Raw genomic sequence first — 57671 nt, 5'->3', positions numbered from 1 at the left:
GCAGACGAACGCCCGCATCCCTGTCACCAAGGCCGTGGTGCCCGCCGCAGGGCTGGGTACCCGCTTCCTGCCGGCCACCAAGGCGACCCCCAAGGAGATGCTGCCGGTCGTCGACAAGCCGGCCATCCAGTACGTCGTGGAGGAGGCGGCCGCCGCCGGGCTCTCCGACATACTGATGGTCACCGGCCGCAACAAGCGCGCGCTGGAGGACCACTTCGACCGCGCGTACGAGCTGGAGGAGCTGCTCTCCCGCAAGGGCGACCTCGACCGGCTGCGCCGCGTCCAGGAGTCCGTCGACCTCGCCAACATGCACTACGTCCGCCAGGGCGACCCCAAGGGCCTCGGCCACGCCGTCTCGGTCGCCGAACAGCACGTGGCCGGCCAGCCGTTCGCCGTCCTGCTCGGTGACGACCTGATCGACCCGCGCGACCCGCTGCTGGCCCGCATGATCGAGGTGCAGCAGGAGCTCGGCGGCTCGGTCGTCGCGCTGATGGAGGTCGACCCCGCGCAGATCCACCTGTACGGCTGCGCCGCCGTCAAGGCGAACGGCTTCGGCGAGGACGTCTTCCGGATCACCGACCTGGTCGAGAAGCCCGAGACGGCTGACGCCCCGTCGAACTACGCCGTGATCGGCCGCTACATCCTCGACCCGGCCGTCTTCGACGTGCTGCGCGAGACCCCGCCCGGCCGTGGCGGCGAGATCCAGCTCACCGACGCCCTGCGCGAGCTCGCCACCCGTGACGAGACGGCCGGCGGTCCGGTGCACGGTGTGCTCTTCAAGGGCCGCCGTTATGACACGGGCGACCGCGCGGACTACCTTCGCGCTATCGTCCGACTGGCCTGCGAGCGCGAGGACCTTGGTCCGGACTTCCGGTCCTTCCTCAAGGAGTTCGTGGCCACCGAGATGCAGGGCTGACGACTTAGATTGCGAGTGTGAGGCGATGACCGGGTCCACGGAGAGCAGCTGCTGCACGGAGTCCGAGGGCCCGGTCCCGCGTATGTGGACGGTCGACGAGCACCTCGCCGACGTCCTCGGGCAGATCACCCCGCTGCCCGCGATCGAGCTGCAACTGCTCGACGCGCAGGGCTGCCGGCTGGTCGAGGACGTGGTCGCCACCGGTGATCTGCCGCCCTTCGACAACAGCTCGATGGACGGTTACGCCGTCCGCACCGCCGACACCGTGGGCGCCACCTCGCAGTACCCCTCGGTGCTCACCGTGATCGGTGACATCGCGGCGGGCGCGGGTGATCTCCCCAAGGTCGGCCCCGGCCAGGCCGCCCGGATCATGACCGGTGCCCCGATGCCGCCCGGCGCGGAGGCCGTCGCCCCCGTCGAGTGGACGGACGGCGGCACCGGCACCGGCCGGGCCGCCGACAGCATGGGCGCGCCGGTCGCGGACGAGGAGGTCCGGGTGCTCCAGCCGGTCTCCGAGGGCGCCCACATCCGCCGCCGGGGCAGCGACATCGCCACCGGGGACGAAGTCCTCACCGCCGGGACCCTGCTCGGCCCCACTCAGCTCGGGCTGCTCGCCGCGATCGGCCGGGGCACCGTCCGGGTCCGTCCGCGCCCGCGCGTCGTGGTGCTCTCCACCGGCAGCGAACTCGTCCAGCCCGGCGACCCGGTCGGCCCCGGCCAGATCTCCGACTCGAACAGCTTCACCCTCACCGCCGCCGCCCTGGACGCCGGAGCCATCGCCTACCGCGTCGGCGGCGTACCCGACGACGCGGCGGTCCTGCGGGCCGTCCTGGAGGACCAGTTCGGCCGGGCCGACCTGATCGTCACCAGCGGCGGGGTCAGCGTCGGTGCGTACGACGTGGTCAAGGAGGTCTTCGAGTCGTACGGCGGCGTGGACTTCCGGCGGCTGCGGATGCAGCCCGGCAAGCCGCAGGGGTTCGGGCGGATCGGCGACGGCGTCCCGCTGCTGGCCCTCCCCGGCAACCCGGTCAGCGCGTACATCTCCTTCGAGCTCTTCGTCCGCCCGGTGATCCGGACCATGCTCGGCGCCCCCGACATCCACCGGCCGGTCGTCCGGGCGGTCTGCGCCGCCGAACTGCGCTCCCCGGCCGGGCGGCGGCAGTTCCTGCGCGGCTGGTACTCCGACGGCTTCGTCCGGCCGATCGGCGGCGAGGGCTCGCACCTTGTCGGTGCGCTCGCGAAGGCCAACTGCCTGATCGTCGTACCGGAGTCCGTCACCTCCGTACCGGCTGACAGCACCGTGGATGTGGTCCTTCTCACGGGCTGAGGTGGCCGGGGAGGTACGGTAGCGCGGTATTCGCCCCGTACCTCTGGAGTTTCACCGTGACCGGACCCACCGGCGACCGCCTCACCCACGTCGACGACACCGGCGCCGCCCGCATGGTCGACGTTTCCGAGAAGGCCACCACCGTACGGACGGCGGTGGCCGCCGGACGGGTGCGGGTCGCACCGCGCGTGATCGAGCTGCTGCGCGGCGAGGGCGTCCCCAAGGGCGACGCCCTCGCCGTCGCGCGGATCGCCGGGATCATGGGGGCCAAGAAGACCCCCGACCTCATCCCGCTCTGCCACCCGATCGCCATCTCCGGCGTCAAGGTCGAGCTCACCGTGACCGACGAAGCCGTCGAGATCACCGCGACCGTGAAGACCGCCGACCGTACGGGCGTCGAGATGGAGGCCCTCACGGCGGTCGCCGTCGCCGGGCTGACCGTGATCGACATGGTGAAGGCTGTCGACAAGGGCGCCACCATCGAGGACGTCCGGGTGCTCACCAAGACCGGCGGCAAGAGCGGCGACTGGCACGCGCCGTCGGAGGCCCAGCAGTCTTCGGAGATCCAGCAGTGAGGGCGCTCGCCGTCACCGTCTCCAACCGGGCCTCCGCCGGGGTGTACGAGGACAAGGGTGGCCCGCTGCTGGTCTCCGGGCTGCGGGAGATGGGCTTCGCCGTCGACGGCCCGCAGGTCGTTCCCGACGGCGAGCCCGTGGAGGCGGCGCTGCGCGCGGCCGTCGCCGCCGGGTACGACGTCGTCCTCACCACCGGCGGCACCGGCATCTCGCCGATGGACCTCACCCCCGAGATGACCGCGCGGGTGATCGACCGTCAGATTCCCGGGATCGCCGAGTCCGTCCGCGCGTACGGGCGGGAGAAGGTCCCCACCTCCGCCCTGTCCCGGGGGCTGGCCGGACTGGCCGGCCGGACCCTGATCGTCAACCTGCCCGGCTCCACCGGCGGGGTCAAGGACGGCCTCGCGGTCCTGGCCCCGCTGCTCGCGCACGCCGTGGACCAGCTCGCCGGCGGCGACCACCCGCGCGCCGCCGAGGGGAGCGCGAGCTGAACGCCGCCTGGCAGGTCGAGCTCCACGAGGGCGAGGTGACGCTGCGCCCGATCCGGGCCCGCGACCAGAACGCCTGGCAGGAGGTCAGCCGCCGCAACCGGGACTGGCTGCGCCGCTGGGAGGCGACCGTCCCGCCCGCGCCGCCCGGGCGCGGCGGCACCCGGCCGTCGTACCGGCAGATGGTGCGGTACCTGCGCGGCGAGGCGGGGGCCGGGCGGATGCTGCCGTTCGTGGTGCTCCACCAGGGCCGACTGGTCGGCCAGCTCACGGTGGGCGGGATCACCTGGGGCTCGATGTGCTCGGCCAACGTCGGCTACTGGGTCGACGAGGGGGTGGCCGGTCGGGGCATCATGCCGACGGCGGTGGCCCTCGCCGTGGACTACTGCTTCTCGGTGCTGGGCCTGCACCGGATCGAGGTCTGCATCCGGCCGGAGAACCGCCCGAGCCGCCGGGTGGTGGAGAAGCTGGGCTTCCGCGAGGAGGGAATGCGGCCCCGCTATCTCCATATCGACGGCGACTGGCGGGACCACCTGGTGTACGCCCTGACGATCGAGGAGGTCCCGGAGGGGATGCTCGAGCGCTGGCGGTCGATCAGGAGCACCCGGCCGTACGGTAATTGAATATATGTTCGAAATAGATATCGATATGGCATCGCCGACCTGCCGAGTGGTCACAAATACCGGCAAAATAGTCTGAGAATCAGCTTGATCACACGACACGCCGTGCCAAATTGCTGCCGGGGCTTCCCCCACGCCCGTACCGTGTGAAACGTGAGCAGTAGCGGCCTTATCTACGCGGTCATCGTAGGGGCATGGGCTGCCTATCTGGTGCCGATGTGGCTCCGCAGGCAGGACGAGCTCAACGAAGCCCGTCCGACGGAACGCTTCAGTACCGCGATCCGCCTGCTGGCCGGCCGTTCGGCCTTGGAGCGGCGGGCGTCCCGGGCCCTGGGCGACGAAACACGCGACGAAACACGCGACGGAACGCGTGACGAACCCCAGGGCGGTCCCGAGGGTGGCGACCTGGTACCGGCTTCCGGCGCGGAGCCGGAGCCGGAGCCGGTCCCAGACCTGCCCTCGTCCTCGCCCGCCTCCGCTGACGGCCTGTCCTCCCCCTCCGCCGAGGCGGAGCGGGTCCGGAGTCAGGGCGAGCACCGGGAGCGCCGGGCCAGGCTGCTGGCGCGCCGCCGACGGATGGTCACCACGCTGTTCCTGGCCTTCGCGATCGGCGCGGTGGTCGCGGCGGTGTCGGGGGTGGCCTTCCTCTGGGTCCCGGCCCTGCCGGCGGCCCTCCTCACCCTGTACATCGGCCACCTGCGGCGGCTCGAACGCCTCCGGTACGAGGTCAAGCTCGACCGGGTCCGGGCGGCGCAGGCCGCCGAGCGGCTGCGCGACCGCGAGCGGGCCCGCGCCCGCGAGGAGCAGTCGGAACCCGTCCAGCGCCGTACCGCCCGCAGCGTGACGCACGACGCGGCACACCCGGTCGACACCAGGCGCCCGCACCTGCGCCTGGCCGTCGACCCCGGCGGCCACGAAGAGCAGCCCGGGGCCACCGCCTCCGCCCTGGTGGAGGCGACCGACCACGAGGAGTGGGTGGACGGCATGCGCGAACGCAGCGCGGCCGGCCCCGACTCCTGGGAGCCCGTCCCCGTCCCGCTGCCCACCTACGTGACCGCCCCGGTGGCCCCCAGGGTCACTCGCGGCCTCGACCTGAACGCCCGGGGCACCTGGGACTCCGGCCGGACCACCGAAGCCCGCAACACCCCCCTCTTCGACCAGTACGCCGACCCCTCCACCCGCCTGCCCGAGAGCGACTACGCCACCCGCCCCCGAGCGGCCAACGAGTAGCCCTCCCACCCCCGCCGCCGGTCAGCGCCCTGCGGCGGGGGACGCTCCACCTCGGGGGTGGTCACGGACCACCTCCGGAAGGTGCTAAAGTTTCATCTCGTTGGGGCTGTGGCGCAGTCCGGTAGCGCACCTCGTTCGCATCGAGGGGGTCAGGGGTTCGAATCCCCTCAGCTCCACCCGACGACTGTTCACGAGTTCTGCTCGTGAGTGGTCACGAGATCCCGTCCGATCCTTGTGATCGGGCGGGATCTCTGCGTTGTGGGGGCTCGTTCGAGGTGGTGTGCGAACTCGGTGGGCAACAGCGGGAGGCCGTCATACGGGCTCTGCAGCAGTACGCCCCCCCACGCCATGGCAGTGGTCGACGTCGACCTCGGCCACGCCGACCCACAACTCGTGATTCCCATCGGGGGACGAATCCGGGTGGACTGCCCAGCACGCCGGATCATCGTCACCAACTGACCCAGGGCGGGCGAGCAGTTGGCCACCCTGACCGTGACGCAGATCACTGGAACTGTTCCGTGTCGGCCGGACAACCACAGGTGTGGACTTTTCGATGCACGAACGGATCAGGGCCGGGGATCCCGGCGCCTTCCGGCAGTTGTTCCAGGAGCACGCGCAGGCGGTCCGCCAGCACGCGGTCCGGGTGAGTGGTGACCATGCCGGCGCCGAGGACGTCATGGCAGTGGTCTTCCTGGAGGCATGGCGCCTGCGGGGCAAGCTCCGCGACGAGGGGACCACGCCTCGGCCCTGGCTGATGGGCATCACCGTCAACGTGCTGCGCAACCGGGCTCGGGCCGCCCGTCGGCATGCGGCCGCCCTCGCCCGCATGCCGGCGCCCGAACCCGCCCCGGACTTCGCCGACGAGCTGGTCGGCCGCCTCGCCGACCACGAGCAACTCCTGGCTGCCAAAGCCGCGTTGGAGAAACTCCGGCGTGGGGAGCGCGAGGTGTTCGCCCTGTGCGTGTGGGCCGGCCTCAGCTATCCCGAGGCCGCCGAGGCGCTGGGCATCCCGGTCGGCACCGTACGTTCCAGGCTCTCCAGGGCCCGCACCCGGCTGCGTGCCCTGGCCGACAAGGAACTCCGGCAGGCTTCGAGAATTCATCCGGAACCCCTGCGGGCAGCCGGACAAGTACAGGGTGGCCGGATGGTTCCGGCCCGGCCGTACAAGGAGCGGAACAGATGACCAGCACCCCGAAGCGGCGGCAGCCGCTCGACCACACGGAGCTGAGGCACCTGCTGCCCGCGGCCGGAGCAGCTGCCGCCCCGCTCGGCCGGCAGCGCCAGATCGAGGAGTTCCTGATGAACGAGATCGCCCGCACACCCGAAGCCGCAGTGCCGGTCCGCCCGGTGGCCAGGAGCCGTCGTCGGCTGCTGATCGCCGTTCCCGCCACACTGGCGTCCTTCGCCCTGGCCGCCACCGTGGCGGTCCTCACACCCGGCGACCAGGGAGCAGCCCCCGTGCGGAGCGAGCGCGTCGCCGCCCCCGTCGTCCCGGTCACGGTCGGCTCCGTCACTGGCCTGGCCGGCGCGGTGGAGCGGATCTCCCTGGCCGCCCAGGCCACGCCCGACCTCGTCCTGCGCCCGGGCCAGTACGTCTACATCGAGAGCACCGTCTCCAACCTCACGGGTTCGACCGTCGGCGGCGGTACGTCGAAGGTGTGGGTCGACAAGCCCCACCAGCGGCAGGTGTGGCACTCGGCCGACGGGCGCACCGGCTGGCTCACGGAGGAGGGCAGGACCCCGGAAGGTGGCACGGCGCTCAACTCGGGCACCGGTGCCTACCTCAACGTCCCCTCCTACGACTACCTGCGCACCCTGCCCACCGACCCGCAGGAACTGCTGCGGAAGATCTACGCCGAGACGAAGGGAGCCGGCAGCGGGCCGGACCAGGAGGCCTTCGTCACCATTGGCGACCTGGTCCGCGAACAGGCCGTGCCCGGTAAGCTCGCCGCCGCGCTCTACCAGGCCGCAGCCCGTATCCCCGGCGTCGTCCTGGTCGACAGTGCCACCGACGCCGCCGGGCGCACCGGCATCGCCATCGCCCGTACCAACACCGCCAGCGGCTCCCGCGACGAGATCATCTTCGACCGCACCTCGTACGCCTTCCTGGGCGAGCGCAGCGTCCAGGTCACCGAGGTCTCCGGGGTCGAGCCCGGCACCGTCACTGCCAACACCGCCGTCCTCAAGCGCGCCGCCACCGACGCCCCGGGCATCCGGCCCGGCACCGCTCAGGCCTGACCACCCCGCCCGCCGCCACCGGCCTCATCCTCGGGGGCGGCGGGCGGACAGCTTTGACTCCTCGTCAGGAATTGCTGCTGCGGTCCACAGATGACGGCCTCCGAGAACAGATCTCGAAGGCCGTCATCACTCACCACAGGCGATCACTCGCAATTCGCCAGCGGAACCGACGGGTTGTCGGGCGGGGCGAATCGGTCGGATCGCGGTACGTACCTGCCTCAGAGGGTGGAGTAGTACCCGAAGACGTCGACGACCAGGTCGGTGGTGCCGGGCCCGGTGTTCCAGAAGTCGACGATGCCGCCGGGGCCGGGCGTCGCCTGGACCAGGTTCGGTACGGTGTCGCCCTGCTTCCAGTTCAGCGTGGAGACCAGCGGCCGGTTCGGCCAGGTGGCGTACTTGTTCTGGTACGCCTCGATGTAGTTCGGGTCCGGCGAGACGGTGAGGTAGCCGCCCCCGGTGGTGTTGGTGACGGCGGTGTTGAGGACGAACCCGGTGTCGCCCGGGTCACCGAACCGCGAGTAGATGTAGTAGTGGCTGCTGTCGTACAGCGGCCCCCTGCCCCAGGTCCGGGTGTCCAGCCAACGGAACGGGGTGACCGGCAGGTAGGCGCTGGCGCCGACCGGGCTGTAGTAGCCGACGACGTCCACGACCACGTCGGCCGAGCCCCAACTGCCGTTGTAGATCTTGATCTTCCCGTCCGCGCCGACCGGCGTGATGACCGCGTTGGCGACGGTCTGGCCGGGGCTGTAGTTCAGGTTGGACGCCGTCGGCAGCCCTGTCCCGTCCGGGAAGACCGTCAGGTAGCCGCCGCCCTGCGGGTTCGTCACGGTGACGTTCAAGGCCACGGCGGTGACGCCGTTGGCGGGCAGCGAGCCCACGTTGTTGCCGGCGATCTGCACGGTGAGCGAACCGCCGCCGGATACCGCGCCCTTGGCCGCGCCGACCCCGAGTCGGGTGTCCACCAGGCGGCCCGGGTTGGTGGCGGTGTAGCCACTGGAGAACGAGCGGGTGAAGTAGCCGGTGATGTCGGCGATCAGATCCACCGAACCCTTGCTGCCGTTGTAGAACTCCACCTCGCCGTCCAGACCGATCGGAGTGATCGTCAGGTTCGGCACCGTCTGCCCGGGGGTGTAGTTGACGTTCGAGGTGCCCGGCCGGTCCTTGCCCGCCGGGTAGGCGGTGATGAAGCCGCCCTGCTCCGTGTCGGTCGCGGTGACGTTCAGCGCGGCGGCGACTGCGTCGGCGGGGATGCCGCCCTGGCCTGCCACCTTGATCTGCACGGTGGAGAACGGCGCCACCTTGGCGGTCGGCGCACCGGTGCCGTAACGGGTGTCCAGCAGGCGGGTGGGGCCGTAGGCGGTGTAGTGCGAGCCGGCGGTGGTGATGTCCACCGAGTTGGCCACCTGGTCGCCCGTCCAGTTGGGCGTGACGGTGACGGTCACGGTGTACTTGCCGGGCTTGGCGTAGGTGTGCCGCGGCGCCCCCGGAGTGGTCGGGGTGACGCTCGGGTAGTCCCGATAGCCGTCGCCCCAGGCCACCTCGACGGTGTAGCCGGAGGCTGTGCCGTTGCTGGTGAGCTTGATCGCGGCCTCGACACCACGGGCGCTGGTGTCCTTGACGGACAGTGCGACCGCAAGGCCCGGGTCGGTGCTCAGGTACTCCACCGCGCCACGGCTGGTGTGCGGCTTGTTGCCGTAGAAGTCGACGTCCAACTGCCCCGGCGCCGTCGGATCGGCGGTGCCGATCGCGGTCGAGCCCTGCTGGAGCGCCAGGTCCTGGCCGCCGTACATGCCGCGGATCACGGTCGACCGGGGCGCCACGGTGTCGACGGTGTCGTGCACGCCCTGGCCGGTGGCGGCCTGGAAACCGGCCAGGGTCTGGTAGGCCGTCCCGCCGATGCTGTACGGGACGGTGCCGTTGCCGGGCGGGAAGTAGAAGGTGTTGGTGTCGGCGCTGGTACCCGCGACCGCGTCGGCCGCGACCCGGACGCTCGGGTCCCAGGGCTGCGCCTTCGCCAGGCAGTCCTCCTTGTATCCGCCGTTGGAGTTGGTGAGGGAGTTGGAGTCCACGAACAGGTTGTTCCGGACACTGACGCCGGTCGACGCGCCGTCCAGGTCCAGGGCGGGGGAGCACCCGCGCTGGACGGTGTTGCCCGCGACGGCCAGCCCCTTCACCCCGGTGGCGACGACGCCGCCGTTCGCCAGTGCGTCGGCGGTGAGGGTGACCCGGCTCGCCCCGGGGGCGATCCGGACGGTGGCCTTCCCGGCGGTCCAACGCCCGATCCGGGCGTAGGTCCGGCTGACCGTCACATCGCTGGAGGTGCCGTCGACGGTGATGGCGTCGCCCTGCCAGGAGTAGACGAGGCCGGCGTCCATCGTGACCCTGGCCGAGTTGACGATCCGGAGCGCCGGGACGCCGTCGGACTGTACCTGGAGGTTGCGCAGCGTCACATCGGTGACGCCGTCCAGGGTCAGCGCGGGTTGCCCGGCCAGCTTGTCGAGGGCAGGGATGCCCGCGTTGCCCATGCCGATGACGGAGATGCCCGAGGTGTGGATCGTCACCGACTCCGGCAGATAACCCTCCTGGATCTGCACCGTGTCACCAGGCTGGGCCGCGTCCACCCCGTGCTGGACGGTGCAGAACGGTGCGGACGCGGCGCCCGTCCCGGTGTCGGTCTGGCACACCCGGGGGCGACGACAAGCGTCCGGCCGCTGCCGGCCGTACGGCTGCTCAGTTGGCCCTTCGGCAGCTCCCGGGGGATGCGGTAGGACTTCTCGGCCGGGCTGTCGAAGGTCTCCAGCGCGGCAGAGCGCGCGGCCTCCAGCCCGGCGGAGGCCGCCGGGGCCTGGACGGCAGCGGGGCCGCCGTCGGCGGCGTGGCCGACAGCAGGTATCAGTGCGAGGCCGGCCGTGAACAGGGCGGCGGTCGCAGTGAGGCGGCGTTGGGACACCGACCCTCCAGTCTTGGGTAGTGCGCGACGCAGAATGCGCCGAAGCCTAGCGCGTGCGTTCGAATCCACGGTGAGCTGGGGGGCGAGCTGCCATCTTCCGTTACCTGTAACCGAGTTCGCCCACCAGGCAGCCCGTCGATGCTGTTGGCGCATTTGTGAGGGATCGCCTGTGGTGAGTGATGTCCGCGAACAAGTACCGGTCCGCGTAGACCTGGCTGTTGTGCTCCCACTCATGTCGCACGATGGGCTTCCCCAGGACGGCTTCGAACCAGGTGGCGGTGCGCTTGGCAAGTTCGTCAGGAGAACCGATCGCTTCCATTGCCGGACTCGTCGGCCGCTCCGGAAGGAAGTACAGCCGATTGTGGAGGTGGTCTTCCCGGGCGGTGGAACCGACTGTGCAGCGGAATATCCTCAATCGCTGACATCCGGTCTGCTGTAGCGTCTCCCAGGTCACTAGTCGTACGCGTGTTGACTCGGGGGAGTGCCACGGTGAACCGTTGGCTGTCCACGGTGCTGGCTGGGGGGTGCGCCCTGGCTCAGGCGACCCTTCTGTTCGTGCTTCACCCGCTGGTCCTTTTTGAGGCCGGCGGTGGCGCCTCCCGTCCGGCCGACGCCGACGTCCGGGTGCTGGGCCTGAGTTTCGACGGCTTCATGGTGAAGGACACCGGCCACCTTGGTGGGTGGGTGCCGCAGTTGGTCTTCGTCGTGCTGTCCGCCGTGCTGATGTACACGGTGTTGCGGGCTGCACCGGATGCCCGGCCGCGGATCCGGACCGTCCTGGAGTTGTTCGGGGCGATGCTGTTCGCTGCGGGGATCGCCGAGTTGCTCAGCCTCGCCATGGACCCCGCTCGGCGCCCGTCGGGTCTGACCTACACCGATTGGTTCGTCTATCTCCAGTTGAAGCAGGAGTGGGCCGCGCCCGTGCAGTTCGCACTGCTGACCGGCTGGGTCGTACTTCCCCCGTGGGCGGCGATGTGGCTCCTGCGGCGCCTGCCGACCGTTCGGGAACTGGTGGGGGAGACGGCTGACGGATGCGGTGGCAGCACGGAGCCAGAACCGGTTCCGGTACTTGCCGCCGCGCGTGAGCACCGAGACGCGATCTTCGCCGGACTCATTCCGGTCGTGCTGCTGGCGGTGGCCGGCGGGCCTGTCCTGAGGCACACGAACGTACGCCAGCTGAAGCAGGCCTCGATCACCTTCGACCCGGATCTCTGGCTTCCGTACCATCCTCCTGCGCTGGTGGATGAGTGGAGCGGAGTCCTCTACCCGGCACTGCGGATGCGTCCCCTCAAGACGGAGAACATCGGCGGGTGGCTGGGGACGCTGGTGATCTGCGTCGTCCTGCTCGCGGTGCTGGCGGCGGCGCTCCGAGCCGTGGCCGCTCGGATGGCCGGGAAGCGCCCGTTGCGCCTGCTCATGGAGTGCTGGTGTGCAACCTTGCTCGCGGCCATGGTGGCGGCTGTCGTGGAGATCTGCCTGCTCAACGGTGTCGCTCCGCGCATCACGCCCGGCTTGGCTCACCCCTTTGATGCGGCGAGCGCCGACGCAGTCCGGTTCGGCACAGTGTGGGGCTGGGCTACGGGCGTTGCGTTCCTTGGCGCGGTGCTGGTGCGTGGGCGTCGTCAGCACCCTACGGAGTCGAGTGTGGGCGAAGGGCAGCTGAGTCATGTCGAGTAACCGGGTACGGGTGCGCAGGACCGGGGCACTTACGCGGAGGAGCGTCCGCCGTGGCAGTGGGCCCCGTCCGGCCCCTGCGGCTGCTCGTGACCGGTTGAAGTACTTCAGGAGACCGGCGGCCTGGCTCGTGGGGATCCTCGTGGCCGTGGCGAGCATGACCTTCCAGGACGTACTGACCAACACCGCGAAGACGGTCCTGGCGCTCGACAGCCTGCCGGACAGGCTCTCGCCGCAGAACGCCATAGAGGTGGTCGAGGTCAGAGACGTCACGGAGACGGGGAACTTTCTGGTCCGTGACGATGCGAACGGACGCTTCGCCAGAGTGCTGACCTCCGGTCAGCCCTGGGCACAGAAGGCCGACATCGTCGAGGTCGGACAAGCCGAATGGATGGTCACTCTCCGAGGCCGTGCCACTCAGCAGGTCCGGATCACGGACATCGTCCCCGAGTTGGAGGGAGGCAGCTGCTCGTCGCCGCTCTCCGGCAGCCTTGTCCACGCCCCTGGACAGGGTGGCGCGGATGTCATCCCGCTCGACGTGACCATCGATGCCCCGGTCCCCAGGCTCACGGTGTACGCGGAGGGTGACAGCAAGGGCCAAGAGCCGTATTTCACCGGCGCCAAGGCCAGGAACATCACGCTGGACAGGAACGAGAGCGAGGCGTTCCTCATCAGGGCCCAGGCGAACCTGGGTTACTGCCGCTGGCGCTACCGTATCCACTACCAGGTGGACGGCACGACAGCGGAGCTGGTGCTCAACCGCCCGGATGGCAAGCCCTTCGAACTGACCGCCGAACTGCCCGACGCCGGTGGCTACACCTCCGTCTACTTCCCGTCTTTCCTCTGCGCCCGCGGCGGCTACGACCCCCGTGAATGGTTCACGTCGACGGGCAAGGAGTACGCCAGTACCCAGCACGTGGGCGTTGGTGTGCCCTGTTCGCAGCACCGATGATGTCGGCGGACGCCGTAGTGTGCGCGAGGCCCCGACGGGTCGTCGGGGCCTCGGTGTGGTCGTACTGTCGGGTGGTCAGTTCGCGTAGTAGCCCTGGATGTCGGCGATGACGTCCACGCTGCCGGAGCGGTTGTAGATGTCGATGTAGCCGTCCGGGCTCACCGGTACCAGGACATTGTTGGAGTTGGTCTGCCCGGCGTCGAGGTTGAGGTCCGAGGTGGTCGGACGGGGTGCGCCGTCGGTGTGGGCGGAGGCCGACAGCCAGGTGCCGGCCGTGCAGCCGACGCCGGTCAGGTTGAGCAGGACGGCGTTCACCCCGCTCGGGATGCCGTTGACGCCGGCGACCTTCACCTTGAGCGTCGAGTCGGCGGTCAGCTGGGTCTGGGGTGCGCCGATGCCCTGTCGGGTGTTCAGGACCCGGGTGGGCGTGACGGGGAGGAAGGCCGATCCGATCGCGGAGCTTGCGGGGTCTCCTCCGCCGACGTAGCCCTCGACGTCGGCGATCAGGTCGACGTTGCCCGAGTGGTTGTAGAGCTGTACCTGGCCGCCCGGGCCGATCGGGGCGACCACCAGGTTGGCGGAGGTCTGGCCGGCCACGAAGTTCAGGCTGGACGCGCCCGGCAGCCCGCCGCCGGCCGGGACCACCCCGACCCAGCCGGCTGCGGTGGCGTCGGTCTCGGTGACGTTGAGGATCACCGCCGAGGCTCCGTTGTAGGAGTTCGCGGGCAGCTGCAGGGAGAGGACACCGCCGGGCCCGACGCCGTGCTGTCCGGTGCCGATGCCGTACCGGCTGTCGAGGACCCGGGTCGGCGCGTTCGCCGTGACGAAAGCGCCGTTGGTTGCGGTGGTGCTGTAGTAGCCCTCGACGTCGGCGACGAGGTCGACGCTGCCCGAGTGGTTGTACAGGTCGACGTAGCCGTCGGCGCTCACCGGGACCGTCACCAGGTTCGGTTCGGTCCGGCCGGGGCCGAAGTTCAGCGTCGAGGCGGTGGGCAGCGGCGACCCGTCCGGGTAGGCGCCGACCCAGGTGTCCGCCGTGGCGCCCGTCCCGGTGAGGTTCAGGGTCACGGCGGTGACGCCGTCGGCCGGCACCCCGCCGACGCCCGCGACCTTGAGCCGTACGACGCCGCCCGCGCCCACCTGCCCCTTCGGCGCGCCGATGCCCGCGCGCGTGTCGAGGAACCTCGTCGGCCCGGACTGCACGAACGCGCTGCCGACGGTGACCTGCCGGCTGGTGGTGGCGGTGTTGCCGCCGTCGTCCGTCACGGTGAGGGTGACCGGGTACATACCCGGGTGCGGGAACGTGTGGGATCCGACGAAGTGCGCCGGATCGACGAGGACGCCCGGATCGATCAGGTCGACGGCCGGGGTGCCGTCGCCGTAGTCGACCATCTCGTGGGTGATGCTCCAGTCGTCCGTGGTGCCGATGGCCAGGGTGTACGTGGTCAGGCTGGGCTCGTCTCTGAGGTGGCTGATGTCGAGGTTCGGCACCAGCGGCGCCACGGGCACGACCTGGACGGTCCGGTTGCGGGGGCTGGAGACGAGTCGGCCGGCCGCCGTGGTGGCCGTGACGGTGACCGGGTACGTGCCGTTGACGGCGTAGACGTGGGTGGCCGTCGGCGTCGCCGACACCACCGGGGCGCTGCCGTCACCGAAGTCGAAGGAGTAGCTCGATATGCCGGTGTGCCATGGGTTGTTCTCGACAGCCGTGACGGTCTCGGTCAGCGGACCCGGCCCCTTGGACGCGGACAGCGTGGAGGCGATCGAGTAGGGGTCCTGGCGCTCCCGCGAGCCTCGGTCGTAGTAGCCGACCCCCGTGCCCGTGTTGGGGACCAGCGGGTCGTCGACGCGGGCGTTTCCGTACATGTCCGTGGGCAGCCCGCCAGGCGCGTTCGCGTCGGCCGAGTCGACGAGCGGCGCGTTCAGGGCGGTCAGGGAGATGCCGGCGGGGACGACCTGGTGGTAGTCGTGGGCGCCGTGCCCGGTCGCGGCCAGGAGCGCGGCCGGGCTCGGGTAGGACTTCCCGGCCCAGTTGTAGGGCGCTCCGGTGTCCCCGCTCTCGATGGTGTTGTAGTCGTAGGTGGTTCCGCCGACCGAACCGGCGGACACCACCACCGGGGTTGAGGCCCCGAAACGACTGCAGTCGCCCGCGTACCCCGTCTGCACCGCGTTGTTCTCGATGGTCGACCCCGTCGATGCTCCGGTCAGGGAGATCGCCGTCGGGCACCCGTCGATGTTGGTGATGGTGTTGCTGACGATCACGGTTCCCGGGTTGTCGACCGCCGTGACCGCGGTCTGGGTCGTCTCGTCGTCGATGAGGTTGGTCGTCAGCGTGACCCCGGTCGCCCCGGAGTCCACCGTGACGGCGCCCTGGCGGCCCATGGCGGTCAGACTGTTGCGGCTCACCGTGACCGCGCTGCTGTGCCCGTCGATGTGGAGGGCGGGCGCGGCGTTGTCGTTCTCGTTGCCGGAGACCATCCCGTCGCTGTCCAGGGTGACCCGGGTCGACCCTGTGACGGCGGCTCCCGTCGACGTCGATCCGCCGACGGCCTGGAGCCCACGGACGACGACGTCGTGCACATGGTCGAAGGTGAGCGCCGGCCCGGTACCGGCGTAGAGGCGCGCCGTCGGAGCCATCTTCGCCGGTGGCCCGGCGAAGATGATGGGCGCGCCTGCCGTACCCGAGTGGGTGAGGTCCACGGCGCCGTAACTGCCGGCGGCGACCTGCACCGTGTCGCCCGGCTGTGCGGCGTTCGCCGCCGCCTGGACGCCGCAGTACGGCTGCGCCTGCGTACCGGCGTCGGCCGCGCTGTCGGAGCAGTTCGCGGTCTTCGCGTTGTTCACGTACAGCGTGCTGCCGGCGGCGGTGGCCGCGATCGGGACGGCGAGCGTGCCCGCACCGACGACGAGGCTGACGGCCGCCAGGGCAGCCAGCGAACGGGTGGTCAAGATTTGCCCCAAGTGATCGCAGTAGATCGACAGACGGCACATCATCACACCCGCCTCGGCGCGGGCCTGGGGCGGGGCCGCAAGGGGAACGCGGAAGGGCCCGGCCGAGACGGCCGGGCCCTTCCACACCGGGTACGTCAGGAGCGGCCCGCGTACGAGTCGTAGCGGGGGGCCGGAGCCGGGGGTGCGGGGTGGTGGTGGCGGTGTCCGCGCGGGTGGCGGGTGAGGGTGTAGCCCCCGACGCCCGCGAGGGCGGCCAGGGCGGCTCCGCCGAGCGTCCAGAACCAGCGGGTGTTCCAGCCGGAGAACAGGCCGGAGTACCAGTGGGACTTGGGGGTGGCGGGGGCAGGGGCGGTCAGCGTGGGGGCCGGCGCGGCGGTGGAGCCCGCGTTGACCGGCGGGACCAGGGGGGCCTTGAACTCGCCGCCCTCGGGCTGGGCGTTGTCCGCCCCGCCCTTGGCGGTGATGTGCAGCTGCACCTGGGCCGCGAGGCCGAGGTCTTGGGCGTCCACATCCGTCAGCGACAGCCGGACGTAGTACGTGCCCGGCAGCGGGTCGCCCGACCACGGCTCGGCCCAGGAGCGGATCTGCCGGAGCGTGCAGCTCAGCGCCACCGAGTCGTCGGCGGTGGCGGCCGTCGCGTTCTGCGGTCCCGCAGTGCAGGACTGGCGGCGGCGCAGCCCGTCGAACAGCTCGACCGACCAGGTCTGCGGGCTGTGCCGCTGGGCGGCGGGTGGCAGGGTGACGGTCACCCGTACGGTGTCGGTCTGCCCCTCGGAGGCGGCGAAGGCCCAGTAGAGGTAGTCGCCGGTGGAGGCGGGTACGGCGGCGTCCTGGCCGGGCGCGAGCGTGGTCGCGGTGAGGAAGGACGTACCGGCCGTGGTCACCGGGGCAGGGGACCCGGACGCGGAGGACGCGGACGGGGACGGCGTGGCGGCGGTGGCGGCCGGAGCCAGCACCGGGACCAGGCCGAGGGCGAGCAGGCCCGCTCGGAGGATTGTCTTACGCACAGTAAGTCGCATGGTCAGTTCTCCCGCCAGACAGCGATCCGCCAGCGTGCGATCCAGCCGAAGAGCAGGCCGGTCAGCAGGCCGGCACCGGTGAGCACCAGCAGCAGCACCCAGCCGCGTCCGAGCCCGGCAGCCGGGCCGTCGGGGGCGGGGGAGGCGGCTGCCACGGCCACGGTCAGTTCGAGCGGCAGGCCGGGGTCGGCCTGGGTGCCCGGCTGCGGGGCGAAGGAGTTGCTGACGACCAGGCAGACCGCAGGACTGGCGGCAGCGGAGGCGGCGGCAGCGCTGGTGGTGAGCGTGGACGGCGAGGCGGTGACCGCCGGGGCCGACCAGCGGAGGCCCGTCGAGGCGACGTCCGTCCGGCCGCTGCCCGCGTCCGAGCCGCGTACCAGCTCCTGGCCGCCCTGGTCGGTGGCCTGCAGCAGTACGCCGTAGTCGCGGGCGACCGCGCGGTCCAGCGAGACGCTGACCGAGGCGCGCAGCTCCTGGCCGGGCTTGACCGGCACCCGGTAGATCCGGTGCTCGGAGAACTTCTCCCGGTCGCTGTAGACACCGGGCGCCAGGAGCGGCGCGGTGGCGCACTGGTCGGTGCCCGCCGTCTTGGCGGGGGTCACCTGGTAGGTGTCGGCGGCGCGGTTGACGAGCTGCTCGACCCTGTTGGTCAGCTGGACCTGGGTGTGGATGTCGGTGAAGGTGCCGCCGGTCGCGTTGGCGATGCACTGCAGCTGCTGATCGATCTTGCCGTCGTGGGACAGGCCCAGCGTGTCGACCACCAGGTGGGTGCCCTGGGCGGCGAGTTCACGGGCCACGTCGCACGGGTCCGGCGGGGAGCAGTCGTCCTCGCCGTCGGTGATCAGCACGATCCGGCGGGTGGTCTGCCCGGTGCCGAGGTCCTGGGCGGCGCCGCGCAGGGCGAGGCCGATCGGGGTCCAGCCGGTGGGGCGGAGGGTGGCGATGGCCGTCTTGGCCTCGACCTTGTCCGTCGTCCCGACCGGGAAGAGCACCTTGGTGTCCGTGCAGCCGTCGGTCTTGTCGCTCACCGGGTACGTCGCGCCGAGCGTGCGGACGCCGAACTGGGCCTCGGGGGGCAGGGCGTCGATCACCTCGTCGATCGACCGCTGGGCGACCGAGATCCGGCTCTTGCCCTCGATGTCGGTGGCCCCCATCGAGCCGCTGACGTCGAGGATGAGGTCGACTCTGGGGGCCTCGGTGCTGCCGCCCTCGGTCGTGGTCGGGGCCGGGGGGCTGGTGGGTTCGTCGGCGTACGCCGGGAGGCCGCTGAGCAGAGCGCCCGCGGTTATCGCGAGAGCCGCGAGCAGCCCCAGCGGCCCGGCGGGCAGTCGTCGTCTGGTGGTCGTCACGGGCCGCATCCTATGGATCATCAGTTCCGAATGACCAATGCGGCACCTTTCGGGGCGAACTAGGCTGCGGCCCAAGGGGAGAGGGGTGCCGGGTGAGGCTGAGCGGGGTCGGCAAGCGGTACGGCCGAGGTGCGCCATGGATTCTGAACGGTGTGGAACTCGCCGTAGGGCCAGGTGAGTTGGTGCGGATCGAGGGGGCGAACGGCAGTGGCAAGTCGACGCTGCTCAAGTTGGTCGGCGGCGTCGAGCCGCCCAGTGCGGGGACGGTCGTGGTGCCCGGCCGCCGGGCGTACGTGCCCGAACGCTTCCCGCCCGCGCTGCCGTTCGACGCGCGGACGTACCTGGGCCACCTCGGCCGGATCCACGGGCTGTCCGCCGCCGAGTCCGCCCGCCGGGCCGGGTACTGGCTGGACCGCTTCGGCATCGCCGACCGGTCCGGCACCCCGCTGAGCCGGCTCTCCAAGGGCACCTGCCAGAAGGTCGCCGTCGCCCAGGCCCTGCTCGCCGAGGCCGACGTACTGCTGCTGGACGAAGCCTGGACGGGCCTCGACCAGGCGGCCCGGCTGCTGCTGGACGAGGCGGCCGCCGAACGCGCCGCCCAGGGCGGCCGGGTGCTCTTCGTGGACCACGACCCCAACCGGCTGGCGGGCGTGGCCACCGCCGCGTACGCCGTCCGGGACGGCGAGCTGCGCGCTGTCGACCCGTCACCGGACGACGGCTCGGGCCGCTCGGTACGGATCGAGGTGGGCGGCGGTCCACTGCCGGAGTGGCTGCCGGGCGACCCGGACCGCAGGCGGTCGGCCGACGGCGGGACGGTCCTCGACGTACCGGCCCGGCACTCCGACGCGCTGCTGCGCCGCCTGCTCACCGGGCAGCCCGCCGCCCACATCCGTTCGGTCCGGCCGCTCGACGGGACGACGTCTCCCGACGGAGCAGCGCCGCCCGCCGGAGCAGTGCCGCTCGAGGGGACGAAGCCGTGACCGCCCTGATCCGCTATCAGCTGGAGTTGCTGTTCCGGTCGCAGCGCTGGCTGCCGCCCTTCCTGACGTACGTGCTGCTGATGGTGATCGGGATCTCGGCGGGGGATGCGCTGCTCGGCGCGTACAGCTTCAGCACGGCGGTGTTGCTGCCGGTCACCGCCTGGTACGTCCGCTGCACGGCGACCGGCGAGTCCGCCGCCTCGCGGGCCTGCCTCGCGGCGGCGGCCGGGCAGCCGCGTACGCACCTCGCCGCGCTGCTGGCCGCGCTGCTCACCGGGCTGCTCCTGGGGGTGGCCGGGCTGCTCGCGGTCTGGGCGGTCGGCGGGCGGACCACCACACCGCCGCAGCCGGAGGCGCCGCTGCCCCAGGTGCTGCTGGCGGGGCTGCTCGGCACGGTGGTGTGCGTCCTGCTGGGGGTGGCGGTCGGGGTGCTCTGCACCCGTCCGGTGCTGCTGCGCGCGCAGTACGGCATCCCGGTGAGCCTCGGCGCGTCGGTGCTGGTGCTGGTGGTGGCCGGCTCGCCGGCGAACGCCGTCGTCCGGTCGCTGGTCACCGCCTCGCGCACGGCCCGGGTGACCTTCCCGGTGGCGGCCCTCGCCGAGTCCGCCGTGCTGGCCGCGCTCGTGGTCGCCGGGGCGGCGGTGCTCGCCGGGCGCCGTACGGAGGGTGGCGACTGACGGGCGGTCAGGGTGCGGTCGGGTTCGGCCAGGGTGTCGAAAATCGGACACACCGGGATCAACGCCAATAAATATGGCTAATCCTCGTTAGGGTGCAGGAGCATGCGGCCCCCGCGTCCGCCTCCCGAGCCCGACAGGACGGCCAGTGGCGTCACCCTCAGCAGCAGCCAGGTCCGGACCGCCGGTCGCCGGCCCGGTCAAGAGCCGCCGCAACACCGAACTCGCGCTGGTGGTCGGCGCGGTGCTGATCGCCGTCTTCGGGTACGTCGAGGTCGGCGCCAACATCGACGGGAAGCTCCCGTCGGGGGCGGTCGGCTACGGAGCGGCGCTGGGTGTACTGGCTCTACTGGCGCACGGCGTGGTCCGTTGGAAGGCCGCCTACGCGGACCCGCTGCTGCTGCCGATCGCGATCCTCCTCAACGGGATTGGACTGGTCGTCATCTACCGCCTGGACCGGGCCACCCCGAAGAGCGCGGCGGCGCCCACCCAACTGCTCTGGTCGGCCCTGGGGATGGCACTGTTCATCGGGGTCGTCATCCTGCTGCGGGACCACAAGATCCTCCAGCGCTACGCGTACATCGGCGCGCTGGCCGCGCTGGTCCTGATGGTGCTGCCGATCTTCTTCCCGCCGGTGTACGGCGCCCGGATCTGGATCAAGGCCGGGCCGCTCTCGCTCCAGCCGGGCGAGTTCGCCAAGGTGTTGCTGGCGGTCTTCTTCGCCGCGTACCTCGCCGTCCACCGGGACGCCCTCGCCCTGACGGGCCGGCGGGTCTGGAGATTCCAGTTCCCGCGTGGCCGGGTGCTCGGGCCGCTGCTGCTGATCTGGGCGGTCTCCGTCGGGGTGCTGGTGCTGGAGACGGACCTCGGGCAGTCGCTGCTCTTCTTCGGGCTCTTCGTGGTGATGCTGTACGTGGCCACCGCGCGCACCGGCTGGATCGCCATCGGGCTGATCCTGGCCGCCAGCGGGGTCGCCGTCGTCGGCTGGCTCTCGCCGCACGTGCACAGCCGGGTGTCGGACTGGCTCGACCCGCTCGGCTCGATCGCGGCCGGCCAGGGCGCCAACCAGATCGCCCAGTCGCTCTTCGCCTTCGCCTGGGGCGGCGTGCTCGGGGCCGGCCTGGGCCTCGGCCACTCGATCCTGATCGGCTTCGCGGCGAAGTCCGACTTCATCCTCGCCACCGTCGGCGAGGAACTCGGCCTGGTCGGGCTGGTGGCCGTCTTCCTGCTGTACGCGCTGCTGATCTCCCGGGGCTTCCGGACCGGGGTCGCCCTCAAGGACCCGTTCGGGCGGTTGCTGGCGATCGGCCTGGCCGCGATCGTGGGACTGCAACTCTTCGTGGTCGCGGGCGGCGTGCTCGACCTGATCCCGCTGACCGGTATGACGCTCCCGTTCATCGCCCAGGGCGGGTCGTCGGTGGTCACCAACTGGATCATCGTGGCGCTGCTGGTCCGGATGAGCGACGTGGCCCGCCGCCCACTTCCGGAGGCCCGGCCGTGATCTTCCGTCGCCAGCGGCCCGACCCGGAGAAGCCCGGTCAGGACGGGCCCGGCAAGGACAGGCCCAAGGGCTCGGCCAACGGCCCGCAGGGACTGCCCGGCATCTCCGTCACCGGCCGCCGGGCGGGCACGTTCTGCCTGCTGCTGATCGTCGCACTGGCCGTGCAGGCCACCCGCGTCCAGGTCTTCAAGGCCGATTCGCTGAACCACAACTCGGCCAACCAGCGGCTCACCATCCAGCGCTACGCCCAGCCGCGCGGCAACCTCCTGGTCGGCGCCGAGCCGGTCACCGGCTCGGCGCCGACCGGCGGCCGGTACGACTACAAGCGCACCTACACCGACGGCTCCCAGTTCGCGGCGGTCACCGGCTACTCGTCGCAGGTCTTCGGCAACACCCAGCTCGAGGGCGTCGAGGACGGCCTGCTGACCGGTACCGACAGCCGCCTGGCCGGCTGGGCGGTCTGGGACGAGGTCGCCCGTAAGCAGAACCCCGGCGGCGACGTCTACACCACCATCGACAAGGCCGCCCAGCAGGCGGCGACCCAGGGGCTCGGCGGCCAGAAGGGCGCGGTCGTGGCGATCGAGCCGGCCACCGGCCGGATCCTCGCGCTGGCCAGCACGCCCTCGTACGACCCGGGCACCTTCGCCGGCTCGTCCAACGCGGACCAGGACGCCTGGAACAAGCTGCAGGCCGACACCAACCAGCCGCTGCTGAACCGGGCGCTCCGCCAGATCTACCCGCCGGGGTCGACCTTCAAGGTCGTCACGGCGGCTGCGGCGCTCTCCAACGGAGTGGTGACGGACCTCAACGCGAGCACGGGTGCTCCGTATCCGTACATTCTGCCGGGTACCACCACCGAGCTGGTCAACGACACCTCCTCCTGCGATCAGGCGGGCCTCTCCCTCGACATCGCGATGGTCTACTCCTGCAACAGTGTGATGGGGTATCTCGGCGCGCAGGTCGGGCTCGGGAGGATGGTCTCGATGGCGGAGAACTTCGGCTTCAACGACCCGAAACTGGACATCCCGGTCCGGCCCGCCCGCAGCAACTTCGACACCAGGATGAACCAGTCGCAGGTGGCCCTGTCCTCGATCGGGCAGTTCGACACCGCGGCCACCCCGCTGGTGATGGCGATGGTCGCGGCGGGCGTCGCCAACAACGGCACGGTGATGTATCCACAGCTTGTGGACAAGCTGACCAGGAGCGACGGCAGCACCGTCCAGCTCATGAAGCCCACCACCTACAAGCAGGCGATGAGCCCGGGCGTCGCCGCGCAGGTGCAGCAGCTGATGGCGGACGTGGTGGAGAACGGTACCGGTCGGAACGCCCGGATCAGCGGCGCCACCGTCGGTGGCAAGACCGGTACGGCCCAGCACGGCGTGGACAACACCGGGGTGCCGTACGCCTGGTTCATCTCCTGGGCCAAGCCGAGCGGCTCCGGGAACGTCCCGCCGGTCGCCGTCGCGGTGGTGATCGCGGACAGCAGCGCGACGGACGTCACCGGCGGTGGGCTGGCGGCGCCGATCGCGAAGTCGGTGATGCGCGCCGTTCTCACCGGGGGCTGACAACTCGTCTGGCATGATCTGCCAGATCTGCGACGTACGGGAACCAGTTCTCGTACCAGAGAGGCGCGTAATCTCCGGGGGGGAACAGGCATGGGCAGGTTGGCGGCAGTCGACTCGACGAATAGCGAAGCCGGGACAGTCGGGATACCAGGGACAGCGGGGACCCAGGAGACATCGGACACAGCGGAAGCGGCCGCGATACCGGAGATACCCGGGCAGGCCGCCGAGCGCCGGCCCGCGCGGTACCTCCCCTGGGGCCTCGCCCTCGCCTTCTTCGCGCTCTACACCCTGTACTCCTTCCGACGGCACGACCTGGTCCTCACCACCGGGTACGACCTGGGCATCTTCGAGCAGGCGGTACGCGGCTACGCCGAGGGCCACGGGCCGATCGTGGCCCTGAAGGCGGACGGCTTCAACCTGCTGGGCGACCACTTCTCACCGGTGCTGGCCCTGCTCGCGCCGCTGTACTGGCTCTGGCCGGGCGCCAAGGCACTGCTGCTGGGCCAGGCCGCGCTGCTCGCGCTCGCGGTGGTGCCGCTGAGCGGTTGGGCGCTGCGGCGGCTCGGCACGGTGGCCGCCGTGCTGGTGGGGGTCGGGTACGGCGCCTCCTGGGGCGTGGCCTCCGCCGTCGGTTTCGACTTCCACGAGGTCAGTTTCGCGGTGCCGTTGGTCGCCTTCTCGGTGGTGGCGCTGGGGGAGCAGCGCTGGCGGGCGGCAGTGCTCTGGGCCGCGCCGCTGGTGCTGGTGAAGGAGGACCTGGGCGTCACCGTCGCCGCCGTCGGCGGGTACGTCTGCTGGCGGGGAGCGCGTCGGCTCGGGCTGTGGACGGTGGTGTTCGGCCTGGCCGCCAGCGCACTGGAGATGCTGGTGCTGCTGCCCGCGATGAACCCGGGCGGCAGCTTCGCCTACTGGAGCACGCTGGGCGGGGCCGGCGGACACAGCCTGCTGTCGCTGCCGCTGGAGCTGGTCACCCCGGCGGAGAAGGCCAGGACGCTGCTCCTGCTGCTCGCCCCGACGGCCCTGCTGGCGATCCGTTCGCCGCTGCTGCTGATCGCCGTCCCCACCCTCGCCTGGCGAATGCTCTCCAGCAACCCCGCCTACTGGGGCACGAGTTACCACTACAGCGTGGTGCTGATGCCGATCGTCTTCGCGGCCTTCGTGGACGTGCTGTCGAGGCGGGGTGGCGGGGCGCTGTCGTCGTGCTGGACCCGGGGGGCGCCGGCGGTCGGTCTCGCGGCGACGCTGTTCCTGCTGCCGTGCTACCCGCTCGGGCAGCTCGGCACGCCGGGCTTCTGGCGCTCGTCGGTCCGGGCCGAGGCCGCACACTCGCTGCTGGCGCGGATCCCGTCCGGAGCCAGGGTGGCGGCCTCCAACCGGCTGGTACCGCAACTGACCGACCGCTGCACCGTGTTCGTGTTCGGCCTGCCCCAGCAGCCCTGGTCCACGGCCCAGTGGCTCGCGGTGGACGACGGACAGCCGATGGGCTGGCCGCTCACCCCGGCCGGGGAGCGGGCACAGCTGGCGCTGGCCGAGAGCGTCGGGTACCAGGTCGTCGGGTCCGAGGGCGGCGTCACCGTGCTGCGATGGCCCGTCGGGTAAACCACCACCGCTCCGCACAGCTGTGACAGCACTGTGACGGCCGACGTGATGCCCGTCACGGGCCTGAAAATAAGGCTCGGTTACCGTGGGGAGCTTGTTCTCCGGTCACTGGGACCGAGCCGTCGACGAACCCCTGGGGGTCCTCCGCCATGCCCACGTCTCGGGGCGCGATGTCCGACGCGGCCACCGCGCTCAGTCCGTCCGCCGCCCCGGTCGTTCCCCTGACCCCGGCGGCCGCCGCCGGGTCCGGTCGGCGGCGGACCCTCCTGCTCATGCTGCTCTGCTTCGTGGTCGCCTTTGCGCTCGGGCTGCAGCAGTGGTCGGCCGTCCAGATCGGCGGGTTCGACCTGTCGATATTCGACCAGGGGATCCGCGGCTACGCGCACTTCGGGCTGCCGATCTCCGAGGTGAAGAGCTACCACCACGAGTTCCCGCCCGGGTTCTCGCTGCTGGGCGACCACTTCTCGCCGGTGCTGGCGCTGCTGGCCCCGCTGTACTGGGTGTGGAACGACCCGCGCACGCTGATGCTCGGCCAGGCGCTGCTGTTCGCGGCCGGTGTCCCGCTGGTCCGCCGGATCGCCGCGCGCACCTTCGCCGCGAGCGCCGCCAGGACGGTCCGCCGGGCGGCGGACCTGGCGGGGCTGGTGTACGCGCTGGGCTGGCCGCTGCTCGCGGCGGCCCGGGGCGGCTTCCACGAGGTGGCCTTCGCCGTCCCGCTGACGCTGCTGATGTTCGAGCGCGGGATGGCCCGCAAGTACGGCACGGTCGCCCTGGTGGCGGCGCTGATCTGCTGCACCAAGGAGGACATGGGGCTGATGGTCGGCGCCTACGGCCTGGTGCTCCTGCTCCGTAGCCGACGGGTCCGGGACGGGCGCGGCCTGGCGTACGGCGCGGGCCTGCTGGTCGGCGGGCCGGTCGTCTCGGTGGCCGCCATCAGCTGGCTGATACCCGCGATGGGCGGGCAGCCCGGCTACTACTGGAACTACGGGCAGATCGGCCCGGACGCCGGGTCGGCGCTGCGGAACGTGCTCGGCGACCCGATGCTGCTGCTGGACTCGGCGTTCAGCACGACGGTCAAGCCGCTGCTGGTGCTCTGGCTCTTCGGCACCCTGCTCGCCCTGCCGCTGCGCTCCGCGACGGCGCTCTGCGCCCTGCCGCTGCTCACCGAGCGAATACTCTCCGACAACCCCAACCACTGGTCGATCGCCCACCACTACGACGCCTTCCTCTGGCCGATCCTGCTGACGGCGACGCTGGAGACCCTGGGCCGCCTGCACGCCCAGCAGCGCACCCGGCGCGCCGCGCGCCGCCTCGGGCTGACGGTGGCCGTCTTCTCACTGCTGGCCGCCGTCCCGCTGGGCCTCGGCTCGCTGCTGCTCCCGTCCGACTGGACGCCCAAGACCAGCGCCGCCGCGATGGTGCGGGCCGCCGCGCTGATCCCCGACGGCGCGTCCGTCGAGGCGGACAACCAGATCGTGCCCCGGCTCACCGCCCGGACGGACGCCGTCCTGGTCGACGGGACGCCGCGCGGACGCGACTACGTACTGATCCGTCCCGAGGTCCGCACCTTCCCGTTCCTCTCCGCCCAGCAGCAGGCCGACCGGGTCCAGCTGCTGCTGGCCCACGGCTACCAGCAGATCTGGGCCGAGGACGGCGTGGTGCTGCTGCACCGGGTCGGCAACCAGCCCGTCCCCGGCGCCCACATCCCCGGCCCGGGCAGCAAGCCCGTCCAGGACGTGGTGCCGAAGGACGTCGGCCGCAACCTGTTCACCGGCTGACGGCTCCACGCGCCTCCCACTCCGCCGGGTCTCCCGCTTCTAGCCTTCGACCATGGAGCTGGCGCGACGAGGACCGGTACAGGCCGTCGGCTGGGCCGGCGCGGCAGCCTGGGCGGCGGTCTTCCCGCTGGCCTCCGCCGTGCCCAACCAGATCGTCTGGGGCACTCTCGCCGCTCCCGCGTACGCCGTCGCCGCACTGCTGCGCCTCGCGCTGCCACGCCGGATCGCGGCGCGCGCGGCCGCCGGGGCGGCGCTGCTCGGGGCCGTACTGGTCCCGCTGGTGCTGCTCTCCCTGAGCGGCCGCCGCCAGTCCGAGGTGATAGTGGTCGAGCGCTCCGCCGACCTGCTGGTGCACACCGGCGTCCCGTACCTGCCGCACCCCGTGCTGGCCAGTGACTACAACCCGTACCTGCCGATGATGACGCTGTTCGGCCTGCCCCGGGCGATCCTCGGCAACGCCGACCCGGTCAGCCTGCTGCTCGGGGACGCCCGGCTCTGGTTCGCCGCCGCCTTCCTCGGCTGCCTGCTGGCCTGCGGCCGGCTGCTGCGCCGGGGGCCGTCCGGGTGCTCGCTCTGGCTGCCGTTGGCGGCGCTCACCGCCTCGCCGCTGATCGCCCTCGCGCTGACGGTCGGCGGGGTGGATCTGCCGCTGATCGGGGTCTGCTGCCTGGCGCTGGCACTGGCCGCGAACGGGCGGGCCGTCCCCGCCGGGCTGGTGCTCGCGTTCGCCTGCACCCTCAAGTGGACGGCCTGGCCCGCCCTGCCGGTCGCCGCGCTGCTGCTCTGGCGGCTGTACGGGCGGCGCCCGGCCGCCAGAGCCGCCGGCACTGCGCTGCTGGCGAGCGCCGCCGTCATCCTCCCGCTCGCCCTGACCCACGCCCGGGTGATGTCGGAGCAGGTGGTCCGCTTCCCGCTCGGGCTGACCGCCGTACCGACCCCGGCGGGCAGCCCGCTGCCGGGCAGGGTATTGGCGGGACTCGGGCCCGCCGGGCACGTCCTCTCGCTGGCCCTGCTCTGCCTGGGCGGTCTCGCGGTCACCTGGTGGCTGCTGCTCCGCCCGCCGCCCGGCGCGGTCGCCGCCTGCGACCGGCTCGCCGCCGGGCTCACCGTCGCCTTCGCGCTCGCCCCCGCCGGGCGGTTCGGGTACCTCGCCCTGCCGGCCGTCCTGGTGCTCTGGCCCCGGCTGGCCGCCGGACGCCGCAGGTGGCTGATCCGGCCGTCCGAGCCGTCCGAGCCGTCCGAGCCGTCCGAGTCGTTCGAGGCCGCAGTGCGTCAGGCGGAGCCGTCGCCGAGCCGGTTGCGACGTGCGGCACGATAGGGGGCGGCAGAAGACAGGCTGGGCCGGCGGCACAGGAGTCGATCGCATGGATGAGCAGCAGCGTCCGCAGGACACCGGAGCGGTGCCCGGGAGCATCCCGGGCACCAACCGGCGGCGTTTCCTCGGGCTGGCCGTCGGCGCGGCGGCAGGGCTGAGCGCCTGCGGGCCCGGCGCGCTGGGATCGGGCGCGTCCGCCGACCTGCGGGGCAACGCAGTGGACGGCACCGGCACGGCGAGCCCGAGCCCGTCCGCGAGCCCGAGCGCCCAGGCCGAGAACGCCCGCCCGGGCAACGCCGACTGGGGTGTCTCCAACGCCGGTCCGCAGCGGGCCGTCGAGGGCTTCGCCGACCGGGTGAGCGTGTTCCCCGGCGACCAGTTCGGCCTGCACGTGTCCACCACCGCGCCCGGATTCACCGTTTCGGCGTACCGGATGGGCTGGTACGGCGGTGCCCGGGCCCGGCTGGTCTGGAAGTCTGCTCGTATCGCGGGCCAGAAGCAGCCCGCCGCCACCGTCGACCCGAAGACCCGGATGGTCCGGACGGGCTGGGCGAGGACCACCACCGTCGACACCACGGGCTGGCCGGAGGGCAGCTACCTGCTCCGCCTGGACGCCGACGGTGGTGCGGGACAGCGCTTCGTGCCCGTCACCGTCCGATCCCGTACCACCGCCGGGAAGACCGTGATCGTGAACGCCGTCGCCACCTGGCAGGCGTACAACGAGTGGGGCGGCTACAACCTCTACAACGGTCCGAGCGGCGGCCTGCCGACCCGCTCGCTCCAGGTCACCTTCGACCGCCCGTACCAGTACGACGACGGCGCGGGGCTCTTCCTGACGTACGAGGCCCCGCTGATCGCCCTGGCCGAGCGGCTCGGCCTCCCGCTCGCGTACGTCACCGGGGTCGAGCTGGCGGCCGAGCCCGATCTGCTGCGGGGCGCCACCGCCGTGATCTCGCTGGGCCACGACGAGTACTGGTCGCCCGAGCAGCGGCAGCACGTCACCGCCGCCCGTGACGCCGGGACGAACGTGGCGATCCTGGGAGCCAACTGCTGCTTCCGCCGAGTCCGCTACGACCCGTCCGAGCTGGGCCCCGGCCGGGTGGTGGTCTGCTACAAGACCGCGTACAAGGACGACCCCGGCTACCAGGCGGGCAAGCCCGCCACCACCGACTTCCGCTCCCCGCCCGGCGCCGACCCGGAGAGCTCGCTGCTCGGCGTGATCTACGACGGCTACCCGGTGGACGCCCCGTACGTGGTCACCAACCCCGGCCACTGGCTGTTCGCGGGGACGGGTGTGCAGAAGGGCGACAGCTTCCCGCACCTGGTCGGCGTCGAGTACGACCGGGTCGACACCGGCTTCCCGACACCCCGCCCGATCGAGATCCTGGCCCACTCCCCGGTGGTCTGCGAAGGCCGCCACAGCTACTCCGACGCCGCCTACTACACCGCGCCGAGCGGTGCCGGGGTCTTCGGCAGCGGCACCATGCGGTGGGTCGAGGCCCTCGACGCCCAGGGCCCGGGCGGCGGCGGGGACCACGGCATGGACGCCAAGGCCGGAGACCTCACCCAGAAGGTCACCGAGAACCTCCTCCGGGCCTTCGCCACCGGCCCGGCCGCCCACACCCACCCGGCCACCGACAACGTCGCGGCGGTCTACGGCAAGGCCTGACCCGCAGCCGTACGCACCTGGGCCGCCCCCGATTGCCGGTCGGTCTCAGTTGCCGACCTGGAGGACCTTGGCCGCCACCGGTCCGGCCGTGTCCGCGCCGTGGCCGCCGTTCTCGACCTCGACGGCCACCGCGAGGTTGCCACTGAAGGCGGTGAACCAGCTGTTGGACTTGGCCTGGTTGCCGACCTCGGCGGTGCCGGTCTTCGCGCCCGACCCGCTGGGCATCCCGGACACGCCGGCTGCGGTGCCGCCGGTGACGACCTGCCGCATCATGCTGCGCAGTGCGTCCAGGGTGCTGCTGGAGAGGTTGCGGTCGGCGGGGAGCTGAGTGGATCCGGGGACCAGGATCGGCTGGTGGAAGGTGCCGTTCTGGACGGTCGCCGAGACCGAGGCCATGGCCAGCGCGCTCATCGTGATGGTGCCCTGGCCGATCAGGTCGGAGGCCCGCTGGTTGGCGGTGGTGGGCACGGGGATCTTCGGCGGCTGGATCTTGAGCCCGGTCGACCAGACCGGGCCGAGGCCGAAGACCTCCTTCGCGGTGTCCGCCTGCTGGCTGCCGGTCAGCGTCTTCATGCCCTGCTGGATGAAGGCGGTGTTGCAGGACTGGGCGAAGTCCTGGGCGAACGTGTAGTCCAGGTGGTCGCCCTTCTCGTCGTTGGTGATGGTCTGCCCGGACACCACCGTGTGGTCGGGGCACTGCATGTTCGCGCTGGGGCTGATGCCGGCCTCCAGCAGCGCGGCGGCGTCGATCACCTTCATGGTCGAGCCGGGGGCGAGCGCGGCGAGGAAGGCCCGGTTGTAGGTGGCCGGGCTGTTGGCGATGGCCAGGATGTTCCCGGTGCTCGGCTCGATCGCGACCACCGAACCGGACAGGCCGGAGCCGGCGCTGTTCAGCGCGGCCTCGGCGGCGGCCTGCACCTTGGCGTCGAGGGTCAGGCTGAGCGGCTTCCCGGGCTTGGGGTCGGTGATCGCGAAGAGCTTCTCGTCCGGCTTCTTGCCCGAGCTGTCGGTGATCACCACGCTCTGGCCGGCGTCGCCCGGCGTCCCGGCGGCCGCGTTGTTGAACGAGCCGAGCAGCTGGTCGAGCGAGGCGAAGCCCTTCAGGGACTTGCCGTGGCGGTCCACCACGGAGGACGGCGGCGCGAAGACCGCCTTCACCGCCATGCTCTCGCCGTCGGCCAGGTGCGGGTGGATCACGGTCGGCGTCCAGTGCACGGCGGCCTTGCCGTCGCTCATCTGTTCCAGTCCGAGCGCGCCGGTGTAGTTCCAGACGTTCGTGGTACCGGCGAACTCGACCGTGGCCTTGAAACCGAGCGCCACCTGGTTGGCGGGCAGGGACACCGGCGCGCCGGAGACCGAGGAGCTCGGGGAGGGCGAGGGGGTGGAGACGGGCTGCCCCGCAGGGCCGGGCACGAGGGTGAGCGCGCTCGGCTTCACGTTGGTCTGGAAGGCGGTGAGCGCGGTCATGGCCGCGTCCGGTGCGTCCGTCAGGGCGGCGGCGGCCGTCAGGTTGCCGCTGGACCAGGCGTCCAGGAAGGCCTTCGCGCCGGTGGCGGCCTGGTCGGCGCTGGGCGGCTGGTCCAGCACCGTCCGGGGCTTCGGGGTCTTCGTGGCCGTCGTGGAGCTGCTGGTCAGCGAGCTGGTTATGGAGTACGCGCCGTAGCCACCCACGCCGAGCATGATGGTGCAGACGGTGGCGATGGCGATCTTTCCGCCCTTGTTCATGTGCGGTCCCCCGTTGGTCTGGCTGTCGGTACGGTCGAGTCACCCTAGGCACGGAGTGCTGGAGCACATGCCCCAGGGCCCGGGTTGTCATCGTTTCGGGACATACCGTTGTGTCAGATCCAGCTGGTGAACCACATCCGGGCCCGCCAGGCGTCCATCGGGATCGTCTGTCCCGTGTACAGCGGGTAGAAGTACAGGAAGTTCCACATGATCGCGACGATCAGCAGCCCCGCACCCACGACGCCGACCGTCCTGCGGTCCCGCGAGGCGTTCTTCGGCCCGATCATCGCCCCGATCATCATCGTCAGCGCGAGCACCAGGAACGGGACGAAGGCCACCGCGTAGAAGAGGAAGATCGTCCGGGTCGGGTACAGGAACCACGGCAGGTACCCGGCCGCCACCGCGCAGAGCACCGCACCGGCCCGCCAGTCCCGCCGCAGCGCCCAGCGGTACAGGCAGTACACCAGCGCCACCGTGCCCGCCCACCACAGCAGCGGCGTGCCTATCGCGAGCACCTCGCGGGCGCACTCGTTGACCTTGCAACCGTTCTGGCCGAGCTTCGGCGAGTCGTAGAAGTACGACACCGGCCGGCCCTGGACCAGCCAGCTCCACGGGCTCGACTGGTACGTGTGGGGGCTGGTCAGATGAGTATGGAAGTCGTACATCGACGCGTGGTAGTGCCAGAGGCTGCGCAGCGCGTCCGGCACCCAGGTCAGGTCCACCCGGAACGGCATCCGGACGCCCTGGACGTACTCCGGCGAGAGCCCGGCGCGGTGCAGCGCCCAGTCCCGCCCGTAGCCGCCCTTGTCGGGTGCCGTGCTGCTCAGGAACCAGCCCGTCCAGGAGGCGACGTACACCGTGCTCGCCACCAGCAGGAGCAGCGGCCCGGCGACGGTCGCGTCCCAGAGCCCGTACAGCAGCGGGCTCCGGGAGCCCGCGAGCCGCCGGGCGCCGACGTCCCAGCAGACGCCGAGCAGCCAGAACGCGACCAGCACGTACATGCCGCTCCACTTGGTCGCGCCCATCAGCCCGATCGAGACGGCGGCGGCCAGCCGGTACGGGCGCCAGCCGAGCAGCAGCCAGTCCCCGCCGGGGCGGTCGGCCGTCCGGCGGGCGATCAGGGCCCTGGTCCGGTCCCGGTCGAGCAGCATGAAGCCGAAGGCGGCCAGGAACCAGAACATCACCACCAGGTCGAGCAGCGCCGAGCGGCTCATCACGAAGTGCAGCCCGTCCACCGACAGCAGCAGCCCGGCCACGCAGCCCAGCAGCGTCGACCGGAACAGCCGGCGCCCGATCCGGGCGAGCATCAGGATCGACACCGTGCCGAGCAGCGCCACCATGAACCGCCAGCCGAACGGATGCATCCCGAACAGCTGCTCGCCGAGACCTATCACCCACTTCCCGACCGGCGGATGGACGATGTACGACGGGTCGGTGCGGAACGGGATGGACTGCGGCGAGCCGAGGATCTTGTTGTTGGCGTCGTCCGGCCAGTTGGTCTCGTAGCCGCCGTGCCAGAGCGAGTACGCGTCCTTGGCGTAGTACGTCTCGTCGAAGATGACCGCGTTCGGCTGCCCCAGGCTGGTGAACCGCAGCAGGCCGCCGAACAGCGCCACCCCGATCGGCCCGAGCCAGCCCGCCCAGCGGACCAGCCACGACCAGAGCGCCGCCGGGAGCACGATGCCCAGGCGGGCGAGCAGCGGCGACGGCGGCACCCGGCGCGGCGTCACCCCCCGGCCGTCCGGCATCGGCGGCACCAGCCGCTCGGCGTAGCCGGAGCGGTCCGGCGCCCGGTACCCGTACCGCTCCAGTCCGCGCTGCCAGGCCGAGCGCACCGGCCCGGCCTCGCGCTGCGCGGGCACGACGGGGGTGCCGCTCAGCAGATCCACGCCACCCTGCTCGGTGTGGTCCACGCCAATAGGCGTCTCAGGTGCCAGGTCGCCGCTCACCCGCCACATCGTAGGGGCGCGCGATGAGCGGGCAATGGGCCGCTCCGAAGCTGCCCGGTTCGTCACCAATCGGCCGGGGCGGTGTCCGGCCGCGCGGGAACGGCCCCGACTACTGCGAGGATGGGCCTGTGACAGGTGTACTCGTACTCGCAGGGACCCCCATCGGCGACGTCTCCGACGCCCCGCCCCGGCTGCTCACCGAGCTGACCTCGGCGGACGTGATCGCCGCCGAGGACACCCGGAGGCTGCGCCGCCTCACCCAGGCCCTCGGCGTGACCCCGACCGGCCGGGTGCTCTCCTACTTCGAGGGCAACGAGGTGGCCCGCACCCCGGAGCTGGTCGAGGCGCTCCAGGGCGGTGCCCGGGTGCTGCTGGTCACCGACGCGGGGATGCCGTCGGTCTCCGACCCCGGCTACCGCCTGGTGGACGCCGCCGTCGCGGTCGGCATCAAGGTCACCGCCGTGCCGGGCCCGTCCGCCGTGCTCACCGCGCTCGCGCTCTCCGGGCTGCCGGTGGACCGCTTCACCTTCGAGGGCTTCCTGCCCCGCAAGACCGGCGACCGCGCCCGCCAGCTCGCCGAGGTCGCCACCGAGCCCCGCACCATGGTCTTCTTCGAGGCCCCGCACCGGATCGCCGAGTCGCTCACCGCGATGGCGGAGGCGTTCGGCGCCGACCGCCCCGCCGCCGTCTGCCGCGAGCTGACCAAGACGTACGAGGAGGTCAAGCGCGGCCCGCTCGGCGAACTCGCCACCTGGGCCGCCGAAGGCGTCCGGGGCGAGATCACCGTGGTCGTCGCGGGCGCCCCGCCCGCCGCGCCGTCCTCGCTGACCCCCGAGGAGCTGGCCCGCCGGGTCGCCGCCCGCGAGGAGGCCGGGGAGCACCGCAAGGAGGCCATCGCGGCCGTCGCGATCGAGCTGGGCCTGCCCAAGCGCGAGGTCTTCGACGCGGTGGTGGCCGCGAAGATCAAGTAGTCGCCCGGACAGCGGATTCTGACCCCGCACAGGGTGGTGCCTGCCGCTTTTCGTGGTCGTACCTTGGGTAAGGAGCACTCGATAAACGCCCGCTGAGCTGAAGCTTTGGCCCTGACTTCGTACAGGTGGCTCCAATTCAGAGCCAAGTCTTGGCAAGCCGGGTGGCGGAGTGAGGATCCGGGGCATTCCCTGGGATGGAAGACCCGAGCCGGACGAACGTCCGGAGGGCGCTGGGAGACGGCTATGAGCGAGACCATCGGTAGCCCTCTGAGTGGCAAGCTGAGCAGCGACGCGGCTGTCGGGCTGACCACCCGGCCGCACATCCCCCTGGAGACCGTGCGGGAGGCGTACTCCTTCGCCTGCCTGAGCTGCGGCTACGGGTGGGAGCAGGCGTACGACATCGAGCACCACGTGGCCCGGGACGGGAACACCGTGATCGAGTACCACGCCAACGGCGTCCGGGTCCCCTCGCCGCTGCTCAAGCCGACCTGCCCGGGCTGCGGCGGGCACACCGTCCGCATCATGCGGGAGGGCCGGGTGGCCACGGCCGAGCACTCGGTGTACCCGGCACCGGGCTTCGCCCCGCACGCCGAGCCCGCCTCCGCCGCGCCGGTGCCGGTGTCGGGCGAGCCGCGCCGCCGCTGGTACCAGCGCTTCTCCCGCCGGGCCGCCTGAACGCCGCCGCCCGTAACCGCCGCCCGGACGTCACCGCCCTCGAAGAATCGGGTCGAGGGCGGTTCGTTCGCGCGGCTAAGATTTCGGCCATGGCGGCCTCTGCAGACAACACCACCTCGGCGTACTACGTCACCACCCCGATCTACTACGTGAACGACCGCCCGCACCTGGGCCACGCGTACACGACCGTCGCGGGCGACGTACTCACCCGCTGGCACCGCCAGCGCGGCGAGCAGGTGTGGTACCTCACCGGTACCGACGAGCACGGCCAGAAGATCATGCGGACCGCCGACGCCAACGGCGTCACCCCGCAGGAGTGGTGCGACAAGCTGGTCGAGGACGCCTGGAAGCCGCTCTGGCAGCACCTGAACATCGCGAACGACGACTTCATCCGGACGACCGAGCAGCGGCACACCGACCGCGTGCAGGAGTTCGTCCAGGACCTGCACGACAAGGGCGAGATCTACAAGGGCGGCTACGAGGGCCCGTACTGCGTCGGCTGCGAGGAGTACAAGCTCCCCGCCGAGCTGCTCCCCGGCGCGACGGACGACGTGAAGCTCTGCCCGGTCCACAAGAAGCCGGTCGAGTGGCTGGAGGAGGAGAACTACTTCTTCCGCCTCTCCGCGTACGGGCCGAAGCTGCTCGAGTTCTACGCCGCCAACCCCGACTTCATCGCGCCCGCCTCCGCGCGCAACGAGGTGCTGCGCTTCGTGGAGCAGGGGCTGCAGGACCTGTCGATCTCCCGCTCCACCTTCGACTGGGGTGTGCCGCTGCCCTGGGACGAGAAGCACGTGCTCTACGTGTGGGTGGACGCGCTGCAGAACTACCTCACCGCCGCCGGGTACGGCGCCGACCCCGAGCGCTTCGCCCGGCTGTGGCCCGCCTCCGTGCACCTGGTCGGCAAGGACATCCTGCGCTTCCACGCGGTGATCTGGCCCGCGATGCTGATGGCCGCCGGGCTGCCGCTGCCCAAGCGGGTCGTCGCCAACGGCTGGCTGATGGTCGGCGGCGAGAAGATGTCGAAGTCCAACCTGACCGGCATCGCGCCGCAGGACCTCACGGCGCACTTCGGCGTGGACGCGTACCGGTACTACTTCCTGCGGGCCATCCCGTTCGGCACCGACGGCTCGTTCTCCTGGGAGGACTTCACCGCCCGGTACACCTCCGAGCTGGCGAACGACTTCGGCAACCTCGCCTCCCGGGTCGCGGCCATGGTCGGCAAGTACTTCGACCGCTCGCTGCCCGCCGCGACCGCCGCCGGCGAGGCCGAGCAGGCCGTCGCCGAGGGGCTGGCCACGGCCGTGCAGACCGCCGACCGGAAGATCGGCGAGGAGCTGGACTTCGCGGGCGGCATCGCGGCGATCTTCGAGTTCGTCAAGCAGGTCAACGGCTACCTCACCGAGCAGGAGCCCTGGAAGGTCGCCAAGGACGAGTCCGAGGCCGGGCAGGCGCGGCTCGCCACCATCCTCTACACGGCCGCCGAGGCGCTGCGGGCCACCGCAGTGCTGCTCAACCCGCTGATGCCGGTCACCGCCGAGAAGCTCTGGGACTCGCTGGGCGCCGAAGCCGGGCTGGGCGCGCTCGCCGACCAGACCATCGCCACCGTCGCGGACTGGGGCCGGCTGCCGGCCGGGTCGACCGTCACCAAGGGCGAGATCCTCTTCCCGCGCCTCGAAGAGAAGCCGGCCGTCTGAACCATGGCCACCAAGGACGAAGACCGGACGACCCCACCGCCGCTGCCCGCTCCGCTGGCGGTCGCGGTGGCCGACTCGCACACCCACCTGGACATGCAGTCCGGCACCCCCGCTGAGAGCCTCGCCAAGGCGGCCTCGGTCGGGGTCACCACCGTCGTCCAGGTGGGTTGCGACGTGGCGGGTTCGCGTTGGGCCGCCGAGCTGGCGGCCGAGTTCGACGCCGTGCACGCGGCCGTCGCGCTGCACCCCAACGAGGCGCCGCGCCTGGTCCTCGGGGACCCGGACGGCTGGTCGGGCCAGAAGCGCACGCCGGGTGGTTCGGCCGCGCTCGACGCCGCGCTGGCCGAGATAGACGCACTGGCTGCTCTGCCGCACGTCCTCGCCGTCGGCGAGACCGGGCTCGACTACTTCCGGACCGGGCCCGAGGGCGTGGACATCCAGAAGGAGTCCTTCCGCCGCCACATCGAGATCGCCAAGCGCCACGGCAAAGCACTCGTGATCCACGACCGCGACGCCCACGAGGACGTCATCGCCATGCTGCTGGCGGAGGGCGCTCCCGAGCGCACGGTCTTCCACTGCTACTCCGGCGACGCCGCGATGGCCAGGATCTGCGCCGAGCACGGCTGGTACCTCTCCTTCGCCGGCCCCGTCACCTTCAAGGCCAACCAGCCCCTGCGCGACGCCCTAGCCGTCACCCCCCTCGACCGCATCCTGATCGAGACGGACGCCCCCTTCCTCACTCCGCACCCGTACCGGGGCCGCCCCAACGCGCCGTACCTGATCCCGGTCACGCTGCGGTCGATGGCCGCCTCGCGAGGTCTCCACGAGGACGAACTCGCGACGGCCATCGCGGAGAACACGGCCCGGGCGTTCGGCTACTGAGGGAGCGGGCTGCGCCATACTGAAGCTGACCGGAGGGAGACGCCATGTCGACAGCCATAAGCGACATGTGGGAGATCGTCGAGGGGATGGCCATCCCCGAGGGGTATCGCGTCGAGATCATCGGGGGTCAGATCGTCGTGTCGCCGCAGAGCGAGACCCAGTGGACGATCATCAGCCAGATTCTCCAGCAGCTCTGGAAGACCCTCGGTGAGGACGCGAGGATCATGGCCGACGTGCCGATCGACTTCCCCGGTTACAAGAACGGCTTCGCTCCTGACGTGGCCATCCTTGCCGACGACGCCGCCACCGGTCCGGACACCGGGCGGTACGACTGGACCGACCTCGACGCCGTGATCGAGGTGGTGTCCGGAAGCTCGATCGACAACGACTACCGCATCAAGCTCGACCTGTACGGCCGGTACAGCGTCCCGACGTACCTGATCGTCGATCCGCTCGAGGGCAAGTGGACCCTGTTCACCGAGCCGAAGGCCAAGCAGGGCTATCCGAAGCCGGTGGAGCGACCGTTCGGTGAGCCGGTGGACCTTCCACTGCCGGACGGCCGGGTCGTCCGGATCGAGACGGACCGCTTCCCGCAGAAGTAGGCGCGCGCCGCCCGTATCCTTGGCGGGTGAGCACCACCGACCCCACCCCTGACAGCCACCTCCTCGGCGCCTCCGACATCCGGGAGCTGGCAGCAGCCCTTGGCGTGAAGCCGACCAAGCAGCGTGGGCAGAACTTCGTCATCGACGGCAACACCGTGCGCCGGATCGTCCGGGCCGCCGGGGTGACGGGCGAGGACTCGGTGGTCGAGGTCGGCCCCGGGCTCGGGTCGCTGACGCTGGCGCTGCTGGAGGTCGCCGCGCACGTCACGGCGGTGGAGATCGACCCGCTGCTCGCGCAGCACCTGCCGACCACCATCACGTCCCGGATGCCCGAGCGGGCGCCGCACTTCGACCTCGTCCTCAGTGACGCGATGGAGGTCACCGAGCTGCCGGGCCCGCCGCCCACCGCGCTGGTCGCCAACCTGCCGTACAACGTCGCCGTGCCCGTCCTGCTGCACATGCTCGCGACCTTCCCCAGCATCGAGCGGACGCTCGTCATGGTGCAGAGCGAGGTCGCCGACCGGCTCGCCGCCAAGCCGGGCAACAAGGTGTACGGGGTGCCCTCGGTCAAGGCCAACTGGTACGCGGACGTGAAGCGTTCCGGTGCGATCGGCCGCAACGTCTTCTGGCCCGCGCCCAACGTGGACTCCGGTCTGGTCTCGCTGATCCGCCGCGAGCCGCCGAAGACCACCGCCACCCGCCGCGAGGTGTTCGCCGTCGTGGACGCCGCCTTCGCACAGCGCCGCAAGACGCTGCGCGCCGCGCTGGCCGGCTGGGCGGGCTCTCCGGCAGCCGCCGAGGAGGCGCTCGCCGCCGCCGGGATCGACCACAAGCTGCGCGGCGAGATGCTGACGGTGGAGCAGTTCGCCGCCATCGCCGAGCACAAGCCGAAGGCGTCCGCGCTGTGATCAAGGTCCGGGTCCCCGCGAAGGTCAACGTGCAGTTGGGGGTCGGCGGGCTGCGCGGCGACGGTTTCCACGACCTGGCGAACGTCTTCTTCGCCGTAGCCCTCGGCGACGAGGTGACGGCGACCCCGGGCGAGGGCGTCACGCTCAGCTGCAGCGGGCCGGACGCCGCGCAGGTGCCGCTGGACGATACCAACCTCGCCGCCCGCGCGGCCCGCCTGCTGGCCGCGCACCACGGCCTCGCCGACCCCGGCGTCCACCTGCACATCGCCAAGGCCATCCCGGTGGCCGGCGGCATGGCGGGCGGCAGTGCGGACGGCGCGGCCGCGCTGGTCGCCTGCGACGCGCTGTGGGGCCTGGGGACGCCCATGGACGTCCTGCTCGACCTCGCGGCCGAGCTCGGCTCCGACGTCCCGTTCGCCCTGCTGGGCGGGGTCGCGCTGGGCCGGGGCCGGGGCGAGATCCTGGAGGCGCTGCCCGTCACCGGCACCTTCCACTGGGTCTTCGCGGTCGCCGACGGCGGCCTCTCCACCCCCGCCGTCTTCCGCGAGTGCGACCGCCTCCGCGAGGAGGCGGGCACGGGCTCATCCGAGGCCGACGTACCGACCCCGGACGCGGCCCCCGCCCTGCTCGCCGCCCTCGCCACGGGCGACCCGGCCGCTCTGGCGGCGGCCCTCACCAACGACCTCCAGCCCGCCGCCCTCTCGCTGCGCCCCGCCCTCGCCGCCACCCTCGCGGCCGGTACCGAGGCGGGAGCGATCGGCGCCCTGGTCTCCGGCTCCGGCCCCACCTGCGCCTTCCTTGCCAAGGACGCGTCAGCGGCCGAGGCCCTGGCTGCCGCCCTGACGGCCTCCGGCACCTGCCGCACCGCCCACGCGACGTACGGACCCGTCCGGGGGGCGGCGGTTCACTGACGCGGCTACCGCCGAGGAGCGGGAGTCGTCGGCTCAGGAGCGAGCCACCTGTTGGATCACGTACGCCGGTACCGCGCACCCTCGGGCGACCGACCGCTGAGACGGGCACGGCGCGCCGACTACTCTTGGAAGGTCGGGGCACTCCCCGGTTACGCCGATCCCAGGAGCGCAGCAGCAGTGGCCGTCAATCTCGCCACCATCGAGTCCGTCACCAAGATCTACGGCACTCGTGCCCTGCTGGACGGCGTCAGCCTGGGCGTCAGCGAAGGGGACCGGATCGGTGTCGTCGGGCGCAACGGTGACGGCAAGACCACGCTGATCCGAATGCTCGCCAAGCTGGAGGAGCCGGACACCGGGCGGATCACCCACTCGGGCGGGCTGCAGATGGCGGTGCTCACCCAGCACGACTCGCTCGACCCGAAGGCCACCATCCGGCACGAGGTGATCGCCGACCGGGACGACCACCAGTGGCTGGGCGACTCGCGGATCCGCGACATCATCCAGGGCCTGTTCGGCGGTCTCGACCTGCCCGGCTTCGACCAGGGGCTGGACACCGTGATCGGCCCGCTCTCCGGTGGCGAGCGCCGCCGGATCGCGCTGGCCAAGCTGCTGCTCGGCGAGCACGACCTGATCGTGCTGGACGAGCCCACCAACCACCTGGACGTCGAGGGCATCGCCTGGCTCGCCCAGCACCTCAGCAAGCGCCGCTCGGCGCTCGTCTGCGTCACCCACGACCGGTGGTTCCTGGACCAGGTCGCCAGCCGGATGTGGGACGTCCAGCGCGGTGAGGTGCACGAGTACGAAGGCGGCTACTCCGACTACGTCTTCGCCCGTGCCGAGCGCTCGCGGATCGAGGCGACGGAGGAGAGCAAGCGGCAGAACCTGGCCCGCAAGGAGCTAGCCTGGCTGCGCCGGGGCGCCCCCGCCCGTACGTCCAAGCCGCGCTACCGGATCGAGGCGGCCAACGCGCTGATCGCCGACGTCCCGGAGCCGCGCGACAAGTCCGAGCTGATGAAGTTCGCCAACGCGCGTCTGGGCCGTACGGTCTTCGAGCTGGAGAACGTCACCGTCAAGGCCGGCCCCAAGCTGCTGCTGGAGAACCTCACCTGGAACCTCGGCCCCGGCGACCGGATCGGTCTGCTCGGCGTCAACGGCGCGGGCAAGACCTCGCTGCTGCGGGCCATGCAGGCCGCGTACGCGAGCCAGGGTGACGTGCAGCCCGCGTCCGGCGTGGTCAAGGTCGGCAAGACCGTCCGGCTGGCGTACCTGTCGCAGGAGATCGCCGAGCTGGACCCGGCGACCCGGGTGCTGCAGGCCGTCGAGCAGATCCGTGGCCGGGTCGACCTCGGCAAGGGCCGGGAGATGAGCGCCGGTCAGCTCTGCGAGCAGTTCGGCTTCACCAAGGACAAGCAGTGGACGCCGGTCGGCGACCTCTCCGGTGGCGAGCGCCGCCGGCTGCAGCTGCTGCGCCTGCTGATGGACGAGCCCAACGTGCTCTTCCTCGACGAGCCCACCAACGACCTGGACATCGAGACCCTCAACCAGCTGGAGGACCTGCTCGACGGCTGGCCCGGCTCGATGGTCGTGATCAGCCACGACCGGTTCTTCATCGAGCGGACCACGGACACCGTGCACGCCCTGCTCGGCGACCAGCGGCTGCGGATGCTGCCGAACGGCGTCGACGAGTACCTGGAGCGCCGGGCGAAGATCGCCGAGGCGGCGGTGCCCGCCGGGGTGGTGCAGGTCAAGCCGGTCGGTGACACCCGGGCGCTGAAGAAGGAGCTGCAGCGGACGGAGCGCCAGATCGCCAAGCTGGACCAGCAGGAGGCCAAGCTGCACGCCCAACTGGCCGACAACGCGGCCGACTTCTCCAAGGTCGCGGAGCTGGACACCCAGCTGCGCAAGGTCAAGGACGAGAAGGAGAGCCTCGAGCTGGTCTGGATGGAGCTCGCCGAGCAGGTCGAGTAGGACTCTGCCAGTAGCTGGGCACTGGGGTCAGGTGCACTGTCCGGGGGCGCGGGGCTCTGCTTGATCAGCTGAGTGCGCGAAAGCGGGAGTGACGGCGCGCACTCACCGCTTCGCGCCGTTCCTCACGCCCCTGTTGTGGGCTTCACCCGGGGGGCGGGCGGCAGCCACCACGCGCCCGGTTCACCCGTGTGCGTGCTGTCGGTGCAGGTCAACGGCCCAGCACTGTGGGTGTCATGACTTCTCACGACACCCGGACGGACCCCGGGCTGCGCCGGATCGCGGTGGCCGCCTTCATCGGCACCGCGATCGAGTACTACGACTTCTTCATCTACGGCACCGCCGCCGCACTGGTCTTCGGCCGGGTGTTCTTCCCCGGGCTCGGCACCGCCGGTGCCCTGTTCGCGGCCTTCTCGGTGTACGCCGTGGCCTTCCTGGCCCGGCCGTTGGGCGCGGTGCTGTTCGGGCACTTCGGCGACCGGCTGGGCCGGAAGACGACGTTGGTGGTCTCGCTGCTGCTGATGGGCCTGTCCACGGCCGCCGTCGGACTGCTGCCGGGGTACGGCGGCTGGGGGACGTGGGCACCGGCGCTGCTGGTGGTGCTGCGGGTCTGCCAGGGTGTGGGCCTGGGCGGGGAGTGGGGCGGCGCGGCACTGCTGCTGGCCGAGCACGCCCCGCCGGAGCGGCGCGGGCGGTACGGCGCGTACCTGCAACTCGGGCCGTGCGTGGGGTTCTTCCTGGCGACCGGGGTGTTCCTGGCGCTGTCCGAGGCGCTCAGCGACGCGGCCTTCATGGCGTGGGGCTGGCGGGTGCCGTTCCTGGCCTCGCTCGTGCTGGTCGCCGTCGGGCTGTTCGTCCGGCTCAGGATCGCGGAGAGCCCGCTCTTCCGGGACCGGGCCGAGCCGGTCGAGGTGCCGGTCCTGACGGTGCTGCGGGATCACGGTCGGACGGTGCTGCTGGGCGGTGGCGCGATCATGATCGGGTACGCGCTGTTCTACCTGACCACCACCTACGCGCTCGCCTACGCCACCATGGATCTGGGGGTGGCCCGGGGCCTGGTGATGGGCCTGCTGCTGGTCGGCGCGGTGGCCAAGGGCTCGGCGGCCTGGTTCACGGCCGGGCGCAGCGACCGCTGGGGGCGGCGCCGGGTGCTGCAGTTCGCCACCGTGCTGGCGGCCGGGTGGTCGCTGGTGCTGTTCCCGCTGCTGGAGACCGTCCGGGTGCCGTTGATGGCCATTGCCCTGGTCGGGGCGATGGCCGTGCTGGGCGGCCTGTTCGGGCCGGTGGCGGCGTACCTGCCGGAGCTCTTCCCGACGAACGTGCGGTACACGGGGGCGTCGCTGACGTACAACCTCGGCGGTGTGGTCGGTGGGGCGACGGCACCCCTGGTGGCGACCAGGCTGACCGGGGCGTTCGGGACGGCCGAACCGGTGGGCTGGTACCTGGCCGGGGTCGGCCTGGTCTCGGTGCTCTGCCTGTGCGCGCTGCCGGAGACGCGCGGCAGCGACCTGGCGGCCACCGGAGTGGCGTCGGCCGTCTCCGCCTCTGCCGGACCGGCTTCGGCGCCCGCGCAGTGAGGCGCGGGCGCCGAAAGGGCCGAGTTGGGGGCCGAGTTGGGGGCCGAGCTCGGGTTCGAGCTCGGTTCGGCTTCGGCCTTGGGTGAGTGGGCGTCAGGCCGCAAGGGCGATCCGGCCGGCGGCCACGATCGCGGCCTGCTTGGCGACCCGCTCGCCCAGGTGCTCGGCGGTGGCGATGTCGGCCTTGTGGACGGCGTCGGGGCTGCCGTCCACCGGGGTCTGGGTGCCCACGCCGGCGAAGTAGCCGAGACGGTTCAGGTCGTTCTCGGAGGCGGTGGTGGAGTTCCAGCCCGGGTGCAGGCCCAGGTTGACCCAGGTCATGCCGTGCTGGGCGGCCAGCGTCTGGAAGAAGTTCAGGGTGTGGTGCTTGTCGCCGGCCTTGGAGCCGGAGTTGGTGAAGCCCGCCGCGAGCTTGTCCGCCCACATGCTGGTGAACCAGCGCTTGCTGGTCGCCTCGGCGAAGGTGTGGAAGGCGCCGGAGGCGGTGCCCATGTAGGTCGGCGAGCCGAAGACGATCGCGTCGGCGGCGTCCAGCTGCTCCCACTGCTCGTCGGTGATGGCGTCCACGGCGACCTGGACGACGTCCGCGCCGGCCTCGGCGGCACCTCGGGCGACCGCCTCGGCGATCACGGCGGTGTGGCCGTGGCCGGAGTGGAAGGCGATGGCGATGGTGGGGCGGTTGGTGGTCATGGCGCAGCTGCTCCTGAGGGAGAGAGGGAGGGGGTCGAGCTGGTAACCAATATAGACCAAGTCTCTATTGGTTACCAGGGCAGCGTAAGAGACCGACTCGCTCTACCCTGGAGACATGAGCGAGCAGCAGCAGGAGCAGCGACCGGACTTGCCCCTCGACGTCTTCGCCGCGTTCTGCCCCAGTCGGGAGGTCTTCGCGGAGCTCGCCGACAAGTGGTCGCTGCTGATCCTCGCGAGCCTCCACCGGCTCGGTGAGCAGCGCTTCTCCGAACTCCAGCGCTCCGTCAGCGGCGTGAGCCGCAAGATGCTCACCCAGTCCGTCCGCACGCTGGAGCGGGACGGGCTGGTACTGCGCACCGTCCACCCCGAGGTGCCGCCGCGCGTGGTCTACGGTCTGCTGCCGCTCGGCCGGGGGCTGGCGGAGCGGGTGGTGACGATCGGCGACTGGGTCGAGGCGAACAGCCCCGCCGTCATCGCGGCGCGCGCCGGATTCGACGAGGGGCGCGGCACGGCCTGCGAGGTGGCCTGAGGTTCGTATGCGGGTCGAACGGAACCGATTTCACGTTCCGGCCGATGACCATGTAATGTCTTCCTCGTTCGGCCGGTTCGCCCCTATAGCTCAGTCGGTAGAGCGTCTCCATGGTAAGGAGAAGGTCTGCGGTTCGATTCCGCATGGGGGCTCCACAGTGAGCACGAAGGCCCTCGCCCAAAAGGCGAGGGCCTTCTGCGTTCACCGAACCGGAACGCGTGGCCGGGGACGGGCTCTGGCGGTCCGGGCCGGTATGCGCTGTGATGGTGCGTCATTGGCGGCTCCCGGCGCGGACGTGCCGCGCGGGCGGTCCGGACGGGACTGGAGGACGCCGTGGGCGTTCGGCTCGTGGTGGTCGACGACCACCGGTTACTGGCTGAGGCGCTGGCAGCGGCGCTGCAGTTGAGAGGCCACCGCGTGGTCGGGCTGGGCTCCCCGGCGCGTGCGGTCTGTGAGGTGGCCGCCGGGCGCCGGCCCGAGGTGTGCCTGGTCGGCGTGGACGGCCCGGGTGGGCCCGAAGCCTTCGACCCCGTACGCCGGTTGCGGCGTGAGCGGCCCGAGATCGCGGTCGTGGTGCTCGGCCCGGTGGGTGAACCCGGGCGGGTGGCCGCCGCGTTCGCGGCCGGAGCAGCCGGTTACGTACGGAGCGACGAGCGCATCGAGGTGGTCGAGCGGGCGATCGTCCGAGTCCGGGCCGGGGAGGCGGCGGTCGCCGTCGAGGTGCTGCAGGGCGCGTTCGACCGGCTGTTGCGGCCCCTGGCGGTGCAGGACGACGAAGCACTGCGGCTGCTGCGCTCGCTGACGCACCGTGAGGTCCAGGTGCTGGTCCGGATCGCGGAGGGCGAGGACACCGCCGCCATCGCGGCCGGGATGGGGATCGCCTCCAGCACCGCCCGTACCCACGTCCAGCGCGTCCTGGCGAAGCTGGGGGCCAGGACCAGGCTGGAGGCCGCCGCCGTCGCGGCCCGGACCGGCCTGTTGGAGCGGGTCGGCCTGGCGTAGCGGCTCCACCGGCGCCCCCGAGTGCCGTAACCGGCTCATGTGCCCGCTCATGGTGTTGACCTGTGGTGGATTCTGTTTGATTATGTTCCCGCCGGTAAAAGGAAGGCGGAGGCCGTGAAGAAGACCACGACCAAGCTCGCGGACGGCCGCGAGCTCATCTACTACGACGCGGACGACGCAGCGGTCCGTGACGCCGCCGACCCGCGCCCGTTGGAGCCCACCAGCGCACTGTCCGAGATCCGGCGTGACCCCGCCACCGGCGACTGGGTCACCGTGGCGGCCCACCGCCAGGGCCGGATCTACCACCCCCCCGCCGACGAGTGCCCGCTCTGCCCCTCCCGGGACGGGCGGCTCAGCGAGGTCCCGGCGGCCGACTACGACGTGGTCGTCTTCGAGAACCGCTTCCCGGCCCTCGCCACCGACGCCGTCGCCCACATCACCGGCTCCGACGATCCGCTGCGCACCCGGGCGGCCGGCAACGGCCGCTGCGAGGTGGTCTGCTTCACCGCCGAGCACGGCTCCTCCTTCGCCGACCTCACCGAGGCGAAGGCCGCTCTGGTGCTCGCAGCCTGGACGGACCGCACGGCCGAACTCTCCGCGCTCCCCGGCGTCCAGCAGGTGTTCTGCTTCGAGAACCGGGGCGCCGAGATCGGCGTCACACTGGCCCACCCGCACGGCCAGATCTACGCGTTCCCGTTCGCCGCGCCGCGCACCGTCAAGATGATCGCCGAAGCCTCCCTGCACCGGGAGCGGACCGGCCGCAACCTCTTCGAGGACCTGGTCACCACCGAGCGGGCCGATCCCGAACGGGTGGTCCTGGCAGGGGAGTACTGGACGGCGTTCGTACCGTTCGCCGCCCGCTGGCCGTACGAGGTGCACCTCTACCCCAACCGCCGGGTCGCCGACCTCACCAGGCTCGGCGCCGCCGAACGGGCCGAATTCCCGGCGGTCTACCTCGAACTGCTGCGCCGCTTCGACCGGCTCTTCACCGAGGACCGGCAGAGCCCCGATCCGGGCCGGAACGTGCGGACCGCACCGACGCCGTACATCGCCGCCTGGCACCAGGCACCTGCCCTGATGGGGGAGGAGCTGGCACTGCATCTGGAGCTCTTCACGATCCGTCGTACGGTAGGCAAGCTCAAGTTCCTCGCCGGGGTCGAATCCGGCATGGACGCGTTCGTCAACGATGTGTCGCCCGAGGCGGCGGCACAGCGCCTGCGGGAGGTCGCATCATGAGTAAGTACCTGGTCACGGGTGGTGCCGGTTACGTCGGAAGCGTGGTCGGCGCGCACCTGCTGGAGGCCGGACACCAGGTCACCGTTCTCGACGACCTCTCCACCGGGTTCCTCGAGGGCGTCCCGGTCGGCGCCGAGTTCGTGCGCGGCCGCATCCAGGACGCGGCCGACGTCCTCGACGCCTCCTACGACGGCGTGCTGCACTTCGCCGCCGCCTCCCAGGTCGGCGAGTCGGTCGCCGACCCGGAGAAGTACTGGCGCAACAACGTGGCCGGCTCGCTGGAGCTGATCAGCGCCATGCGCAAGGCGGGCGTCCGCAAGCTGGTCTTCTCCTCCACCGCCGCCGTCTACGGCGAGCCGGAGTCGGTGCCGATCGCGGAGACCGCGCGGACCTCGCCGACCAACACCTACGGTGCCACCAAGCTGGCCGTCGACCACCTGATCACCAGCGAGGCCGTCGCGCACGGCCTGGCCGCCGTCTCGCTCCGCTACTTCAACGTCGCGGGCGCGTACGGCGCCTATGGCGAGCGGCACGAGCCCGAGTCGCACCTGATCCCGCTGGTCTTCCAGGCCGCGCTGGGCCAGCGTCCGCACATCTCGGTCTTCGGCGAGGACTACCCGACCCCCGACGGCACCTGCATCCGCGACTACATCCACGTCGCCGACCTCGCCGAGGCGCACCTGCTCGCGCTCGGCGCCGCCAAGGCCGGCGAGCACCTGATCTGCAACCTCGGCAACGGCAGCGGCTTCTCCGTCCGCGAGGTGATCGAGTCCGTCCGCCGCGTGACGGGCCGCGAGATCCCGGTCGTCACCACCGAGCGCCGCCCCGGCGATCCCGCCACCCTGGTCGCCTCCGCCCAGCGCGCCCACGACGCCCTCGGCTGGCGCCCCAGCCGTCCGGAGCTCGACGACATCGTCGCGGACGCGTGGAAGTTCACTCTCGCCCTCAGGGAGAACTAAGGGCCGCCGGCAATTGGCTGGGGGAGCGTCGCGACGCTCCCCCAGCCTTCGGCCGGGAGGTGCCCCCAGGGCTGTCGCCTGGACGGCTTCTCCTCAGTCGCCGCAGCGCTGCTGCTACTCGCTCGTCGGCACCGCCCAGACTCGGCCCGACCCAGACACCCGGACACCTGCCGCCGGCGCGGCGGGCGCTCCTTCACCCACCCCCCAATTGCCGGAGGCCCTAAGTTGGCTGATTTCCAGTCCGTGTTCGGTGCCACCCCGACCGGGGTCTGGGCGGCGCCCGGCCGAGTGAACCTGATCGGCGAGCACACCGACTACAACGACGGCTTCGTGCTCCCGGTGGCCCTCCCGCACGCCGCCAAGGCCACCGCCCGGCGGCGGGACGACGGCGTACTGCGGCTCTTCAGCGAGCAGGGCGACGGGGAGGTCACCGAACTCCGGGTGGACGGGCTGGCACCCGGCAGTGTCACCGGCTGGGCCGCGTACCCGGCCGCTGTCGTCTGGGCGCTGCGCGAGGCCGGGCACGACGTCGGCGGCGCGGACTTCCACTTCGACAGCGACGTCCCGAGCGGCGCCGGGCTCTCCTCCTCCGCCGCGCTGGAGTGCGTGGTCGCCACGGCCTACCGCGACCTGTACGAGCTCGAGTTGACCGGCCCCGAACTCGCCCTGATCGCACAGCGGGCCGAGAACGCGTTCGTCGGGGTGCCCTGCGGGGTGATGGACCAGATGGCGTCCATGTGCTGCGTCGAGGGCGCCGCCCTCTTCCTCGACACCCGGGACCTCGCCCACCGCCACGTCCCGCTCGACCTCGCCGGGCAGGGCCTGCGGTTGCTCGTCATCGACACCCGGGTCAAGCACGACCTCGGCGACGGCGCCTACGCCGAACTGCGGGCCGGCTGTGAGCGGGCCGCCGAACTGCTCGGCCTGCGCGCCCTGCGCGACCTCCCGCCCGACCGGCTCCCCCAGGCCCTCGACCGGCTCCCCGCCGAACTCCGGCCGCTGGTACGGCACGTGGTCACCGAGGACGTCCGGGTCGAGCAGGCCGTCGCCCGGCTGGACGCGGGCGACCTGGCCGCCCTGGGCCCGATCCTGAGCGCCGGCCACGCCTCGCTGCGGGACGACTACCGCGTCTCCTGCCCCGAGACCGACCTCGCGGTCGCAGCCGCCGTGGCGGCGGGCGCCCTCGGCGCCCGGATGACCGGCGGCGGTTTCGGCGGGTCCGTCCTCGCCCTGGTCGAAGCCGGCACCCTCGACCACGTCGCCGCCGCCGTCACCACCGCCTTCAGCGACGCCGGCTACGCCGCACCCCGCACCTTCGCGGCCACCCCGGCTGCGGGGGCGCGGCGGGTCGGCTGACGACTCACGGCAACCACCTCGGGGGCGCGGGGAACGGCGTGCGCAACTGTGTACGTGCGTTGTGCCCTGGTCGCGCGCGCAGTGAATCAAGCAGGGCCCCGCGCCCCTGGGGGTACCCGGTTCTGTACGTGAACCCTGGTAGGCACCCGATTGCGTACGGTCGACTTCGTCAATCCCCTGCCGGGGCAACGGAATCCCCGTACGGTGGTGGCGGAGCCTGACCAGGGGAGGGGTGATGGGCCGGATTCGCGTCCTGGTCGTCGACGACCACCGCATCTTCGCCGAGGCGCTCGCCGCAGCCCTCGCCGCCGAGCCGGACATCGAGGTCGGGGCCGCCGGTAGTGCCGCCGCAGCCGAACGGGCGTTGGAGCGTGCGCTCGCGGAGGGCCGCGCCTTCGACGTGGTGCTCATCGACGCGGACCTCGCGCCCGGCGGAGCCCCGTCCCGCAGACCGCCGCAGCCGATGCGCCGCCCGATGCTCCCCGGCCTGCCCGCCGGGCCCGCCGTACCGGCCCCGCCCGCGCCACGGCAGCCCGCCGGGGCAGCGCAGGCGTCCGTCGACGGCATCGCGCTGCTGGCCAGGGTCTGCCGTACCCATCCGGAGCTGCGCGCGGTGGTGCTGGCCGCCGAGGACGACCCGCGCCGCGCCGTCCGCGCGCTCCAGGCGGGCGCCTGCGGCTGGGTCGCCAAGGACAGCTCGCTCGCCCGGCTGCTGACGGTGGTCCGTGGTGTGCTGGCCGACGAGACCCATCTGCCGCCGACACTACTCACCGGAGTGGTCCGGGAGTTGACGGCCGCCCGGCGTGACCGGACGGAGAGCGAGCGGCTGGTCGAGACGCTCACCCCGCGCGAGGAGGAGGTGCTGCGCTGCATGGTCGCCGGTCTCGGGCGGCAGGCGGTCGCCGAGCGGCTCTACCTCTCGCCGCACACCGTCCGCACCCATATGCAGAACGTCCTCGGCAAGTTGGGCGTGCACTCCACCCTGGCCGCGGTGGCGGTGGCCCGCCGCGCCGGGGTGAACCCCTCGGAGGCTCACCCCACGAGCTCCTTGCGGACGCCGTAGCCAGGGCACCTGGGTAACCACAGACGGAAGGCTGAGCCTCAGCTCGCCTTGTCGAAGGGGGCGACCAGCTGCCGGAGGAGTCCGGCGAGGTCGCTGCGCTGGCCGGAGCTGAGTTCGGCGAGCAGGGCGCGTTCGTGCGCGAGCAGCCCGGCGAGGGCCTGGTCCGCTCGGTCCATGCCGTCGCCGGTGAGGCGGACGAGTACGCCGCGCCGGTCGTCCGGGTCGGGCAGGCGCTTGACCAGGCCCTTGCCGGTCAGGCGGTCGATCCGGTTGGTCATGGTGCCGGAGGTCACCAGGGTCTGGGTGAGCAGCTGCCCGGGGGAGAGCTGGTAGGGGGCGCCGGCCCGGCGCAGGGCCGTCAGCACGTCGAACTCCCACGGTTCGAGACCGTGCTCGGCGAAGGCGGTGCGGCGGGCGCGGTCGAGGTGCCGGGCGAGCCTGCTGACCCGGCTGAGCACCTCAAGTGGTTCCACGTCGAGGTCGGGGCGCTCTCGGCGCCATGCTGCGACCAGGCGGTCGACCTCGTCCTCCATGTGGATCAGTGTATCGGGGGATGTGTCGATATGAAGCCTCTTGACGTCAAGAAAAACCCGGGGTGAACGATCCCGACGTGACGCAGGCCCGGCCGAAGCCCGGTGGGGCCCTACTGCTGGCGGTCGCCGACCAGCTTGGGGTGGCGCTCCATGCCCTCCAGGCCGTGCCAGGCGAGGTTCACCAGGTGGGCCGCCACCTCGGCCTTCCCGGGCTTGCGCACCTCCAGCCACCACTGCCCGGTCAGCGCGACCATGCCCACCAGCATCTGCGAGTACATCGGTGCGAGCCGGGCGTCGAAGCCCCGGGCCTTGAACTCCAGCCCGAGGATGTCCTCGACCTGGGTCGCGATGTCGCTGATCAACGAGGCGAAGGTGCCGGTGGCCTGCGCCACGGGGGAGTCCCGGACCAGGATCTTGAAGCCGTCGGTGGAGGTGTCGATGTAGTCCATCAGTGCGAACGCAGCCTGTTCCAGCAGCTCCCGCGAGTGCCCGCCGGTCAGTGCGCCCGTGACCATGTCGAGCAGCAGCTGCATCTCGCGGTCGACGACGACCGCGTACAGCCCCTCCTTGCCGCCGAAGTGCTCGTACACCACCGGCTTGGAGACGCCCGCCCGCTCGGCGATCTCCTCGACCGAGGTGCCGTCGTACCCGCGCTCCGCGAAGACCGACCGGCCGATCTCCAGCAGCTGCTCGCGGCGCTGCTTGCCGGTCATCCGGACCCGGCCGCCCTTCGTGGTGCGGGCCGGGGCAGCGGGGCGGGTACGGGGGCCGGGACCGCCGACGGCCCCCGCCCGTGCGGTCTGGTGGCCGTCTGCGGTGTCTCCGTTGCTCCCGTTCACCCCTACATCATGCGGCAGGGAGCGGCCTGCACCCCACCCTGTTTCTCGCGCCGGCGGCTTTGCCGCCCGTTGATCTCCCCTGCCGCGTCCGTCGGCTCCCGCGCCGGGCTCGCTCATGCGGTGCGACGGGCGGCGATCCGCTCCGCGTCCGGCCAGCGGGCGTCCTGCGCCCAGCCGGCCAGCTCGAACCAGCGGATCAGCCGGGCGGAGGAGTCGATCTGCCCGCGCAGCACGCCGTGCCGGGCGGAGGTCGGGTCGGCGTGGTGCAGGTTGTGCCAGGACTCGCCGCAGGAGAGCACCGCGAGCCACCAGACGTTGCCGGAGCGGTCCCGGGACTTGAACGGACGTTCGCCGATCGCGTGGCAGATCGAGTTGATCGACCAGGTCACGTGGTGCAGCAGCGCCACCCGGACCAGCGAGCCCCAGAAGAAGGCGGTCAGCGCGCCGTGCCAGGACATCGTGACCAGTCCGCCGACCAGCGGCGGGATCAGCATCGAGATCAGCGTCCAGAGCCAGAACAGCCGGGAGATCCGCCGCATGGCGGGGTCCTTCACCAGGTCGGGGGCGTACTTGGCCTGCGAGGTCTGCTCCTCGTCGAAGAGCCAGCCCATGTGCGCCCACCACAGGCCCTTCAGCAGCGCGGGCACGGTCTCGCCGTAGCGCCACGGGGAGTGCGGGTCGCCCTCCTTGTCGCTGAACTGGTGGTGCTTGCGGTGGTCGGCGACCCAGCGGACCAGCGGGCCCTCGATCGCCATGCTGCCGGCGACCGCCAGGGTGATCTCCAGCGCGCGGTTGGCCTTGAACGAGCCGTGGGTGAAGTACCGGTGGAAGCCGATGGTGATGCCGTGGCAGGCGATGAAGTACATCACCACGCCGATCGTCAGATCGAGCCAGCCGACTCCCCACCCCCAGGCCACCGGCACGGCGGCCAGCAGCGCCGCGAACGGCAGCCCGATGAAGAGCCCCAGCGTGATCCGCTCGGCGGCCCCCTGCTTCTCCCCGCCACGGGTCGCGGAGATCTGTGAGAGGGGGAGTTCGGCGGCCCCGGGGCGCGCTTCGCTTGCCTGAATGGTCATGGAGGCGTTCCTTGAGGGGGAGAGGCAGTACCTACGTCTGCAGTACCGGGAGTGCAGTACTTACGTGTGCGTAACTTACGGCATCGTAGGTACTGCCGCCTCCGAAGGGAAGACGTGTCGCCGCAGGACGGAGAGGGGCTTACGCGAAATTCACCCGACCTGATGGCGATCGGGCTCGGCCCGGCCGGCCCGACTGGTTGGCCGTCAGGGCGCACGGGAGCGCGGAACTCCACGTCGCGGATCGGGGGCGTGCGGAACGGAATCCCACTCGGAGGCATAGTCGATACACAGCCCGGGGGAGACTCCGGTAAGGTCTGAGCAGCTGTCCGCCGTGGGGTAATTGGCAGCCCGCAGGCCTTTGGAGCCTTGCAGTGTAGGTTCGAGTCCTACCGGCGGAGCGTGTGGTGAGGCCAGGGCCGTTCGGGCCCTGGCCTCCCGCTTTTGTCGGCCCGGTTATCCTCGGAACGCCTGGTCGGCGGATGTGCGGTCCGAGACTCGGGTGCTTCCCCTCATCTCGAACCGACCGAGGAGCCTCCACCGGTGAGTGCCAACAACCCCGCTGCCGTGATCGTGCTCGCCGCAGGCGGCGGGACTCGGATGAAGTCGAAGAGCCTGCCCAAGGTGCTGCACGAGGTCTGCGGCCGGTCGCTGGTGGGCCACGCGGTCGCCGCCGCACAGGAGTTGACGCCGCAGCAGCTGGTCGTGGTGGTCGGGCACCTGCGCGAGCTGGTGCAGGCGCACCTGGCGGAGCACTTCCCCGGGGTGCGGACGGCGGAGCAGCTGGAGCAGAACGGCACCGGACACGCCGTCCGGACGGCGCTCGCGGCGCTGGCGGCGGACGGGGCTCCGCTGGACGGCACGGTGGTCGTCACCACCGGCGACGCGCCGCTGCTGACCGGCGCGACGCTGGCCGCGCTGGTCGCGGCGCACGCGGAGCAGGGCAACGGCGTCACGGTGCTGACGGCGGTCGTCCCGGAGCCGTTCGGCTACGGCCGGATCCTGCGCGACGAGACCGATGGCGCGGTCGCGGCGATCGTCGAGGAGAAGGACGCGACGGACGCCCAGCGCGCCCTCGCCGAGATCAACTCGGGCGTGTTCGCCTTCGACGCCAAGCTGCTCGCGGAGGCCCTCGGCCGCCTGAGCACCGACAACGTGCAGGGCGAGGAGTACCTCACCGACACGCTGGAGATCCTGCGGACCGCCGGCCACCGGGTCGGCGCCGTGGTCGCGGGCGACTTCCGCGACATCGTCGGGATCAACGACCGGGTGCAGCTCGCCGAGGCCCGCCGGATGCTGAACGCCCGGCTGGTCGAGCGGGCGATGCGTGAGGGCGTGACGATCGTGGACCCGGCGACCACCTGGCTGGACGTCCAGGTGACGTACGAGCCGGACGCGGTCGTGCTGCCCGGCACCCAGCTGCACGGCGCCACCCACCTGGGCGAGGGCTGCGAGGTCGGCCCGAACTCCACGCTGACCGACACCCTGGTGGGCGCGGGCGCGCACGTGAGCAACACCACGGCGATCGGTGCGGAGATCGGCGCGCTGGCCTCGGTCGGCCCGTACGCGTACCTGCGGGCGGGGACCAAGCTGGGCCGCAAGGCGAAGGCCGGCACGTACGTGGAGATCAAGAACTCCGAGCTGGGCGAGGGCGCCAAGGTGCCCCACCTCTCCTACATCGGCGACGCCACGATCGGCGAGGGCACCAACATCGGTGCGGCGTCCGTCACGGTGAACTACGACGGGGTGAACAAGCACCGGACCACCATCGGGGCGCACTGCCGCACGGGTTCGGACAACATGTTCATCGCACCGGTGACGGTCGGTGACGGCGCCTACACGGCCGCCGGCTCGGTCATCATCAGCGACGTTCCCGCCGGATCGCTGGGCGTCGCCCGCGCGCAGCAGCGGAACGTGGCCGGCTGGGTGCAGCGCAAGCGGCCTGGTTCGGACTCGGCCCGGGTCGCCGCAGCGGCCGTGGAGGCGGCCGAGGCGGCCGCTGGGGCGGGGGAGTCCGGTGGGGCCTGAACGGCCTGCCGGGGATCTTGAGGAGTGGTCCGGGGCGGACGCTTCCGGGCCAGGCGCGTAACCTGGAGTACATACGTGCGCCACTGGGCTGCAGTCGGTGACCGGGCGTACCTCCAAATCCCCCGTTGACCACCGGCTCGGGCGCTGCCCGGGTGCGGTGTGGCGGGTTCATGTGCGTCAGCAATACGAGGAGACGGTGCAGTGAGCGGGATCACGACGTCGGGTGAGAAGAAACTCAAGCTCTTCTCCGGCCGTGCCCACCCCGAGCTGGCGAAGGAGGTTGCCGCCGCACTGGGCACCGAACTCGTCCCGACCAAGGCGTACGACTTCGCCAACGGTGAGATCTACGTCCGCTTCCTGGACTCCGCGCGTGGTGCGGACTGCTTCGTGATGCAGAGCCACACGGCTCCCATCAACCAGTGGATCATGGAACAGCTGATCATGATCGACGCGCTGAAGCGGGCCTCGGCCCGCAGCATCACCGCGATCCTGCCGTTCTACGGGTACGCCCGCCAGGACAAGAAGCACCTGGGCCGCGAGCCGATCTCGGCCCGCCTGGTCGCCGACCTGCTGGCCCAGGCCGGCGCCGACCGGATCATGGCCGTGGACCTGCACACCGCGCAGATCCAGGGCTTCTTCGCCGGCCCGGTGGACCACCTGTTCGCGCTGCCGATGCTCTGCGACTACGTCGGCGAGCGGGTCGACCGCGCCAAGCTCACCATCGTCTCGCCGGACGCCGGCCGGGTGAAGGTGGCCGACCAGTGGTGCGACCGGCTGGACGCCCCGCTGGCGATCATCCACAAGCGCCGTGACACCAGCCAGGCCAACACCATCCTCTCCGCCGAGGTGGTCGGTGACGTCAAGGGCCGGGTCTGCGTCCTGGTCGACGACATGATCGACACGGCCGGCACCATCTGCGCCGCCGCCGACGCGCTCTTCGACAACGGCGCCGCCGACGTCATCGTGGCCGCCACCCACGGCGTGCTCTCCGGCCCGGCCGCCGACCGCCTGAAGAACTCGCGGGTCAGCGAGTTCGTCTTCACCAACACCCTGCCGACCCCGGCCGAGCTCCAGCTCGACAAGGTCACCACGCTCTCCATCGCCCCGTCGATCGCCGCCGCGATCCGCGAGGTCTTCGAGGAGGGCTCGGTCACCAGCCTCTTCGAGGGCGTCCACTGACACCCGTTCGTCTGTGAACCGGCCCCGGCGCTTCATGCGCCGGGGCCGATTTCACTGTTGACGCGGGGTGCGGTTAGACTCCTGAGACTGCTCGGCGAGGGATGCCGTGTGCCCGTACGGGTGCTCGCTCCGTGATCGACGCGCTGCCGCAGCCGGAGTCCGGCTGTCCGCAGTTTCGTCCGCCGCCGAGCGACCCCCCAAACGTACTTTGAGGGTGTGGTCCCGGCGGCTCTCGCTTGTTGCCTGCACCCCCGCGCCAGATTCTTAAACGAGGAGTGCAGTCGTGTCCGAGATCCGCCTTGCCGCTGAGTCCCGCACCGAGTTCGGCAAGGGTGCCGCCCGTCGCGCCCGCCGCGCCGGCTTCGTCCCCGGTGTCGTCTACGGTCACGGTCACACCCCGGTGCACCTGAACCTCCCGAGCCACGCCCTGATGATGGCGCTCAAGACCCCGAACGCCCTGCTGGTCGTGCCGATCGAGGGCAAGGACGAGTACGTCCTGCCGAAGGCCGTCCAGCGTGAGGCCATCAAGCGCACCATCGAGCACGTCGACCTGCTGCTGGTGAAGCGCGGCGAGAAGGTCACCGTCGAGATCCCGGTGCTGACCGAGGGCGAGCTGGCCCCGGGCGGCAACCTGCTCGAGCACGTGCTGAACACCCTCCCGGTCGAGGCCGAGGCCACCCACCTGCCCGAGTCCGTCACGGTCTCCGTCCAGGGCCTCGAGGCCGGCGCCTCCGTCCTGGCCCAGGACATCACCCTGCCGGCCGGCACCACCCTGGCCGTCGACGGCGACACCGTCGTGCTGCAGGTCATCGGCGCCCAGGCCTCGCAGGCCGACGCCGACGCCGAGGCCGCTGCCGCCTCCGCCTGAGCCTCGCGCCCAGCTTGACCGCTGCCCCGGCCACTCCGAAGTTGGAGAGGCCGGGGCAGCGGTGTGTCCGGGATGATGTGGTGATCGCGAGTGTGATCGCGTGTGTGATGAGGAGCGCTTGATGAGCGGCGAAGAGTACACCGGGCCCTGGCTGGTCGTGGGGCTGGGCAATCCGGGCGAGGGGTACGCCCGTAACCGGCACAACATCGGCTTCATGGTGGTAGATCTGTTGGCGCAGCGGATCGGCGCCAGGTTCAAGGCGCACAAGAGCCGCGCCCAGGTCGCCGAGGGGCGGCTGGCCGGGCAGCGGGTGGTGCTGGCCAAGCCGATGACCTTCATGAACCTCTCCGGTGGCCCGACCACCGGCCTGCGGGACTTCTACAAGACGCCGGCCGCGTCGATCGTGGCGGTCCACGACGAGCTGGACATCGACTACGCGACGCTGCGGCTCAAGCTCGGCGGCGGCGACAACGGGCACAACGGCCTGAAGTCGCTCACCAAGTCGCTGGGCCCCGACTACCACCGCGTCCGCTGCGGCGTCGGGCGCCCGCCGGGGCGGATGGAGGTCGCGGACTTCGTGCTCAAGGACTTCTCCTCGGTGGAGCGCAAGGAGCTGGACTGGTTCGTCGACCGGGCCGCCGACGCCGTCGAGGCGCTGCTGAGCGAGGGACTGGAACGCGCACAGAGTACTTACAACTCCTGAGCCGTTCCCACAACATCTGACTCTCAGTCAATTCACAGCCTGCTCGCGCACAACGGTCGTACAACGCTTGGGTGCTGACACCTCGAACTGTATGGGAACCACCCGCCCGATCCGATACCGTCTTGCCCGTACGCGCAGGGTTGAGGGGTTGGATCTGGGGGTAGGAGCAGTGATTCGGTCACACCGTGTCCGGGCGGGACGTGTAGTCGGTGGGGCGGCGCTGCTGGCCTCCGCCGCCGTTGCCGCGCTGGGCGCACCGGCGGCCAACGCCGCCGGGCCGACGGGCGCCCCGGTGCGCTCGCCCGAGCCCGCCGCCGCGCAGCTGACGCCGCCGGTCACCGGCGATGTCGGCGGTTCGGCCGGGCCGTATGCCGTCGTCGGCG

The 57671-nt window shown here is 71.6% G+C and carries 48 protein-coding genes, 3 tRNA genes and 1 pseudogene (2 of these 52 cut by a window edge); 42 read left to right on the top strand and 10 right to left on the bottom strand.

The features are described 5' to 3' along the window. The 10 genes and pseudogenes from galU to P3T29_RS13300 form a co-directional block, all read left to right on the top strand. On the top strand, nt 1-916 hold the 3' portion of the coding sequence (gene galU, locus P3T29_RS13345) for a UTP--glucose-1-phosphate uridylyltransferase GalU (RefSeq protein ID WP_280716610.1). The gene continues 5 nt to the left of window position 1, outside the view; the window shows 916 of its 921 coding nt (coding positions 6-921); the start codon falls outside the window, past its left edge; its stop codon occupies nt 914-916. A 25-nt stretch (nt 917-941) separates the two neighbouring features. After that, nucleotides 942-2243 carry a gephyrin-like molybdotransferase Glp gene (glp, locus tag P3T29_RS13340; RefSeq protein WP_280716609.1) on the top strand — a complete coding sequence of 434 codons (1302 nt, stop codon included), beginning with the start codon at nt 942-944 and terminating at the stop codon, nt 2241-2243. Between the two features lie 56 nt (nt 2244-2299). After that, nucleotides 2300-2818 (top strand): cyclic pyranopterin monophosphate synthase MoaC, encoded by a 519-nt coding sequence (moaC, locus tag P3T29_RS13335; RefSeq protein WP_280716608.1) that lies wholly within the window; start codon nt 2300-2302, stop codon nt 2816-2818. Continuing rightward, nucleotides 2815-3309 (top strand): MogA/MoaB family molybdenum cofactor biosynthesis protein, encoded by a 495-nt coding sequence (locus P3T29_RS13330; RefSeq protein ID WP_280716607.1) that lies wholly within the window; start codon nt 2815-2817, stop codon nt 3307-3309. Before moaC ends, P3T29_RS13330 begins: the two co-directional genes overlap by 4 nt. After that, complete coding sequence (locus P3T29_RS13325; protein WP_280716646.1) at nt 3306-3929, top strand: GNAT family protein; 624 nt, start codon at nt 3306-3308, stop codon at nt 3927-3929. The genes P3T29_RS13330 and P3T29_RS13325 overlap by 4 nt, the downstream gene beginning before the upstream one ends. A 150-nt stretch (nt 3930-4079) precedes the next feature. Beyond that, entirely contained in the window at nt 4080-5156 is a 1077-nt protein-coding gene (glpR, locus tag P3T29_RS13320; protein ID WP_280716606.1) for a gephyrin-like molybdotransferase receptor GlpR, read from the top strand. Between the two features lie 102 nt (nt 5157-5258). Continuing rightward, nucleotides 5259-5332: transfer RNA gene (locus tag P3T29_RS13315), tRNA-Ala, on the top strand. A 120-nt stretch (nt 5333-5452) separates the two neighbouring features. After that, nucleotides 5453-5615: pseudogene (locus tag P3T29_RS13310) on the top strand (LD-carboxypeptidase); the annotation flags it as partial. A 94-nt stretch (nt 5616-5709) separates the two neighbouring features. Continuing rightward, nucleotides 5710-6339, top strand: a complete 630-nt coding sequence (locus P3T29_RS13305) for an RNA polymerase sigma factor (protein ID WP_280716605.1) — start codon at nt 5710-5712, stop codon at nt 6337-6339. Continuing rightward, on the top strand, nt 6336-7394 hold the full coding sequence (locus tag P3T29_RS13300; protein ID WP_280716604.1) for a CU044_5270 family protein: 1059 nt from the start codon (nt 6336-6338) through the stop codon (nt 7392-7394). The genes P3T29_RS13305 and P3T29_RS13300 overlap by 4 nt, the downstream gene beginning before the upstream one ends. Before the next feature lie 218 nt (nt 7395-7612). On the opposite strand, the gene P3T29_RS13295 is transcribed toward P3T29_RS13300, so the two are convergent. Beyond that, nucleotides 7613-10078: a hypothetical protein gene (locus P3T29_RS13295; RefSeq protein ID WP_280716603.1), complete on the bottom strand. Its 2466-nt coding sequence runs from the start codon at nt 10076-10078 to the stop codon at nt 7613-7615. A gap of 755 nt (nt 10079-10833) precedes the next feature. Here P3T29_RS13295 and P3T29_RS13290 point away from each other — a divergent pair. Together P3T29_RS13290 and P3T29_RS13285 are read left to right on the top strand one after the other, a co-directional pair. Continuing rightward, the gene (locus P3T29_RS13290) at nt 10834-12021 is read left to right on the top strand and encodes a hypothetical protein (protein WP_280716602.1); all 1188 of its coding nucleotides are present in this window, start codon (nt 10834-10836) and stop codon (nt 12019-12021) included. Between the two features lie 145 nt (nt 12022-12166). Further along, nucleotides 12167-12970 (top strand): hypothetical protein, encoded by an 804-nt coding sequence (locus P3T29_RS13285; protein ID WP_280716601.1) that lies wholly within the window; start codon nt 12167-12169, stop codon nt 12968-12970. A 75-nt stretch (nt 12971-13045) separates the two neighbouring features. On the opposite strand, the gene P3T29_RS13280 is transcribed toward P3T29_RS13285, so the two are convergent. The 3 genes from P3T29_RS13280 to P3T29_RS13270 all read right to left on the bottom strand — a co-directional run bounded on the left by P3T29_RS13280 (nt 13046) and on the right by P3T29_RS13270 (nt 18290). Continuing rightward, nucleotides 13046-15919 carry a PKD domain-containing protein gene (locus tag P3T29_RS13280; RefSeq protein ID WP_280716600.1) on the bottom strand — a complete coding sequence of 958 codons (2874 nt, stop codon included), beginning with the start codon at nt 15917-15919 and terminating at the stop codon, nt 13046-13048. Between the two features lie 137 nt (nt 15920-16056). Then, nucleotides 16057-16929, bottom strand: a complete 873-nt coding sequence (locus P3T29_RS13275; protein WP_280716599.1) for a peptidase — start codon at nt 16927-16929, stop codon at nt 16057-16059. A 14-nt stretch (nt 16930-16943) separates the two neighbouring features. Then, nucleotides 16944-18290 (bottom strand): VWA domain-containing protein, encoded by a 1347-nt coding sequence (locus P3T29_RS13270; protein ID WP_280716598.1) that lies wholly within the window; start codon nt 18288-18290, stop codon nt 16944-16946. A gap of 92 nt (nt 18291-18382) precedes the next feature. Here P3T29_RS13270 and P3T29_RS13265 point away from each other — a divergent pair, with 92 nt between their 5' ends. The 8 genes from P3T29_RS13265 to P3T29_RS13230 all read left to right on the top strand — a co-directional run bounded on the left by P3T29_RS13265 (nt 18383) and on the right by P3T29_RS13230 (nt 29371). After that, nucleotides 18383-19270, top strand: coding sequence for an ABC transporter ATP-binding protein (locus P3T29_RS13265; protein ID WP_280716597.1), 888 nt, complete (start codon nt 18383-18385; stop codon nt 19268-19270). Beyond that, the gene (locus tag P3T29_RS13260) at nt 19267-19947 is read left to right on the top strand and encodes an ABC transporter (protein WP_280716596.1); all 681 of its coding nucleotides are present in this window, start codon (nt 19267-19269) and stop codon (nt 19945-19947) included. Before P3T29_RS13265 ends, P3T29_RS13260 begins: the two co-directional genes overlap by 4 nt. 145 nt (nt 19948-20092) lie before the next feature. Continuing rightward, the gene (locus P3T29_RS13255; RefSeq protein WP_280716595.1) at nt 20093-21445 is read left to right on the top strand and encodes an FtsW/RodA/SpoVE family cell cycle protein; all 1353 of its coding nucleotides are present in this window, start codon (nt 20093-20095) and stop codon (nt 21443-21445) included. Between the two features lie 101 nt (nt 21446-21546). Beyond that, on the top strand, nt 21547-23010 hold the full coding sequence (locus tag P3T29_RS13250; RefSeq protein WP_280716645.1) for a penicillin-binding transpeptidase domain-containing protein: 1464 nt from the start codon (nt 21547-21549) through the stop codon (nt 23008-23010). Nucleotides 23011-23100: 90 nt separating this feature from the next. Continuing rightward, a complete protein-coding gene (locus P3T29_RS13245; RefSeq protein ID WP_280716594.1) occupies nt 23101-24609 on the top strand; it encodes a DUF2079 domain-containing protein in 1509 nt (502 codons plus the stop codon). A gap of 149 nt (nt 24610-24758) precedes the next feature. Continuing rightward, nucleotides 24759-26387, top strand: coding sequence for a DUF2079 domain-containing protein (locus tag P3T29_RS13240; RefSeq protein ID WP_280716593.1), 1629 nt, complete (start codon nt 24759-24761; stop codon nt 26385-26387). 52 nt (nt 26388-26439) lie between these two features. Next, complete coding sequence (locus P3T29_RS13235) at nt 26440-27705, top strand: hypothetical protein (RefSeq protein WP_280716592.1); 1266 nt, start codon at nt 26440-26442, stop codon at nt 27703-27705. A 46-nt stretch (nt 27706-27751) separates the two neighbouring features. Continuing rightward, the gene (locus P3T29_RS13230) at nt 27752-29371 is read left to right on the top strand and encodes a N,N-dimethylformamidase beta subunit family domain-containing protein (RefSeq protein WP_280716591.1); all 1620 of its coding nucleotides are present in this window, start codon (nt 27752-27754) and stop codon (nt 29369-29371) included. A 45-nt stretch (nt 29372-29416) separates the two neighbouring features. On the opposite strand, the gene P3T29_RS13225 is transcribed toward P3T29_RS13230, so the two are convergent. Both P3T29_RS13225 and P3T29_RS13220 read right to left on the bottom strand, forming a co-directional pair. Then, nucleotides 29417-31096, bottom strand: a complete 1680-nt coding sequence (locus P3T29_RS13225) for a penicillin-binding transpeptidase domain-containing protein (RefSeq protein ID WP_280716590.1) — start codon at nt 31094-31096, stop codon at nt 29417-29419. Between the two features lie 113 nt (nt 31097-31209). Continuing rightward, nucleotides 31210-33054, bottom strand: coding sequence for a phospholipid carrier-dependent glycosyltransferase (locus P3T29_RS13220; protein ID WP_280716589.1), 1845 nt, complete (start codon nt 33052-33054; stop codon nt 31210-31212). 119 nt (nt 33055-33173) lie between these two features. On the opposite strand from P3T29_RS13220, the gene rsmI reads away from it, so the two are divergent. The 9 genes from rsmI to P3T29_RS13175 all read left to right on the top strand — a co-directional run bounded on the left by rsmI (nt 33174) and on the right by P3T29_RS13175 (nt 43230). Beyond that, on the top strand, nt 33174-34016 hold the full coding sequence (gene rsmI / locus P3T29_RS13215; RefSeq protein ID WP_280716588.1) for a 16S rRNA (cytidine(1402)-2'-O)-methyltransferase: 843 nt from the start codon (nt 33174-33176) through the stop codon (nt 34014-34016). 243 nt (nt 34017-34259) lie between these two features. Beyond that, entirely contained in the window at nt 34260-34691 is a 432-nt protein-coding gene (locus P3T29_RS13210) for a hypothetical protein (protein ID WP_280716587.1), read from the top strand. A gap of 89 nt (nt 34692-34780) precedes the next feature. Continuing rightward, nucleotides 34781-36385, top strand: coding sequence for a methionine--tRNA ligase (gene metG, locus P3T29_RS13205; RefSeq protein WP_280716586.1), 1605 nt, complete (start codon nt 34781-34783; stop codon nt 36383-36385). Nucleotides 36386-36388: 3 nt separating this feature from the next. Further along, a complete protein-coding gene (locus tag P3T29_RS13200; RefSeq protein ID WP_280716585.1) occupies nt 36389-37267 on the top strand; it encodes a TatD family hydrolase in 879 nt (292 codons plus the stop codon). 44 nt (nt 37268-37311) lie between these two features. Then, nucleotides 37312-37869, top strand: coding sequence for a Uma2 family endonuclease (locus tag P3T29_RS13195; protein ID WP_280716584.1), 558 nt, complete (start codon nt 37312-37314; stop codon nt 37867-37869). 26 nt (nt 37870-37895) lie between these two features. After that, a complete protein-coding gene (gene rsmA, locus P3T29_RS13190; protein ID WP_280716583.1) occupies nt 37896-38777 on the top strand; it encodes a 16S rRNA (adenine(1518)-N(6)/adenine(1519)-N(6))-dimethyltransferase RsmA in 882 nt (293 codons plus the stop codon). After that, nucleotides 38774-39688 carry a 4-(cytidine 5'-diphospho)-2-C-methyl-D-erythritol kinase gene (locus P3T29_RS13185; protein WP_280716582.1) on the top strand — a complete coding sequence of 305 codons (915 nt, stop codon included), beginning with the start codon at nt 38774-38776 and terminating at the stop codon, nt 39686-39688. Before rsmA ends, P3T29_RS13185 begins: the two co-directional genes overlap by 4 nt. A 177-nt stretch (nt 39689-39865) precedes the next feature. Then, a complete protein-coding gene (locus P3T29_RS13180; protein WP_280716581.1) occupies nt 39866-41656 on the top strand; it encodes an ABC-F family ATP-binding cassette domain-containing protein in 1791 nt (596 codons plus the stop codon). A gap of 233 nt (nt 41657-41889) precedes the next feature. Next, on the top strand, nt 41890-43230 hold the full coding sequence (locus P3T29_RS13175) for an MFS transporter (RefSeq protein WP_280716580.1): 1341 nt from the start codon (nt 41890-41892) through the stop codon (nt 43228-43230). A 93-nt stretch (nt 43231-43323) separates the two neighbouring features. Here P3T29_RS13175 and P3T29_RS13170 read toward each other — a convergent pair whose 3' ends face one another. Continuing rightward, on the bottom strand, nt 43324-43920 hold the full coding sequence (locus tag P3T29_RS13170; protein WP_280716579.1) for a flavodoxin family protein: 597 nt from the start codon (nt 43918-43920) through the stop codon (nt 43324-43326). Nucleotides 43921-44035: 115 nt separating this feature from the next. Here P3T29_RS13170 and P3T29_RS13165 point away from each other — a divergent pair, with 115 nt between their 5' ends. The 7 genes from P3T29_RS13165 to P3T29_RS13135 all read left to right on the top strand — a co-directional run bounded on the left by P3T29_RS13165 (nt 44036) and on the right by P3T29_RS13135 (nt 50065). Beyond that, a complete protein-coding gene (locus P3T29_RS13165) occupies nt 44036-44449 on the top strand; it encodes a helix-turn-helix domain-containing protein (RefSeq protein WP_280716577.1) in 414 nt (137 codons plus the stop codon). Nucleotides 44450-44528: 79 nt separating this feature from the next. Continuing rightward, nucleotides 44529-44604: transfer RNA gene (locus P3T29_RS13160), tRNA-Thr, on the top strand. A gap of 178 nt (nt 44605-44782) precedes the next feature. Continuing rightward, nucleotides 44783-45451 carry a LuxR C-terminal-related transcriptional regulator gene (locus P3T29_RS13155; protein WP_280716576.1) on the top strand — a complete coding sequence of 223 codons (669 nt, stop codon included), beginning with the start codon at nt 44783-44785 and terminating at the stop codon, nt 45449-45451. Between the two features lie 114 nt (nt 45452-45565). Beyond that, nucleotides 45566-46687, top strand: a complete 1122-nt coding sequence (galT, locus tag P3T29_RS13150; protein WP_280716575.1) for a galactose-1-phosphate uridylyltransferase — start codon at nt 45566-45568, stop codon at nt 46685-46687. After that, nucleotides 46684-47646, top strand: a complete 963-nt coding sequence (gene galE / locus P3T29_RS13145; RefSeq protein WP_280716574.1) for a UDP-glucose 4-epimerase GalE — start codon at nt 46684-46686, stop codon at nt 47644-47646. The genes galT and galE overlap by 4 nt, the downstream gene beginning before the upstream one ends. Nucleotides 47647-47871: 225 nt before the next feature. Then, a complete protein-coding gene (galK, locus tag P3T29_RS13140) occupies nt 47872-49002 on the top strand; it encodes a galactokinase (protein ID WP_280716573.1) in 1131 nt (376 codons plus the stop codon). Between the two features lie 235 nt (nt 49003-49237). Then, nucleotides 49238-50065 (top strand): response regulator transcription factor, encoded by an 828-nt coding sequence (locus P3T29_RS13135; RefSeq protein WP_280716572.1) that lies wholly within the window; start codon nt 49238-49240, stop codon nt 50063-50065. A 38-nt stretch (nt 50066-50103) separates the two neighbouring features. On the opposite strand, the gene P3T29_RS13130 is transcribed toward P3T29_RS13135, so the two are convergent. The 3 genes from P3T29_RS13130 to P3T29_RS13120 form a co-directional block, all read right to left on the bottom strand. Continuing rightward, nucleotides 50104-50598: a MarR family transcriptional regulator gene (locus P3T29_RS13130; protein ID WP_280716571.1), complete on the bottom strand. Its 495-nt coding sequence runs from the start codon at nt 50596-50598 to the stop codon at nt 50104-50106. A 110-nt stretch (nt 50599-50708) separates the two neighbouring features. Beyond that, nucleotides 50709-51437 (bottom strand): TetR/AcrR family transcriptional regulator, encoded by a 729-nt coding sequence (locus P3T29_RS13125; RefSeq protein ID WP_280716570.1) that lies wholly within the window; start codon nt 51435-51437, stop codon nt 50709-50711. A gap of 113 nt (nt 51438-51550) precedes the next feature. After that, complete coding sequence (locus tag P3T29_RS13120; RefSeq protein WP_280716569.1) at nt 51551-52513, bottom strand: fatty acid desaturase; 963 nt, start codon at nt 52511-52513, stop codon at nt 51551-51553. Between the two features lie 325 nt (nt 52514-52838). On the opposite strand from P3T29_RS13120, the gene P3T29_RS13115 reads away from it, so the two are divergent. From P3T29_RS13115 to P3T29_RS13090, 6 genes are all read left to right on the top strand, one after another. After that, nucleotides 52839-52911 (top strand) — tRNA-Gln (locus P3T29_RS13115). A gap of 142 nt (nt 52912-53053) precedes the next feature. Further along, a complete protein-coding gene (gene glmU, locus P3T29_RS13110; protein WP_280716568.1) occupies nt 53054-54538 on the top strand; it encodes a bifunctional UDP-N-acetylglucosamine diphosphorylase/glucosamine-1-phosphate N-acetyltransferase GlmU in 1485 nt (494 codons plus the stop codon). Nucleotides 54539-54739: 201 nt separating this feature from the next. Next, nucleotides 54740-55717: a ribose-phosphate diphosphokinase gene (locus P3T29_RS13105; protein WP_280716567.1), complete on the top strand. Its 978-nt coding sequence runs from the start codon at nt 54740-54742 to the stop codon at nt 55715-55717. A gap of 283 nt (nt 55718-56000) precedes the next feature. Beyond that, complete coding sequence (locus P3T29_RS13100; RefSeq protein WP_280716566.1) at nt 56001-56585, top strand: 50S ribosomal protein L25/general stress protein Ctc; 585 nt, start codon at nt 56001-56003, stop codon at nt 56583-56585. A gap of 121 nt (nt 56586-56706) precedes the next feature. Then, nucleotides 56707-57288 (top strand): aminoacyl-tRNA hydrolase, encoded by a 582-nt coding sequence (gene pth / locus P3T29_RS13095; protein WP_280716565.1) that lies wholly within the window; start codon nt 56707-56709, stop codon nt 57286-57288. A gap of 169 nt (nt 57289-57457) precedes the next feature. Beyond that, nucleotides 57458-57671 carry the 5' portion of a hypothetical protein gene (locus P3T29_RS13090; RefSeq protein WP_280716564.1) on the top strand. The gene runs 74 nt beyond the window's last position, so only the first 214 of its 288 coding nucleotides appear in the window; it begins with the start codon at nt 57458-57460; its stop codon lies off the right edge, out of view.

The sequence above is a fragment of the Kitasatospora sp. MAP5-34 genome (genome assembly GCF_029894335.1).
Taxonomy (GTDB): domain Bacteria; phylum Actinomycetota; class Actinomycetes; order Streptomycetales; family Streptomycetaceae; genus Kitasatospora.
Note: the sequence above shows the minus strand (reverse complement) of the source record. Positions and strands in the feature narration are given on the sequence as shown.

Coding starts and splice junctions, on each gene's coding strand:
- glp (WP_280716609.1), top strand. CDS start 942: ATGACCGGGTCCACGGAGAGCAGCTGCTGCACGGAGTCCGAGGGCCCG.
- P3T29_RS13305 (WP_280716605.1), top strand. CDS start 5,710: ATGCACGAACGGATCAGGGCCGGGGATCCCGGCGCCTTCCGGCAGTTG.
- P3T29_RS13300 (WP_280716604.1), top strand. CDS start 6,336: ATGACCAGCACCCCGAAGCGGCGGCAGCCGCTCGACCACACGGAGCTG.
- P3T29_RS13245 (WP_280716594.1), top strand. CDS start 23,101: ATGGGCAGGTTGGCGGCAGTCGACTCGACGAATAGCGAAGCCGGGACA.
- P3T29_RS13240 (WP_280716593.1), top strand. CDS start 24,759: ATGCCCACGTCTCGGGGCGCGATGTCCGACGCGGCCACCGCGCTCAGT.
- P3T29_RS13235 (WP_280716592.1), top strand. CDS start 26,440: ATGGAGCTGGCGCGACGAGGACCGGTACAGGCCGTCGGCTGGGCCGGC.
- P3T29_RS13230 (WP_280716591.1), top strand. CDS start 27,752: ATGGATGAGCAGCAGCGTCCGCAGGACACCGGAGCGGTGCCCGGGAGC.
- P3T29_RS13225 (WP_280716590.1), bottom strand. CDS start 31,096: ATGAACAAGGGCGGAAAGATCGCCATCGCCACCGTCTGCACCATCATG.
- P3T29_RS13220 (WP_280716589.1), bottom strand. CDS start 33,054: ATGTGGCGGGTGAGCGGCGACCTGGCACCTGAGACGCCTATTGGCGTG.
- P3T29_RS13210 (WP_280716587.1), top strand. CDS start 34,260: ATGAGCGAGACCATCGGTAGCCCTCTGAGTGGCAAGCTGAGCAGCGAC.
- metG (WP_280716586.1), top strand. CDS start 34,781: ATGGCGGCCTCTGCAGACAACACCACCTCGGCGTACTACGTCACCACC.
- P3T29_RS13200 (WP_280716585.1), top strand. CDS start 36,389: ATGGCCACCAAGGACGAAGACCGGACGACCCCACCGCCGCTGCCCGCT.
- P3T29_RS13195 (WP_280716584.1), top strand. CDS start 37,312: ATGTCGACAGCCATAAGCGACATGTGGGAGATCGTCGAGGGGATGGCC.
- P3T29_RS13175 (WP_280716580.1), top strand. CDS start 41,890: ATGACTTCTCACGACACCCGGACGGACCCCGGGCTGCGCCGGATCGCG.
- P3T29_RS13170 (WP_280716579.1), bottom strand. CDS start 43,920: ATGACCACCAACCGCCCCACCATCGCCATCGCCTTCCACTCCGGCCAC.
- P3T29_RS13165 (WP_280716577.1), top strand. CDS start 44,036: ATGAGCGAGCAGCAGCAGGAGCAGCGACCGGACTTGCCCCTCGACGTC.
- galE (WP_280716574.1), top strand. CDS start 46,684: ATGAGTAAGTACCTGGTCACGGGTGGTGCCGGTTACGTCGGAAGCGTG.
- P3T29_RS13135 (WP_280716572.1), top strand. CDS start 49,238: ATGGGCCGGATTCGCGTCCTGGTCGTCGACGACCACCGCATCTTCGCC.
- P3T29_RS13130 (WP_280716571.1), bottom strand. CDS start 50,598: ATGGAGGACGAGGTCGACCGCCTGGTCGCAGCATGGCGCCGAGAGCGC.
- P3T29_RS13120 (WP_280716569.1), bottom strand. CDS start 52,513: ATGACCATTCAGGCAAGCGAAGCGCGCCCCGGGGCCGCCGAACTCCCC.
- pth (WP_280716565.1), top strand. CDS start 56,707: ATGAGCGGCGAAGAGTACACCGGGCCCTGGCTGGTCGTGGGGCTGGGC.